Genomic DNA, 54,747 nt, shown 5'->3' with positions numbered 1-54,747 from the left:
CAAACGCCGCTTTGGCGACCTCATCCCCGCCCGCAGCTGGGCCGCTCGCCAGCGCGACGTGCTGCTGCGTGGCATCCTCCACAATTGCGCCCTGCTCATGTCCGCATGAGGGTCGAGACAGAGCCAAGGTTCCTTCCGGGACTGCCGGCCACCGGGTGGGGCGGCCCCGGCACCTCACTCCGTGCGGGCCGCACCCGCGTTCCGAATCAGGCGGCGCCGCCGGCCGCCCGGGGCCACGCGGGGGTGGTGAGGGGCTCGGCGGAAGTCAGCGCCTCCAGCCAGGGGCGCAGCAGCCGGGCGCACTCCTCGGGGTGGGTGAAGTAGGGCACGTGGCCCGCGCCGCGCAGCAGGTGCCGGGGCGTCCCTGAAGGAAGCGACGCGGCCAGCCGCTCCAGCGTGGACGGAGGCACCAGCACGTCGCGGTCCCCCTGGATGCACACGCAGGAGACGGAGAGTCGGCGCAGCTCCGGCGGCGGTGCCTCGTCGCCAATGGCCAGGGCGCGGTGCCACGTCGTGCTGCGCTCTACCTTCGTGGTGGGCACCACCTCGGCGACCCGGTCGAGCGGCACCGGCTTCCACGCGGCCAGCCCCGCCGCGACGATGCCGGGCCGGCCCCACAGGGCGATGGGCCCCATCATCCCGATGACGCGCCCGCGCACGCCCAACTGGGAAGGCCGGGTGAAAGAGCCGAGGAAGGCCACGCCTCGCGCCGCGCCGGCCGCCGCCAGGTGCGCCGCCACCATGCCCCCGAAGGAGCTGGCCACCACCGCGTCGAAGTGCCCCGCGGCCTGCAGTACCTGCCGCGCCAGCGTGCCCGCGCCACAGGCCGCATGCCCGCCCTCCGGGTACTCGACCAGGACCGGACGGGCCGTGGGAGCGAGCTGATGGGCGAGCGCGCGGAAGCCGGAGCCTCGTGCCCCCAGCCCGGGCAGCAGGAGCACCCTCGGCCCCCTGCCCCATCCCAACTCCGTGAGCTGCACCTCTCGACGCATGTCATTCCCTCGCGGACGCGGCCAGGAACACCGCGAGCGCGCCGGTTCTGCCCGGCCCACCCGTCAGCATGCACCGCTGGCGGGCAGGCGCAACCCGTCCGCCGGCCTCAGGACCCGAGGGGTGGGAGGCCGGCCACGCGGTCCAGACCGAGAAAGGCCCGGGTGCGCGCGTGTTGTGGACTGGCAAGCACCCGGGAGGGTGGGCCCTCCTCGATGATGCGCCCGCCATGCAACACCAGCATCCGCGAGGCCAGCTCGCGCGCGAAGCGCATCTCGTGCGTCACCGTCACCAGGGTGAGCCCGTCCCCGCGCAGCCGCGCCAGCAGGTCCACCAGCTCGCCGACGCGCTCCGGGTCCAACGCGCTGGTGGGCTCGTCCAGCAGCAACACCTCCGGCTCCATCGCCAGCGCGCGGGCGATGGCCACCCGCTGCTGCTCACCGCCGGACAGCTCGGAGGGATAGGCGGCTTCACGGTGGGACAGGCCCACCTTCGCCAGCAGCGCCCTCCCCTGCTCGATGGCGTCCTCGCGGCGCAGCCCCTTCACGTGGATGGGCGCCTCCGTCACGTTGCCCAGGGCCGTGCGGTGCGCGAACAGGTGCCACTGCTGGAAGACGAAGCCCACGCGGCGGCGGATGCGCCACAGCCGCTCGCCCTGCGCGCGCGTGTCGCCCGGCTCCAGCACATCGTCGCCCACGCGCACGGTGCCGCCGTCGAAGGGCTCCAGCCCGTTGAGGCACCGAAGCAGCGTGCTCTTGCCGCCGCCCGACGGGCCTACCAGCGCCACCACCTCGCCGGGGCCGAAGGCCGCGCTGATGCCGTCCAGCACGGTGCGGCCCTCGTAGCGCTTGCACAGGTCCTTCACTTCAATCATCCGCGCTCCAGCCTCGCTTCCAGCCGCCGGGCCAGGCGGGACAGGGGGTAGCTCATCGCCAGGTACAGCAGCGCGCACAGCGCTCCGGGCAGCAGCCAGCTGCGCACGTCCACCGCGGTAATCGTCATCCGCTTGGTGAGCTCCACCACGGAGATGACCGACACCAGCGAGCTGTCCTTGAGCAGCGCGATGAAGTCGTTGGTGACGCCCGGCAGCGCCACACGGAACGCCTGCGGCATGATGACCCGCCGCAGCGCCAGCCGCATGGGCATGCCCAACGACAGGGCCGCCTCGAGCTGCCCGCGAGGCACCGCCAGCACGCCCGCGCGGTACACCTCCGCCTCGTAGGCCGCGTAGTTCAACCCCAGCCCGAGCACCGCGGCGGAGAGCGCATCCAGCCTAAGCACCCCCGCGAGCCCGTAGTAGAGGACATAGAGTTGCAACAGCACCGGAGTTCCCCGGAACAGCTCCACGTAGGTGGTGGCCAGCCGGCCGGCCCAGGCGGGCCCGTACAGCCGCACCAACGCCAGCCCCACGCCCAGGGGAATCGCGAGCGCCATGGCCCCCACGGACACCAGCAGCGTGACGAGGGAGGCCTGGAGGAACAGCACGAGCTGCCCCCAGCCCAGGTGCGCGGTGCTCGTGTCCGAGAGCACCTCGCGCGTCTGCGCGTCCGTCCAGTCCACCATGCGCTGCTGCGCGGCGCTGTCGATGCCCCAGCGCCGGAAGATGGCGCGCAGCTCGCCCGAGCGGGCGATGCGCACGAGCGCCTCGTCCAGCGCCGCGCGGAGGTCGTCCTCGCCGGGCCTCACGGCAATGGCGTAGTAGCCCTCGCCGAAGTCGCCCACCACGCGCAGGCCGGGACGCGGCTGGCCGTAGCGCTGGGCGATGAGGTCGTCCATCAGCACGCCCTCCACCCGCCCCTGCTCCAGGTCGATGTAGGGCTCCTCCACGCCCTCGTACGGCACCGCCTGCGCGCCGGTGCGAAGGAGCAGCTCCCACGCCTGGGAGTTGGCGAGCGTGCCCACGCGCCGGCCCTTCAGCGACTCCAGCTGGGTGACGCTCGCGTCGTCCTTGCGCGCCAGCAGCCGCAGGTTGAAGACGAAGTAGGGGCGCGTGAAGAGGACGCGGCCGGCACGGGCGGGGGTGATTTCAATCCCGTTCAGCGCCACGTCGAACGAGCCCCGCTCCAGCGAGGGAATGAGACTGGACCAGTCGTTCTGGACGAACTGCGCGCGCACGCCCAGCTCGCGTGCGAGGGCCTCCGCCAGCTCCACCTCGAAGCCGCGCATGCGGCCCGGCACGTCCGGGTCCTCCATGGCATAGGGCTCTCCGCCCTGCGCGTCCGCGCCCCAGCGCAGCACGCCCTCGCGCCGGACGCGCTCCAGGCCCGGGGCCTCCTTCGCGGCGCAGGACAGCAGGGTGAGCGCCAGCAGCGCCACCCCACAGGTGGGAAGGAAGGCGGGCCTTCGCGCGCGGGACGGGAGTTCTCGCATGGACGTGTCGGGTTCCGACATAGGCGAAGTGGTCTCCGCCTTCCAGTTCCACCCCGCCCGGACATGCTGGGCATGTTCGCCGGGAGAAGGGCTTCGCCGGTGTCAGCCCAGGGAGCTTCGCATGACGACGTGGTGGTTCTACGCGCTGCTGTCCGCCGGCTTCGCGGCCGTGACGGCGATTCTCGCGAAGGTGGGCGTCGAGGGCGTCCCCTCCACGCTGGCGACGGCCATCCGCACCGTGGTGATTCTCGTGTTCGCCTGGAGCATCTCGCTGGCCCGGGGCGAGCACCATGCCCTGCCCTCCTTGAGCCGCAAGACGCTCCTCTTCCTCGTGCTCTCGGGTGTGGCCACCGGCCTGTCGTGGCTGGCCTACTTCCGGGCGCTCCAGCTCGGGCCCGCGTCGCGCGTGGCGCCCATCGACAAGCTCAGCCTGCCGCTGACCGTCCTCTTCGCCTTCCTCCTCTTGAATGAGCAGGTGACGTGGCGTCTGGGCGTCGGCGTGGGGCTCATGGTGGCGGGGGCCCTGCTGACGCTCAAATGAGGGGAGCCTGGAGGTGCTGGAAACGAGGACGTCCAGCCCCGAGGGTCAGATGGGGTTGGGGTCGCCCGTGGTCTCGTGCTTGGGGTCCGAGGCGGACGCACTCACGCTCCGCTCCGAGCAGCGGCGCTCCGAGTCCACGTCCGACAAGGCCTCCGTCTCCACCTGATGCTCGCCACCTGCATGCGCGGCGGCGTTGGAGGAGGAATCGCAGGTGGAGGCCGCCTCGTCAGGGAGACCGTCCCCACACGCCGCGAGCGCGAATACACATCCCAATGACACGAGAGCCGTCTTCATGACGTGAATGACCTTGTCGTAAGGGTGGAGACCTTCGAGCGGTCGCAGCGCGACACACTCATGAATACGGACGTCGAGCGGGAACCTGGCTGACGTTCGTCCACCTCCTCACGGGGCCTCAGCGCGGCGGAGCGGAGGACTGGCGCAGCCATCCGGCGCTGATGCGCAGCGCCCGGCACAGCGTGATGAGCGTGGGGACGGTGGGCAGCAGCTTCCCGCGCTCCATGCGCACGTAGGCCTCCGTCGGGAGGAAGGCTGCCTCCGCCACCTCGGACCAGGTCAGTCCCGCTCGCAGCCGCGCGGTGCGCAACCCGCTCCCAACGTGAATCCCCACTGTCTCATCCATCCGCACCATCCTTTTGACACCATAGGTTCTACTCTAGAGGTTCTCCCTGTGTCAGGCACCCTTCGACGTCCTATCGTAAAGGGACACCTACACCGTGGGCCCGGAACACTCCGCGCCTTCCTGCCTCCTCTCCATCCGGACAGGCGCGGAGCGACGCGAGACGACTCCCACCCTGTCGCAGATGCGAGAGTGACCCGGCGCCACCATCACGGACCCAGGGCAATTCCCGCGAGCCTCCGTTACAGTGCGCGGCAGAGGAGCCGACGCTGTCATGGAAGCATTCAAGCTGCTGGTGGTGGACGACGAGCCGCAGGTGGCACACGCGCTGCGGCGACTGTTCCGGAGAGAGGGCTTCGACGTCCAGGTTGCCTTCAACGGGAACGAGGCCCTGGAGCGGCTCAAGGAGTTCAGTCCGGACATCGTCCTGACGGACTTCCGGATGCCGGGGATGACGGGCAGCGAGCTGCTCCAGCGCGTCAAGCGCAGCCATCCCCTCGCCCTGCGCCTCATCATCTCCGGCTACGCGGACTTCAAGTCGGTGGTGGCGTCGGTGAACGACGGCGAAATCTGCCGCTTCATCAGCAAGCCCTGGGACGACGCGGAGCTGGTGACGTACCTCAAGTCCCTGCTCCGCCAGCGCGAGACGATGGCACAGCTGTATGCGCCCTTCCGCGCGGCCCAGCCGGGCGTGAGCGCGGAGGTGGGCCTGTCCGACGCCGCCATGGTGCTGAAGGTGCAGATGTCGGACCCGGCCTTCCCCGCGGAGCAGGCCCTGTCCATCATCGAGCGCTTCGCCGGCGTGCTGGCTGCGGACAGCCTGAAGATGGTGGGCGGCCTGCTGGAGCGCTACGGCGGACGGCTGTCCTTCGTCGCCGAGGTGGGAGGCCCCCAGCGACTGCGGCTGGAGCTGCCGGTGCGCGCGGAGGAGGCGCAGCCGTCGGAGCGGTCCGGTGTAGGCAACGCATGAGGCAGCGGCAGGCCCTCAGCCCCGTCGACCCCGAGGCCGATGCGAAGTGGGTGAACGCCCGCCTCAAGCACGTCACCCTGGGGGCCTGCATCCTCATCCACGTGCTGCTCGTCCACGCCCTCTGGGGCCAGTGGCGGCGCATCGCGGTGGTGACGGCGGTGTTCGCGCTGGTGACGGGCACCAACATGGTGCTGGCGCGGCGCTTCTTCTCCCAGCACACCCGCACCGCGGAGTCCGTGCGGTTCGTGATGAACATGGGGGCCAACGTCGTCTATGGCCTCGCCAGCGACTGGGCGCTGCCCATGTGGCTGTACCTGCCCCTCAACGCCCTCTGGGTGGACCGCTTCGCGGACCCGGGTGCGCGCCAGCGCCTGGGGTGGATGCTGGCGCTGGTGGCGGGCGTGGCCCTGCTGGATGGGTGCCCGCCGATGGTGCCCGCCTGCTTCGTGCTCGTGTCGCTGCTCGTCTATTTCATCTCCGAGGGCCGCGTCTTCCTCACCCACCAGGCGCTGCGCAGCCTGGCGCAGCAGCATGAGGAACTGGCGCAGGCGCACCTGCAGCTGGACCGGGCCCACCAGCGCTCTCGCGAGCAGGAGCGCCTCTCCAGCCTGGGCATGATGGCGGCCGGCGTGGCTCACGAAATCAACAACCCGATGAGCTACGTGAAGAGCAACGTCAACTCGCTCCTGCTGGACCTGCGCGCGTGCCAGAAGCTGCCGCCGGAGCTGCACGAGTACGTGGATGACGTGCTGCCCGCCACGCTGGACGGCATCCGCCGGGTGACGGCCATCGTCGCGGACCTGCGCCGCTTCGCGCGCGGGGACCCCGAGGCCATGGTGGAGTACGACCTCAACCAGGAGGTGGCCGTCGCCCTGCGCATCGTCCGCGGGCAGCTGGGCCCGCAGTGTGACGTCGCCGTGGAGCTCAAGGACCTCCCGCACCTGTTCGGCCATCCGGGGCAGGTCGCCCAGGTGGTGGTCAACCTCCTGATGAACGCGGCCCAGGCCATGCCGGACGGCGGGCGCATCTTCCTGTCCACGCGGCTGGAGGGCGAGGAGGCGGTGCTGGAGGTGCGCGACAGTGGCGTGGGCATGACGCCCGACGTGCGCGCGAAGCTGTTCGAGCCCTTCTTCACCACCAAGCCCGCGGGCGAGGGCACGGGCATGGGCATGGCCGTGGTGCACGGCATCATCACCTCGCACCACGGGCGCATCCACGTGGACACCGCCCCCGGCAAGGGCACGACGTTCACCGTCCACCTGCCGCGAATGCCCCCGCTGGAGCTGGCGCTCTCCGCCCCCGCCGAGTTCACGAAGTCCCGCCCGGGCACCGCCTGAGGCCGCGCGCGGCTTAAGCTGCGCGCCATGTCGACACCGCCCCCCGCCTTCTCCAGCCGCTTCGAGCCCCGGTACGTGGACGACCCGTATCCGCTCTACACGCGCCTGCGCCAGGAAGCGCCCGTCCAGTTCAGCGAGGAGATGCACCTGTGGGTGGTGTCCCGCTACGAGGACGTGAAGACGGTGCTGCTGAACCCGGGCGACTTCCTGTCCGCCAACGCCTTCCGCAACCCCGTGCCGCCCGCGCCCGAGGTGCTGGCGGCGCTGGCCGAGGGCTACCCGCAGGTGCCGGCGCTCGTGGACGATGACCCGCCCAACCACACGCGCATGCGCGTCATCGTCACCAAGGCCCTGGCGCCCCACCGCGTCTCCGCCATGGAGCCGCGCGTGCGCGCCATCGCCTCGGAGCTGGTGGACGCCTTCGCCCGGGAAGGCCGGGCGGACCTCGTCGAGCGCCTCTCCTTCCCCCTGCCCGCGCGAGTCATCGGCGCCATCATGGGGCTGCCGGACTCGGACCTGGAGCGGCTCAAGTCCTGGACGGCGGACCTGTCCACCCTCTCCGCGGGCAACGCACCCGTGCCCCGGCAGGTGGAGTGCGCCCGGGGACTGGTGGCCATCCAGAAGTACCTCGCGGGCCACATCGCGGAGCGGCGCCGCGCGCCGACGGACGACCTCATCAGCGCGCTCATCGAAGCGCGCCACGACGACACGCCCCCGCTGAGCGACGTGGAGCTCATCAGCCTGCTGTCCATGCTCCACTTCGCCGGGCATGAGACGACGGCCAACCTGCTCGGCAACACGGTGGTGATGCTGCTGAACGCGCCGGAGCGGTTGGAGGCGCTGCGCCAGGACGCGAGCCTCATCCCCGCCGCCATCGAGGAGGCGCTGCGCTTCGACGCACCGGTGCAGGGCATGATGCGCACCACGCGGCGCGCGGTGACGCTGGGCGGCGTGGAGGTGCCCGAGGGCGCGCGGCTGCTCGTCCTCTACGCCTCCGCCAACCGCGACGCCGCCGCCTTCCACGCGCCGGACCGGGCAGAGCCGGGCCGCTCCGACGTGGGCCGGCACCTGGGCTTCGGGCTGGGCATCCACTACTGCATCGGCGCCCCGCTGGCGCGCATGGAGGTGCGCATCGCCCTGGAGCTGCTGCTGGAGCGGCTGCCCGGCCTGCGCCTGGCCCCGGGCAACCCGCTCCTGTACGTGCCCAACTTCCTGCACCGCGGCCCGCGTCGGCTGCTCGTGGAGTGGGACCCGGCCTGAAGTCCGGGCCCCCTGGGGTGCTCCGTGCTCAGCGCTTCAGCTCGGCGTCGATGAGCTGGGTGAAGTCTCCCAGCGGGCGCGCGCCCATCACCGCCTTGCCGTTGATGAAGAAGGTGGGCGTGCCGGCGATGCCGCGCTTCTGCGCCTCGAGCGCGTCCGCGTCGACGTAGTTGGCCAGCGTGGCGCTGTCGAGCGCCTGGCGGAAGCGGCCGAGGTCCAGGCCCAGCCCCTTCGCGTAGCCCTCCAGCGACGCGCGGTCCAACGAGCGCTGGTTGTCGAAGAGCACGTCGTGCATCTCCCAGAACTTGCCCTGCTCATGCGCGGCCATGGAGGCCACGGCGGCGAGCTTCGCGTTGTCGTGCATGGGCAGCGGCTGGTGGCGGAAGACGATGCGCACCTGGTTGCCGTACTTCTCGCGCAGCCCGTCGATGATGGCGGCGCCCTTCGCGCAGTAGGGGCACTGGAAGTCCGACCACACCTCCACCGTCACCCGCGCGTCGCGGGCGCCCACCGACGGGGCATCCGCGCGCGGCGTGGCGGCGATGGGCTTGCTCTCTGCGTGGGCGTGCGCCTTCGGGCACTCCTTGTCACAGTTCTTTTCGCCAGCGAACGCGGGGAGGGAGAGCGCCAGCAGGGCGCCAGCGGCCATGGCGGTGGTGACCACGAGCTTCATGGGAGGACCTCTTTCGGATGGTTGGGAAATGGGCGCCGGGCCTCCCGCTGGGGAGGCCGGCGGCGCGGGGCTTCGTGGCCCGCGCGCTGAAGGAGTGACAGGAGCCCGTCGGGAGTTTCAGCGCGCCCGTGTTATCCCTTCCGGCGTCATGTCCACCACCGAGCGCCTCTACTACGCAGACCCCTTCCTCCACCGCTTCACCGCCCGCGTCGTCGCGCAGGGCACCTGGGGCGGCGCCCCCTCCCTCGTGCTCGAGCGCACCGCTTTCTACCCGGAGGCCGGCGGGCAGATGGGCGACCGGGGCGTGCTCGGCGGCCTGCCCGTGAAGGACGTGCAGGTGGATGACGCCGGCACCGTCCACCACCTGATGGACATCCCGGCGGGCACCGCGCTCCCCGCGCCCGGCACCGAGCTGGCGGGCGAGGTGGACAAGGAGCGCCGCCGCGCGAACATGGCGCTGCACACCGGCCAGCACATGCTGTCTCGCGCGCTGGTGGACGTGGCCGGCGCCGCCACCGTGTCCTCCCGCCTGGGCGAGTCGCTGTGCACCATCGACACGGACCAGGACGTCCTGGACGAGAAACAGGTGGCCGAGGCGGAGGCGCGCGTCAACGCCATCATCGATGACGACCTGCCCATCCGCGCCTTCTTCCCCACGCCGGAGGAGCTGGCCGCGCTGCCGCTGCGCCGGGCCCCCAAGGTGACGGACAACATCCGCGTCATCCAGATTGGCGACTTCGACGTGTCCCCCTGTGGCGGCACGCACTGCACGCGCACCGGGCAGGTGGGCATGGTGCGGGTGCTGGGCGTGGAGCGCTACAAGGGCAAGGGTCGCGTCCTCTTCTCCGCGGGCCCGCGCGCCCGGCGCGAGCTGTGGGACGAGGCCGGCGCCCTGCGCGCCATGGCCCGGGCCTTCACCTGCGGCGTGCCGGAGGTGCCCACCGCGGTGGACAAGCTGCGCCGCGAGCTGACCGAGGCCCGCGAGGCCCTGGGCGCCGCGCGCGCGAAGCTGGCCGAGCACACCGCCGGGGAGCTCGCCGCCGCCCTGGACGCGTCCGCGGACAAGCGCGTGGTGGCGGTGCTCGAAGGCGCCGGGCCCGAGCAACTGCGCGCCGTGGCCGCGCGCCTCACGTCCCGGCCGGAGGCGGTGGTGCTGCTCGCCGGCCGCCTCCCCGAGGGAATGCCCGTCCTCATCACCCGCGGCGCCAGCTCCACCTTCGGGTGCGGCGCCTTCCTCAAGCGCGCCGCCGAGGCCGCCGGAGGCCGGGGCGGTGGACGCCCCGAGCACGCCGAGGGACGCCTCCCGCCCGGCACCGACTGGCCGGCGCTCGTGGCCTCCCTGCTGACCTGAGCCCACCTCCCGCCTTCCCGGTGAGTCAGGACAGCCCCGCCCCCTGCTACGCCGTGCTATACGATTTCACCGAAGGGAATTCCCGGCGCACGTTCTCCCCCGTGCGCAGGGGGCGCTCCACGAGTGGAACGACAGACGACGAGGGGAGGAGGGGGCGGCGCGAGGATGGACGACGTGCAGCACCGCCAGTTCGAAGAGTTCGCGCGCGCGCGGCGTCCGGGCCTGTTGCGGGTCTCCCGGCGTCTCTGTGCGGGGGGAGGCATTGATCCGGAGGACCTCGTGCAGGAAACGCTGGAGCGCGCGTACCGCCACTTCGACAAGCTGGTGGGCGAGAATCCGGGCGCGGTGAGCGTGTGGCTGAGCACCACGCTGAGCAACCGCTTCCTGGACCACTGCCGCCGTCGACGCACCGAAGTCCTGGGCGCGCCGGCCCTGCGAGTGGTGCAGGACGACATGACGGGTGAGCCCGAGCCGGCCGAGCACTGGGAGCGCGTGACGAGCGCCGACTTCCTGCGGGCGATTGAAAGGCTCCGGCCTCCACACCTGCGCGAGGCCTACCGGCTCCATGCCTCGGGCTTGCGCTACCGGGCCATTGCCCAGCAGCTGCGCGCTCCCGAGGGAACGGTGGGCCGGTGGCTCTCCGAGGCCCGGCAGGCGCTGCGGGAGATGCTGACGCCCGGCGATGCGCCGCGTGAGGGCAGGGTCGAGTCATGAGCGAGCTGTGCGAGAGGCTGGAGCACTTCGTCGACGGGGAGCTGCCGCCCGTGGACGCGGAGAACTTCCGCCACCACCTCACCCGCTGCGCCACGTGCGAGTCGCGAATGAAGGAGCTCCTCGCCATGGAGCTGCTCGCCGACGACGCAGTGAACGCCGACGGTGAGGCGCCCGCGACGGGCCCTGTCGTCATCCCTGGACCGCCCGCCTGGCGCCGCAAGACGTGGCTGATGATGGTGCCCCTGGCGCTGGCCGCGGGCCTGGCCACGCTGGTGCTGATGTCGCGCGCGGACTCGCAGCCGGATGCGAATGCGCTGTGGCTCGCCCAGGCTCCGACGCGCTCGATGGAGGCGCGGCTGACGCATCCGGGCGCCGACCGGTACCGTCCCTACGAGGTGATGCGCAGCGAGGGCTCGACGCCGCGGCCGCTTCCGATGCGGGAGATGGCGCAGCTGGAGAAGGCCGGGGACAACCGCGGCGTCGCCATGGCCTTCCTGCTGCGGGGGGACGTGGGGCAGGCCTCCGCGCACCTGGGCACGCTGCCTCCTTCTCCGGACCTCGACTCGGACCAGGCGGTGCTGGCCCTGCAGCGCAAGGACTGGGAAGGGGCGCTGACGCTGCTGGAGCACGCGCTGAAGGCGAAGCCCCAGCACCCGCAGGCGCTCTGGAACCGGGGGCTCGCGCTGCAGGGGCTCGGGCTGTGGTTGAAGGCGGCGGAGTCCTTCGAGCAGGTGGCGGCGCTGAAGGAGCCGGGCTGGAGCCTGGAGGCGGAGCAGCGGGCCCGTCAGCTTCGGGAGCAGGCGGAGCAGGAGCGCAAGGACTGGAAGGGCACGAAGCAGGACTGTGACGGGATGGTGTCCGGGGAGACGCTCCTCACCGAGCAGCAGGTGCAGGCGCGCCCGGGCCTGTCTCGGCTGTGCCTCTATGACGCCATGCGGGCGGCGGCCTCCGCCGAGCGCGTGGAGGCGCTGCGCCCCCTCGCCGTGCAGCTCGACCGGAAGGACGGCGGCACCCACCTGGAGGACGCCGTGCGCAGTGCCGCACAGCGTGACTTTCGGGTGCGGGCGCCCCTGGCGAAAGACTACGTCCGGCTCACGCGGGGGCAGCTGAAGCCCGAGGAGCTGGAGTCCTTCCTCACGCGGCTGCGCGACGCGCGGCAGGAGGACATCCTCCTGGGCGCGCTGCTGTTCGTGAAGGACGCGCGCAAGTACGAAGCGGAGTACCGCGAGCTCGCGCTGGCGACGAGAGACCCGTGGTTCGCACTCCTGGCGGAGGAGCAGCAGGCGCAGGCAGATGTGCTCCGTGGGCAGGCGACGCACGCCAGGGAGCGACTGGGCACCGCGCTGCGGGCCTGCGTTGATGATGGGTCGTTGAACTATCGCTGCCTGGAAGTGCACCGGCAGCTGGCCCGCGTGGAGGTCATCAGTCTCCATCGTCCTGTCGAGGCGCGCATGCAGGCGCTGTCCGCGTTGGAGCGTGCCCGTCGTGGCAACGAGTGGGCCAAGGAGCAACGGCTGGTCCAGGAGCTGGGCCAGATTGCCCGGTACCATGGCAGCCTCCCTCTGGCGCGCGCGTACATGGAGGAGGCCCTGCTCCGCATCCCGGAGCCCTGCGCGGATCGGCAGTTCACAGAGCTGGCCCATACCAACCTCGCGCTGGCGTTCTACCGCGTCCATGACTTCGGCAGCGCCCGCGAGCAGCTTGACCGCGTGGCGCGTTGTGGACAGCCCCCCTCCATGTCGCTGACATTTCTCATCGCCGACCTGGCCCACACGGCCTACCGTCGCAATGGCGACGCGGAATTGCTCGCCCGGGGCCTGGAATCGCTCCGCGCTTCACGCTCACTTCAGTCGGGTGATGGGCCCCTCCTTCGGCACATCGAGGGGCGATTCCTGATTGAACAGGATCGTCGGCGGGGGCAGGACCTGCTGCGTCAGTCCATCACGGAAGCCCTGCCGCTGCTCGCTTCGGACGGGAATGCTCGAAAGGCTCGCGTCTACAGCTACACCTCACTCATCCTGGACGCCGCGAAACACGACGAGTTGGAGCGCGCCTTGGGCCTCTTCTCCGAGGAGCGCGCCCTCCCCACTCCGGAGCGGTGCACGCTGGGCGTCACGGTGGACGACGAGCGCACGGCGGTGGTGGCTCGGGACGCGAGCGGTCGACTCATCGGAGGATACAGCACGGGCCGGCAGGAGCCCCTGACGACAGTGGAAGGATTGGTGCCCTCGGACGTCATCGAGGCGCTGCGAGCCTGTCCGAGCGTGGACGTGCTGGCCCGCCCCCCCGTTCAGGGGCAGGCGGGGCTGCTTCCGCCGGACCTTGCCTGGACCTACCGGGTAGGGGCTCACCTCCCGAGCAACGCTGAGCGGCCGGAGCGACGGCTGGTGGTCGCCGATGTCGTACCGCCCACGGAGCTGCACCTGCCCGCGCTGCGCACGTGGAGCCCACCGGAAGCGGAGAAGGGGGACCAGACCGTCTTGAAGGGCACCCAGGCGACACCCTCGCGCGTTCTGGAGGCACTGCGCGAGGCGACCGAGGTGCAGATACACGCCCACGGCATCATCAACCCGGACGAAGCCGATGGCTCCATGCTGGTGCTCTCACCCGAAGTCGACAACGGACGCTTCGCGCTGACGGCCTCGGACCTCCAGGGAAGGCAACTCCAGGGCCGGCCCGTGGTGCTGCTGGCGGCCTGCCATGCGGCATATAGCAAGGCGTACTTCCACGAGACCTTCGGCCTTCCCGTCTCCTTCATCGAGGCGGGTGCGCGAGCCGTCCTCGCCGCCACGCAGGAGATTCCCGACTCCGAGGTGTCCGCGTTCTTCGAGCCCGTGCTCGCGCGCATCCGACAGGGAGCCCCCGCCGCTCTCGTTCTCCGCGACGCCCGCCAGGAGTGGCTGCGCAATCACGGGGGAGCATGGGTGCGGCAGGTCCTCCTCTTCGAATAGCTGCTTCTCCCAACCCCGAGTCCCTACACCATGAAGAATCGCATTCTACTAGTACTGCCGTTGCTGCTGACGCTCGCGGCATGCCGACACATTCCTGCTCGCGCGCCTACCCAGGAGGAAATCCAGCGGGAAGCTCCCGCCGGGGGGCTCGTCCGGGTCACCTTCCGCGACGCGAAGCAGACCTATCGCTTCACCAGCTATCTGGTGGATGTGAGCCGCAACGAGATTGTCGACAAGGTCGACGGCTCGACGCGCGAAGAGTTGGAGGGACTGGGCTCCGCGTCCATGAAGAGCGCTTCGGCTGGCACGTCGCGCGTGCTGCTGTCGACCGTCGCTGTGAATACCGATTGCAAGGATCCGGATCCCAAAACGGGCTGCACCCCGAATCCGGGCGCGCGGAATGGCGACCCGGGTGACGACTCGGGTCCTGGCCCTGACCCCACGGGCCACGACCCGGATCGGATGGCGCTGCGACTGGCTGCACTGTCCTTCTGGTCCATCCTGCAGGTGGGGATTCCCGTCCCCCAGAAGCAGGTGACCATGCCGACGCCGACCCGCGGCCAGTAGGAAGTCGCTGAGTTCTGGCAGGGCGGTGGACCTCATGTCCCCGCCCTGCTGCTCCGCCTGCGGCTTACAAGCCCGGGCACTGCACCTCACAGGACATCCGTGAAAAGGAACGACCCGATGTTCGTTGCACACGCCTGGAGCGTGACGGCCTGCGCTCGTGTCGGCATGAGAGTTCTATTCAGCGTGGCCGCATCGATTGCAGTCGTTCTGGTGGGCGCGGTGGCCTGCGCGCCGGACGCGGAGTCCGACATCACCGTGAGTGTGTCGGGTGCCAGGGTTCCAGCCGACGGAGCGCGCCCCACGCCAGCCACCGGGCACTTCAGCCTGACAGAAGATGGCGGGACCTCCACGACTGAAGGGGCTGATGGGGGAACCGGAAGCGATCCAGGGGTGGGCAACGGAGACCCGCGTGGAGGCTCTGGCGGAGGCGGCGACCCTACGGGGTAGAACCCAACGCCTCGGGCGGTACGGATGGCGGCGCTGTCCTTCTAGTTCGCGCCCCTACCCCTTCGCGCCCTCACCACCGGGCGCGGAGGGAACGAGCCCAGCGAGCGTCGTCACGTAGTGCGCGGCCACGCGGAGGAAGCGCGCGCCGCGCACGCCCGTGAGGTACTGCCGCTTCATGGCGCGGGTGGAGCCCACGTAGAACATGGCGCGGCGGATGCGCTCGATTTCCCGAGGCGAGCGCTCCTTCGCCCCCGCCATCCAGTTCTCCATCGTGTCCAGCGCGTCCAGCCCCGCGAAGAAGACGATGGGGCACTCGTGCCCCTTGCACGAGAAGACGGTGGTGGCGCGCACGTGGTCCACACCGCTGACGCGGAAGTCCGTCACGTCCCTGCCGCCCTTGCCGCCGTACGCCTCCGCGGGCACCCCCGCGCGCTTGAGCGCCTCCGTGTACTGGGAGGGCATGACGGGCGCCACCACCAGGATGTCTCCCGGGTGCACGCCCTCCTCGCGGATGAGCCGTGCAATCTCCTTCGCCACCTGCCGCGCCTCGCTGGCGCCGGACGCGAAGCCGCGCACCGAGGGCAGCACGCCGCCGCGCTCGGTGGACTGGACGCGGAACAGTCCCTCCAGCGTCTCCTCCGGGAGCCAGAGGAGCCCCTCGCGCGCCAGCTCGCCCACCTTCATGTACTCGCGCATGCCCGGCTCGCCGGCCTGGTGCTGGCGCAGCGGGTCCAGCACCACGTTGAAGGCCACGTCGAGGATGTCGCGCGTGGCGCGGAACGTCTCCTTGAGCACGCGCGTGCGGCCACGGAAGGACAGCCCCTCCGGGAGCTGCTCCTTCAGCGCGTCGATGGGAATCTGCCCGTAGACGTTCTGCGAGTCGTCCATGAACAACTGGAAGCAGCGCACCTGTCGGCCGTCCGGCAGCGGGTACGGGCGCACGAGGCCGTAGAGCGTGGCCAGCGCCTTCGCGTCCATGTCCTGCGCCTCGTCCACGAAGACGGCGTCGAAGCTGCCGGGCTCCGGGCGGCGCAGCGCACCCACGTGCCGCACCGTCACCCGGCTGCGCAGCTCGCGCACCCGTTCCCGGCCCGCGCGCTGCAACAGCGCCTCCATGAGCAGCTTGTCCACCAGCGGCACCAGCGCCCGGTTGTAGAAGGAGACCAGCACCTGCGCCTCGTCGTGCTCCAGCAGGTAGCGCGCCACCCAGTGCGCCAGCACGTACGTCTTGCCGCTGCCCGCCACGCCGCGCACCAGGTGGTGCCCGTCGTCGAAGCGCCGCTCGAAGAGGGACACCTGCTCATGCGAGAAGAGCGGCCGGGCCGGGCGCGCACCCTCGATTTCACCGCCCAGGGTGGCCGGTGGAGCGGGCGCGGGCGGAGGAGGAGGCGGCGGCTTCTGCGGGAGCGGCAACGGCTCCAGGCGCAGGGGCTCGCTGGAGAGGACGCGCAGGCGCGGCAGCAGCGAGAGGAAGCGCTGCGGAATCGTGGCGGCCCGCGCCTCGTCGCGCGAGGCCAGCACCAGCAGGTAGTCCCGCGCGCGGCTGGCGGCCACGTTGAGCATGGGCACCAGCGTGTGCGGAGGAAACGGCCGGCCTCCCGCCACGGTGTCCACCAGCACCACGTCGTACTGGGTGCCCTGCTGACGATGGATGGTGGACGCGCTGAACACGTCCCCGCGCAGGCCGGCGGAGTTCCCCAGCCGGCGCAGCAGCGCAGCCTGGGCGCGGTACGGCGTGACACACAGCACGCTCAGGCCCGAGCGCACCGCCTCGCGCGCGAGGGACACGGCGAGGTTCGCCGACAGCTCACGCTGGTAGCCGGAGCCCGTCTCCCCTCGCCCGTGCGTCAGGCGGCGCGCATCGCGCGTGAGGCTGTCCAGCACCACCCAGCCGGCGCGCATGCTGGCGAAGGCGGCCACCGGAGCGGGCCGCTCCGCGCGGGCCTTGACGATGTCTCCGTCCTCCAGCGCGCCGCCGTAGCAGAAGTGGCTCACCACCCGGGCGATGTCGGGGTGCATGCGGTGCTGGGTGCGCAGCAGCAGCACGTCCGGCCGCGACGCGTCCTTCACCGCGTCCTCCAAATGCGACAGGCCGCTGGCGCGCAGCCACTTCTGCGTGTCCTTCCCGGCGCCCTCCGCCGCGCGGCTCACCGGGCCAATCTGCTTCGGGTCTCCGGCGAGCGTCACCCGCTCCGCCAGCGGCGCCATCAGCGCGGTGGCGGCCCGGGTCACCATGCCGGCCTCGTCCACCACCAGCCGCGAGAAGGTCTGCTTCCCCTCCAGCTCCGACACCAGCCGCAGGGCGCGGTGCACGGTGAGCACCATCAGCGGGCAGTCGCCCTTCTCCGCCTCCTTGAGCGTGGGGTCCTTCACCTTGCCGCGCAGGCCGCGCAGCTCCGCCTGGAGCTTCGCCAACTCATGCGCGGGGCCGCCCCGCACGCGCTGGAGCATCAACTCCCGCTCGCGCTCGTCGATGCTCGCGCGGAGCTTCCCGCCCTTCTGGCTGTCCTCGACGATGACGGTGGGCAGCTTCGCCAGCGCATCACCCGCACCGGTGCCGCCGCGGAAGATGCTGCGCAGGGGGCGCAGCGGAATCGGCTCGCGCTCCAGCAGCGCGCTGACGCGCATCACCAATTCGTCCGCGGCGCGGTTGGTGGGCGCCACCGCGAGGATGCGCTCGTTGGGGAAGGCGCGGAGGCTGCGGGCGATGAGGTCCGCGACAGCCGTCGTCTTGCCCGTGCCCGGCGGACCCCAGATGCAGCCCCAGGGCTGACTCCACAGCCGGTCCACCGGCAGGCGCTCCGCGTCCTTCGGCTGGAGCTGGGGCGGGGCCTCCTCACCGCTGGCGCGGCGCAGGGCCTGGGTGAGCGCGGGCTGCCGCTCCTCGTACGCCGAGGCGGCCTTGCACAGCGCCTCCGCGAAGTCATAGGGCCGGTAGCACCAGCGCTCCGCGGAGAGGGCGCGGCGGTCCACGTCGTCGCCGTGCTCGGGGGCGGCGAAGACGCGGCCCGACTCGAAGTCCAGGTGGACGACGTCGCCGCCGAAGACGCAGTCCTCGCCGTGGAAGCCGAGAACGGAGCCGCCCGACCAGTCCGGGTCCGCCGCCGGCCGGGGGATGAGCGACAGCACGCCGGGCGACTGGAGGCTCACCTCGCGCACGTCCTGCAGCCGCTGCGCGCGGTACTGGCTGCGCTCGGACATCAGCGCCTCGCGCAAATCTTCCGGAAGGTACGTGGGCGGCGTCCACGCCTCGCGGCGCTTCCCCGCCGACACCGCGGCCTGCATGGCCTCGCGCTCGGCCTTCGTCGCCTCCGCGGGCGCGGCGACGTCTACCGAGGGCACGCCATCCGGGTCCACCGTCGCCGGGGCCGCCGCGCCCCTTCGCAGCCGCGCGAGGACGAGCATCGGATTCGGCGAAACGGGTGCCGGAGGAATTTCGGACGGGGGCGACGGCACCTGCGCAGTCGCGCCCGCGAGCCGGTTGCGAGAAGCGCCACGGGAGTGCACGGCCCCGCCGTCCACGGGTGCATCGTCGTACTCGACGTGCAGCTCGCGGCTGGGGTCGCCCGTCGACGGCGCTTCGCGCTCCTCGGCGGCCTCGTGCATCCGGTGCGTCATCGGGAAGGCTTCGGACTCCCTCGGCCCTTCGCCGGGCACAGGGGGCGCGAAGGTAGGGGAGGCATGGATCCACGTCAATGCGTCCGCCCCCGGGCACACTCCGTGCACACGGCGCGTGACTTGACAGCCGAGACGGGCGTCCGCCAGCGTCGTGTGAGAGCCCGGGTGTGCAGCCCGGACCACCAGGCACCCAGGGGGACTCCCATGAAGGAAGCCGAGGACCAGGAGCAGGGACGCAAGCTCCTCACGGCCGTCGAGCGCATTCTCGCGGACACCGACAGCCTCATCGCGCTGTCGAAGCAGCAGCAGGAGAAGGCGCGACTGAAGGGCCTGCCCGACGAGGACGCCACGCGCGACGCCGCGGCGCTCGAGGTGGTTCGGCACTTCTCCAACCGCTCCGCCATCTCCGGCGGACTGGCCGCCCTCCCCGGCATCGTGCCGGGCGCCGGCACGCTGGTGGCCGCGCTGGGCGGGACGCTCGCGGACATGTGCTTCATGCTCAAGTTCGAGGTGGAGATGGCCCTCGTGCTCAGCCACCTCTACGGCTACGACATCACCCACGAGCACGAGCGGCAGCTCGCGTTCCTCCTCGCCTCGGTGAGCACCTACGACGCGAAGCGGGAGCGGGACCGCAGCACGGTGGCCGACCTCGCTGAGACGCAGGGCATCGCCTTCTGGAAGTACGCGCCGCGCGAGGCCTCCAAGATGCTCGTGGGCGTGATGACGAAGATTGCGCTCCTGTCCGTGTCCAAGGGCCTGCTGCGCGCGCTGCCGCTGGTGGGCATCGCCGTGGGCTCGTCCATGAACAAGGTGCTCACCAACCGCGTGGGGGAGCGCTGCATGGGCGAGCTGAAGAAGCGCCGCGAGCTGGCCCCGCCCCGGAGCGCGAAGCCCCCCAAGGCAGCCAAGACCGCCAAGGCCGCGGCGAAGGCCCCCAAGGCCGCCAAGGCCAAGACCCCGGCGAAGCCCCGGGCGCGGAAGTCCGGCGCGGCCTGATCGGCTGCCCTGCGGAGGGGCATGGCGTCCGCTGCCGTGCACACCCACATACACGCCGGGTTTGCTTCCGCGGCCCGGGAGTGTTTAGGGGGGAGCCACTCGCAGCCGATTGACCGCCATGCCCCCTCCGACTCGCTACGCCCACCCCTTCCTGCCCATCACCCGAGCCGACATGCAGGCCCGGGGCTGGGAGCAGTGCGACATCATCATCGTCACGGGTGACGCGTACGTGGACCACCCGGCCTTCGGGCCGGTGCTCATCGCCCGCTTCCTCGAAGGGCGAGGCTTCAAGGTGGGGCTCATCCCCCAGCCGGACTGGCACTCGGCCGAGCCCTTCAAGGCCCTGGGCCCGCCGCGCCTCTTCTTCGGGGTGGCCGCCGGCAACCTGGACTCGATGCTCAACCGGCTGACGGCCCAGAAGAAGAACCGCTCCGAGGACCAGTACAGCCCCGGCGGCCGCACCAACTGCCGGCCGGACCGCGCCACCATCGTCTACGCGCAGCGCTGCCGCGAGGCGTACCCCGAGGTGCCCATCGTCCTGGGCGGCATCGAAGCCAGCCTCCGCCGCATCGCCCACTACGACTACTGGAGCGACAAGGTGCGCCGCTCCATCCTGTTCGACTCCAAGGCGGACCTGCTCGTCTTCGGCATGGGCGAGCGCCCCATCATGGAGGTGGCGGACCGGATGCGCCGCGGCGAGCGCATCCAGGACATCCGCGACGTGCGCGGCACCGCGTACACCATCAGCGACGAGGAGATGCGCGCCCACGAGGCGGACCCGGCGAAGCGCGCCGCGGACCGCAAGACGGTGGTGCTGCCTCCCTACGAGACGGTCATCGCGGACAAGCAGGCCTTCGCGGTGATGAGCCGCGACTTCCAGATGGAGACCAACCCGGGCAACGCGCGCCCGCTCGCGCAGCGCCACGGCAACCGCGCCATCTACATGAACCCGCCCGCGCTCCCGCTGGAGGACGGCGTGGGAGAGGCCGGCGTCGAGGGGCGCTCGGTGGCGATGGACGAGCTGTATGACTTGCCCTTCAACCGCGTCCCGCACCCCCTCTACAAGGACGAGGGCATCCCCGCGTACGAGACGGTGAAGCACTCCATCGTGCTGATGCGCGGGTGCTTCGGAGGCTGCACCTTCTGCTCGATTACGGAGCACGAGGGCCGCGTCATCCAGAGCCGCTCCGCGGAGAGCGTGCTGCGCGAGGTCCGCGCGCTGCGGCGCATGGGCGACTTCCGCGGGACGATTACGGACCTCGGTGGCCCCACGGCCAACATGTACAAGCTCAAGTGCAAGAGCGAGGACATCGAGAAGAAGTGCCGCAAGCTGTCCTGCGTCCACCCGGGCGTCTGCGAAAACCTCCAGACGGACCACGGGCCGCTCATCAGCCTGATGCAGGACGTGCGCAAGGAGGACGGCGTCAAGCACGTCTTCATCGCCAGCGGCGTGCGGTACGACCTGGCGGAGCGCTCGCCGGAGTACGTGAAGGAGCTGGCCGCGCACCACGTGGGCGGGCAGCTGTCAGTCGCACCCGAGCACGTGTCCAAGCGCGTGCTGGAGAAGATGAAGAAGCCGGGCATCGAGAGCTTCGAGCGCTTCCAGAACATGTTCGCCTGCGCGAGCGAGGAGGCCGGCAAGGAGCAGTACGACATCCCCTACTTCATCAGCGGCCACCCGGGCTCCACGCTGGAGGACATGGTGGAGCTGGCGCTGTGGCTGAAGAAGAACGGGAAGCGGCCCCGCCAGGTGCAGGACTTCATCCCCACGCCCATGGCCATGGCCACCGCCATGTACTACTCGGGCATGGACCCGCTGAAGATGGAGCCCGTGTACACGGCCCAGGGCCTGCGCGAGAAGAAGCTGCAGAAGGCGCTGCTGCTCTACTGGAACCCGGAGCAGTGGCCGCTGGCGCGCGAGGCGCTGAAGCAGGCCGGCCGCGACGACCTCATCGGCCGGGGCCCGCAGGCGCTGGTCCCGCCGGAGACGCCCGCCGAGGCCGCCCGCCGCCAGCGCGCCGAGCAACGGGACGACGAGGACGGCCCGCGTGAGCCGAGGGCTCCAGCGCCCCGGCAGCACTCGGGCCCCCGTCCTGGAGGCAGCGGCCCGGGACGCCCCGGTGCGCGCCGACCCGGGGGCCCGGGCCCTGGTACCCGCTGACGCAAGTGGCATGCTCGCCGCCCTCTCTGAGGAGGGCGAATGCGTCACGCGAGCAGGGTGTGGGTCCTGGGTTGTGTGCTGGGGTTGATGAGCGGGTGCGCCGCGCTGTCGAACCTCGCGGCGTCGAAGCAAGCCGAGGCACCGAAGCCCACCTGTCCGGACAGCATTCCCGATGAGCTGAACCTGGAGCTGGGCTTCCGGCCGGAGCTGGCTTCCCGGAGCTGGGTGCCCGCGCTCACCTTCGAACACCTGGGCTTCCATCCAGGTGACGCGGTGAAGCCCGCCTTCCAGCAGGAACTGTCGCTCGCGACGGGGCCGGTGCAGGTCTTCGGGCTGATGGAGCACAGCACCAAGGGCCCGGAGGGAGGCGGCTCGCTGGTGGTGGCGCGCCCACACGCGGGAGGCTTCTGCGTGGTGAACACCTGGTCCACCTGGCAGTCATCGCCGGTGGGCCTGTCGCTCGCCAATACGTGGACGTCCCAGGATGGGAAGCTGGCCATCCTCCTGGTGCGGATGGAGATGACGGCGACGCCCGACGGACCGCAGACGCGGTGGGTGACACTGGGTACCGATGGCAATCGCATGTGGATTGCATTGGGCAGCCCCCCGGAGCACCAGCTCATCGTCCCCTCGGTGACACTCTTCCCGAAGGGGAAGGACCTGTACCTCGACATCCAGCAGCGCCGCGTCACCCGGCTCCCCCTCGGGAAGGACGGGCGCTTCGTCATTCCGCCCAATCAGTGAATAAATTCGCGTCCATTTCGTCGGGGGCTCACCATGCTCTCCCTCCTCGCGATGTTGTGGTTGGCCTCCACACCCGTGGAAACTCCCCAGGCGTCCCCTCCCCGCACGCCACCGCCCGAGTGCGTGTCGTCCCAGGGAAGGACGGTGTGCGGGTACCAGTGCAAGACCAGCACCTCGGGCACGGCCTGTGCCCGGACGGCCTATGGGGTGTGCCAGGTCTTGGCCGGCCGGGTGCACTGCTGGGACCCGCCGCGCGTCGTCATCCACCATCCGCCGGACTCGGGCGCGAAGCCCGAGTGCAAGGAGAGCCGGGGCCAGGTGGCGTGTGGCTACAACTGTCGGCTCTTCCAGGGCGAGGTGGCCTGCAACAGCACGCCCTATGGCGTGTGCGCCACGCACTTCGCGCGGCTCGTCTGCTGGGACCCGCCGGAGAGCGTCATCCACCAGTATGGCGCCGACACCGCCCGGCCCCGCTGCCTCAATGCCTCCGAGACGGTGAGCTGCGGCTATGACTGCAAGGCCACGCGCACGGAGGTGAGGTGCGCCAGCACGCCGGACGGCGTGTGCCGCATCGATGACAACGACGTCTTCACCTGCTTCGACCCAGCGCCGCTGCTGCACTGCGACCACAGCGCGGCGCCGCCCCCGAACTGAACGCCCCGCCGTCGCCGGAGCGGCCGGCCAGGCAGCGCCATGACGGAACAGAAGTCATCGGGGTGTGGCACCATGGCACCGCACCTCCCGCTCCCGTGACGCGCTCTCCGCGCCACGGTGGGCGGCCTTCTGGCCATGACCTCTCGCGAGCATTTCCGGCGGCACCACTCCCAGGCCTGGGCCTGTGTGCTGCTGCTCGCGCTCGGCCTCGCCTGCTCGCGAGGGGCTCCGGCCCCCCTCACCCATGAAGCCTACGTGTGGCAGCGGGACTGGAGCCCGGAGCTGAGCGATGCCCTCACCCGGGTGCCCGCGGAGTTCGGAGCCCTGCGCATCCTCGCACGTGAGCGCTCCGGCCCCAGGCGCACCCCGGTGGACGTGGCGGTGGACGTGGACGCACTGGTCCGCTCCGGACGTGAGGTGGTGGCGGTGCTGCGGGTGGACGGCACGGCGCCGCTCGACGGCATCTCCCTCGAAGAGGTCGCCGCGCACGCCCGCGCCTGGAAGGCCCGGGGCGTCCGCGTCCGTGGCATCGAGGTGGACCACGACTGCGCCACCTCCGCGCTGGCCGGCTACACAGACTGGCTGGAGCGTGAGCGGGCGCTCGTGCCGGACTTGAAGCTCTCCATCACCGCCCTGCCCACCTGGGCCGCGTCGCCGGACGTGGAGCGGCTGGCCTCCATCCCCGACGACGTCGTCCTCCAGGTCCACGCGGTGCGCGCGCCCACGCTCTTCACAACCGAGGAAGCCCTGGGCTTCGTCGAGTCCTGGTCCAAGGCCACGGGCCGCGCCTTCCGCGTCGCCCTGCCCACCTACCGCGTGAGGCTGCGGGACGGGACGCGCCTGTCCGCGGAGCCCCGCGACGTCTCGCGCTTCGTGGCCCTCTTGCGCGAGCGCCCCGTGCGCGGCGTGACGGGCGTCATCTGGTTCCGGCTCGGCCACCGGGGAGACCCGGATGCGTGGAGCCGCTCCACGCTGGAGGCCGTGGTGCGCGGCGAGCCGCTGACTCCAAGCCTCACGCCCCGGCTGGTGGACGCCGGCGGCGGGACGCGGGACATCGTCATCGAGAACACCGGCCGCGTGGACGCGGATGCGCCCATGCGCCTCACCCTTTCTGGAAACCTGGAGGTCCTGGACGGCGTGGGCGGCTACGCCCCGCACGGGACTTCCCTCGTGGCGCGCACGCCTCCCCGCCTGCGCGCCGGAGAGCGCCGTGTCGTCGGCTTCGTGCGGGGAACCGAGGTGTCTCTTGTCGTGCCGTAGCCTCTTCGCGTCCCTCGTCGTCCTGATGCTGCTCGCGCCCCTGCGGGAGGCACGCGCATGCGGCCCCGACTTCCCGCCCGAGCTGCTGAGCGACAGGGCCGGCACCCTCGCGCAGCTGCCGGAAGGCGCCTTCTCGCTCGAAGCCGCGCGGCTGCTGCCGAAGCCCGTGGACACGTTCCAGGTGGTGGAAGTCGTGGAGGACGCCGACGAGCAGGGCGACCCCAAGGGCGCGCGCGAGGGCGGCGGGGCCCGGGAGACGGCGCTGTACGCCGAGGGCGCGAAGGCCTTCCACGCCGGGGACTCCATGGCTGCACGCGCCCGCTTCCTGGATGTGCTCGCACTGCCCGCGGAGGAGCGCCGCCACTTCTCCACCTTCGCCGCGTTCATGCTGGCGCGCACGGCGGGCGCGGGCCTGGAGCACGAGGCGCGGCCCCGCTTCGCGGAGGTGCGCGAGCTGGCCCGCCAGGGCTTCGACGACCCACTGGGGCTGGCGGTGGCGAGCCTGGGTGAAGAGGCGCGCCTGCTGCTCCAGCAGGGAGATGACGCGGGCGCCATCCGGCTCTATGCGGAGCAGGCGGCACACGGCAGCTCCAGCGGAAACACGTCCCTGCTCCTGGTAGCGCGGGCGCTCCGGAGGGACGACGCCCGGTTGCGCGAGGCCCTGAAGGACCCGCTGGCCTGGCGGCTGATGGCGACCTACGTCTGGACGCGCGGGCGGGAGTGGGCGTGGTACGAGGAGGAAGGCCAGGGCCAGATGCGACACGTGCTGGAGTCGCTCGCGGCCGTGCCCGGGCCCGAAGGCGCGGACCGGCTCGCGGCGGCGGCGTGGAGCATGGGCCGCTTCGACCTGGCCGAGCGCTTCGCCGGGCAGGAGGCCACCCCGCTCTCCGCCTGGGTGAAGGCGAAGCTCGCGCTGCGCCGGGGAGACCGGACGGCGGCGGAGCAGTACCTCGCGCAGGCCGTGGAGGGACTCCCTGAAGCAGAGGACTGGGTCGGTGAGTCACAGCTCGGCACCCTGCGTCCCCACATGCGCGCGGAAGGCGAGCGCGCTCTGCTCGCGCTGACGCGCGGCGACTTCTCGCAGTCCGCGGAGCGGTTGGTGGCGAGCTGCTCCTGGCCGGACCTCGCCTACGTGGCCGAGCGCGTGCTCACGGTGGAGGAGCTCCAGCGGTTCGTCGCCTCCTTCCCCGAGGAGCGGTGCGTGCCCGAGCTGGCCCTGGCCTGGGACGACGATGCCAACGAAGGAACGAACACCCTGAAGGGACGCCTGCGGCTGCTGCTCGGCCGGCGGCTCCTGCGCTCCGGCGCGGGCGCGAAGGCGCTGGAGTACTTCCAGGGCACACGGTTCGAGCTGCCCGCGCGGCAGTACGTGGAGGCCCGCGAGCGCGCGGAGTCGACGAGCGACGCGGTGGACCGGGCCCGGGCGCTCTACGACGCCGCGCGGCTCGCGCGCACGGCGGGCATGGAGGTGCTGGGCACCGAGGCCGCGCCGGACTGGGCCCAGGTGGACGGCTTCTATGACCTGGACAGCTTCCTCGGCTCCAACGAGCTGCCACCCGCGAAGGAGGAAGCGCGGAAGAAGATGGCGGAGCTGCCCCTCGTCACGGAGGCCGAGCAGCAGCGGCTGAAGGCCCATGCGCCTCCGCACGCGGTGCGCTTCCACTACCGCTCCACGGCGGCAGACCTCGCCGAGCAGGCCGCGGAGCTGCTGCCCAAGCGCAGCCAGGCCTACGCGGTGCTGCTCTGCCGTGCGGCGCGCTACACCGCGAGCACCGAGCCGGAGCGGGTCCAGCGCCTGTGGCGCACCTATGTGAAGAACGGCGCCAACCTCAAGGACGGGGAATGGATGTCCTTCGGCCAGGAGTGCCCGGAGCCGGACTTCGAGCGGGCGCGAGCGCAGCAGCCGAAGCTGTCCTTCAACTGGAAGGGGCTGCGCCGCCGCACGCTCGCGGCCCTGGGCGGCGGCGTGCTGGTCCCGGTGGCGCTGGGGGCCGCGCTCCTGCGGCGCCGCAAGCGCAAACCGGCCTGAGCCGCGCCCCTCCGGGAGGCGCCGGCAAGCCGTCGGTCGGGGGGCGACACAGCCCCACCTTTCGTCCACATGAACGCTCGGCTAGGGTGCGCCGCCTTTCCGTTTCGCAACACTCTCAGGAGCTTGAAGACGATGCCGAGGACTTCCCAGGAGCAGACCCAGGAGCGCCACGCCTACCTGCTCGAACTCTTCCGCCAGCAGCCGGACATCAGCACCAAGGAGGCGCTGGAGTCCTTCAAGTCGAAGTTCGGTGCGGCCATCAACCTGAAGACCTTCAACCAGCTTCGCGAGCAGGCCGAGGAGGAGGTCGAGTCCGCCGCGCCCGCGCCGGCCGCCGAGGAGCCGGAGAGCGCGCCGGAGGCCGGCGCTGACGAGGACCCCGCGTCCCGGCTCAAGGCCGCCGCCACCCCGGAGGCGCTCAACGGCGCGGCCGGCGCCCCGGCGAAGAAGCCGAAGGCGAAGGGCACCGGCTCGAAGCACATCTTCGTGGACGCGCCCAAGGAGCACCTCACCTTCCTGGAGAGCATCGTGCAGCAGCTCCAGGAGGCCGGTGCCGCCAACGTGCGCATCGACCACTCCACGGACCGCTGGACGGTGCTGGTGGTGGACGCGAAGTAGCCCGCACGCACCGAAGGGCCCGCGCGCGCCGCTGAGAAGGCGGGAGGCGCACGGGCCCTTCAGTGCTTCCGGCCCCACGTCGCGCGGTGGGGCCGGGGTTTCACGCCGTCAGCGCTGGAGCGACCACGAGCGGTTGAGGGATGACCCTCCACCCGCGAGGGGAGCGCTTCCTAACCTGCGGCCGTAGCCCTCACCACCCTTCGGTTCGCAGCGCGGCCCGAGGACACCCGGCTCGGCCCCCAGGCGTCGCGGGGAGACCACTCCTTCTCAAAAGAGTTGGCACGCGGCGGCGACGCTGTGGCGGAGTGGAGGGCGTGATGCGTACGTACCTCGCCGCCTCCGTACTGCTCCTCTTCGCTGGCTGTGCCCACTCCGGGGCCACGCGCCCTGATGATTCAGGGGAGACAGCGTCTGCGTCGGCAGCTCCCGTTCACCAGAAGCACAGGAGCGCCCGGCCTCCAGATGCGCAGTCCGGCGACGCGGCGTTGCCCGGCGGTGGGTCCTCGCCGCTGTACCGCGACCACCCGCTCGCCGGGCGCATCTGGGACGTGAAGGGCAACCGCTTCGTGGACGAGGCGGAATTGCTACGCGCCCTCGGAAGCGCGCGCTTCGTCGTGCTGGGCGAGCGGCATGACCAGCCGGACCACCACCGACTCCAGGCGAAGCTGGTGCGGGCCATGGCGAGCAGCGGACGAAAGCCGGCACTGGCCTTCGAGATGCTGGACGTGGAGCAGCAGCCCGCCGTGGATGCGTCGCTCGCCCGCGCACCGGAGGACGTGGATGCGCTGGCGCTCGCGGTGGACTGGGCCCACAGCGGCTGGCCGGACTGGACGCTCTACCGTCCGGTGTTCGCCGCCGGCTTGGAAACGGGGCTGCCGGTGGTGGCCGCCAACCTCCCACGTACGCAGGTGCGGGACATCGTGAAGCGAGGACCGGAGGCCCTGCCGGCGGCGCTGCGCTCACGGCTGGGACTGGATACGCCGCTGCCCGAGGACGTCGCGAGGAACATGCGCGAGGAACAGGACCAGGCGCACTGCGGACAGCTTCCCGCGGAGATGCTCGGACCCATGGTGCAGGCACAGCGCGCCCGGGACGCGCACCTCGCGGACAGGCTGCTGTCGGCGGACACCGGCGACGGAGGCATCCTCATCACCGGCAACGGGCACGCGCGGACGGACCGGGGCGTGCCCGCGCATCTGGCACGCCGTGCACCCGGGAAGAAGGTCGTGTCCGTGGGGCTGCTGGAGGTCTCTCCCGAGGCTCCCGAGCCGAAGGACTCCGCGGCCTCGTTCTCCGCGAGCGCCCTGCCCTTCGACTACGTGTGGTTCACCCCGGCGACGCCACAGGAAGACCCGTGCGCCGCGCTCATTCATGGGAGTCGCCCGCGCCAGGAAAGCGTCCCCATGCGCGCAGCAAGCGCTCCACGGAGGCCTGCTGGGACCGGTCCACGGAGACCACCAGCGAGCGCCCGTCACGGGTGATGTGGAGCTTGTCCCATTCCCACTTCACATCCCGGGGAGACGCCTCCGTTGCTGGCCAGTGCACCCCGCCCAGGGCATCCACGAGGCGTGCCACGCGGGCGTCGAACTCCGCCTCCGGCAGCGCTCGCAGATGCTCCATCACCTGGCTCAGCGTCACGGGCAGGTCCACGCGCTGCCCCGAGAAGGACTGGAGCGCCGCGGCACCGCTGCTACCAGGGATGAAGGAAATCCCCTCCGGGCGCAGGATGACCTGGCCGCTCTCCCCCGAGCTGCCCGTGCCTTGCAGAGTCCCCTGAAGAATGAGGGGCGGCCCCGGGCTCGCGGCCCGTGTGGCCCCGGGCAGCGGAAGCTGGCGGTGCAGTTCGAGGAGCACCGCCAGCTGGGTCGCATTCCTCAGGTCCTGCATATGGACCCGGACCTCCCCGTCCACGCGGACGCTGTCCGTAGCCAGCTCCAGGTGGACGCCTCCCGGGGGAATGCTGCTCAGGGGCACTGACTCAGCCGCGCCGAGCACGGGCTTCCACACCAGCCGCTCACGCGTCAGCCAGAAGCGTCCGAGCCTCGACAGGGAGCGGAGCACTCCCCAGAGCATCGGGAGGAACACGAAGGCCGCAATCCCCAGCAACGCCCATTCCCCAATCACGCGCCCGAGCGGAAACATCAAAATGAGATACAGGAGGTAGCCTAGGAGGAAGAGGACGAACGGCCACTGCCGCGAGTCCCGGGAGAAGGCCCGCCCGTTCTGCCAGCCCTTGAGGACGACCACCTCACCGGGCGCCAGGGTGCGCGACACCTTCCGCCGCGCCAGGGCGTGCAGGCGCGCGAGGCCGACCTCCAGGGAGGGTGCCTCGGGCACGGGCGCGAGGGCCGTCAGTCGCTGCCGCACCAGGGCTTCGAGCCGGGTCCTGCACGCCTCCAGTTCGCGGAGGGTCCTCCGCACCGGCGTGTCCTCCGGCCAGTCTTCCGCCCGCGCGCGCCGCTTCACGCGCTCCAGCGCCTCGGCCACCACCGGCTCGTGCTTGCGCCACTCGGGCACCAGCTCCGGGCTCGCGCGCAGGCGGCGCATCCACCAGCGGCTGCTCAGTACCGCCTCCAGCGCGGCATGGCGCGCATGGGCGACGTCGAGCACCTCCGCCCCACCCTCCAGGCGGCGGCGGATGTCCTCGGGCGAGTGCTCTTCCCGTGCGTCGATGCGGGTCCGGCTGCGCTCGGTCATTGCGTGAAGAGCACTCTAAGGGTGGCGCGGGCGCGGGAAAATCACCCGCGCAGCACCGTCAGCGCCCGCTCGAAGTCCTCGGGCAGCGGAGCCTCCACGCGCACCATCCGTCCCGAGGCGGGGCTCGGTATCTCCAGACGAAACGCATGCAGCGCCTGCCGGCCCAGGGCCATTGCGGCCGGATGGGTGCGCGCCTCCTCGGTGCCGTAGAGCGAGTCCCCGAGCACGGGGAAGCCTGCCTCCGAGAGCTGCACGCGAATCTGGTGCGTGCGGCCGGTGTCCAGGTCCACCTCCAGCAGCGCGGCGCCGGGGAAACTCTCCCGCACCTCGAACGAGAGCGCGGCACGGCGCGCGGACGGCACGCGGGTGGTGAAGCGGCGCGGGTCCTTCGGGTCCCTCGAGTACGGCCCCTCCAGACGGCCCTGCTCGGGCGGACGTCCCAGGACGAGCGTCCAGTAGCGCTTGTCCACCTGCTTCTCCTGGAACGCTCGCAGCATCGCCGCGGCGGCATCGTCCGTGCGCGCGAAGGCCAGACACCCGCTCGTCTCACGGTCCAACCGGTGCACCACGCCGGGCTGCGCCAGTCCCTCCACGTCGAACGGAGGCCGCTGCGCGGCGAGCAGGCCCACCACCGAGGCCGCGCGCCCCTCCGGCTCCACGACGAGCCCGGGCGGCTTGTTCACGATGACGAGGGCCGCGTCGTCATGGAGCACCGGCAGCAACGGACCCTCGGCGGAGACAGCGGGCGCGGCCCGGGGCTCGGGCCGCTCGATTTCGATTTCCTCTCCGCCCCACAGCTTGCGCGTGGGCTGGCACTTCTTGCCCCGGATGCGCACCGCCCCCGAGTCGATGAGCGCGCGGGCCCGCTCCGGTGTGAAGCCCGGCACGTGCTTCGAGAGGAAGCGGTCGAGCCGCTCACCCGCGGCCTCCCGGGGAACCTGGACCTTCTGCTGCGCCATGCCCCACCCGTCCCCCAACGCGGGCGGCGAGTCAACGTCCACGAGCCGTGAATCTCGTCAGCACCCCGGCGGCGGTCGCAATTCCTTTCAAGGTCCTGCTTGTGTTTGAAGCGCTCGGTGCCGGGCAGCACCGCGGCTCGTCATGGGCAGCGCCACCGCGCCAACACGCCGGCCCTCTTTGGCACGGCCCGAGGCCGCGAGTACCATCCCAGGCGATGACCCGCCCTGCCCTCCCCGCCGTCGCCGCTCCATCCACCTCGCGAGCCACGCTCGCATATGAGCTGGAACACGAGCCCGTCCTCGACGGCGTCCGCGGCATCGCCTGCTTGATGGTGATGGGGGTGCACCTCAGTGCGCTCGGTGCGAAGCAGATGCCCGGTGTACTGCCAAACGGCTTCATCGGCGTGGACGTCTTCTTCGTCCTGAGTGGGTTCCTCATCACCTCGCTGCTGCTCCAGGAGTGGTCGCGCACCGAGACCATCTCCTTCAGGCGGTTCTACCTGCGGCGCGCGCTGCGGCTCCTGCCGGCGCTGTACTTCTTCGTCGCCATCCTCTGCATCCTGGGAGCGGTGCTCGGCTGGAATACGATGTTCGGTCGGAAGCCCTGGCTCGCGATCGGGTCCACGCTGTTCTACTTCTCGAACTGGATTTACGACCTCGGCGGGCTCTCGATTACGTGGTCCCTCAGTGTCGAGGAGCAGTTCTACCTCCTCTGGCCTCCCACCCTCTTCCTGCTGCTGCGACGGGGCGTCCGGCTTCCGGTCATCATCGGGGGCCTCGTGCTGGTCGTCGCGCTCGTCGGCGGTTGGAGGCTCACACTGTGGAGCTCGCAAGTCGCCAGCGACGGTGTGATGGCCGCCTTCATTCGGACCTACCAGCGCACGGACACGCGTCTCGACGCGCCGCTCATCGGCTGCATCGCCGCGCTGTGGGCCGCGTGGCGGGGGCTGCCGAAGCGGTCGGCCGCGTGGCACGGGGTGGCCCTCGCCTCGGTGGTGCTGATTGCCGTGGCCTGCGGCGGGGAGGACATCCGCCTGACCCTCAGGCGCCCGGTGCCGGACCTCCGGCTCGACGTGCTCTTCCGCGGCGGCTTCACGGTGGTGGCCCTCGCCGCGGCGTGCCTGATTCTCTACATGCTGTCGAACGCTCGGGGGCTCGCGAGCCGCATCGTGAGCGTCGCGCCGCTCGCCTGGGTGGGCAGGCGCTCGTACAGCCTCTACCTCTGGCACAGCTTCGCGTTCTACACACCGGCGACGCTCCTCGGGAAGGCCGCGGACACCGCCACGGCGTCCTGGTCCGGATGGCTGCTGCTGAGCGCCGCCAAGCTCTGCCTGGCCGTCGCGTTCTCGTCACTCTCGTACTACGCCGTCGAGCGGCCCTTCCTGCGGATGAAGAGCCGGCTCGGGAAGAACGCGACAGAGGCAGCGAAGCCGCCGGACGCCCTGGCGAAGGCGGCGTGACGGCACGCGGGCGCGCCTTCCGCGGCGCCCGCCCCACGCGGAACCACGCCCCTCCGCGAAGTCCACCGTCTGAAGGCTACTCGCTCTTCAGCGCCACCAGTGGGTCCACCCGCGTGGCCCGTCGCGCGGGCAGCCAGGTGGCCACCAGCGTCACGCCCAGCACCAGCAATGCCAGACTGCCGAAGGTGAGCGGGTCCGTGGTGCTCACCTCATGGAGCATGCTCGCCAGGACACGGGTGGCCGCCCACGCCGCCAGCAACCCCAGTCCCACGCCCAGCACGGCCAGCCGCATGCCTCGGCCCAGCACCAGCCGCAGCACGTCCTCGGGCCGGGCCCCCAGCGCCATGCGGATGCCAATCTCCTGCGTCCGCTGCCGCGCCATGTACGCAATCACCCCGTAGAGCCCCACGCCCGCCAGCAGCAACGCCAGCGCCGCGAAGACGCCCACCAGCGCGGAGAGGAAGCGCTGGCGCGCCGTGGCGGACGCCACCACCGCCTCCAGCGTGCGGACCTGCGACACCGGCAGGTCCGCATCCAGCGCCGCCACCGCCGAGCGCACCGCGGCGGCCAGCGCCAGGGGCTCGCCCTCGGTGCGCGCCACGAACTGCATGGAGGGGAAGGTGCTCTGCATGATGGGCACGTAGAGCTCCGCGCGCGGGTCCGCCGTCGGTCCGCCGTGCCGCACGTCGTCCACCACGCCCACGACGGTGCGCCACCCGTCCTCCGGCGAGCCGATGCGCACGCGCTGGCCCAGCGGATCCGCGCCCGGCCAGAACTTCCGGACCGCCGCCGCATTGACCAGCACCACCGGCCCCGTGTCCGCCGTGTCCGTGGAGGCGAAGTCCCGGCCCTGTCGCAGCGGAATCCCCAGCGTGCGGAAGTAGCCGGGCGTCACCATCTGCAACCCCAGCGTCCGCTGCGGGCCGGGCTCGGCGGGAGGCCGTCCCTCGATGAACAGCGCCAGGGAGATGTCGTTCCCGTCGAACGGGAGCGTCACCACCGCGGCGGCGCTCTTCACCCCGGGCAGCGCCTCCACCCGCGCCACGACGTCCTGGAAGAAGGCCGCCTGCCGCCGCTCGTCGGGGTAGTCCCCGGGCGGCAGCGACAGGCTCCAGGTGAGCGCGTGGTCCGTCTGGAAGCCCGGCTCCACCGCCTGCAGGCGCCACAGGCTGCGCAGCAGCAGCCCCGCGCCGATGAGCAGCACCACCGCCAGCGCCACCTCGCCCACCACCAGCGCCCCGCGCGAGCGTCCTCCGACGGGCGAGGCCTGTCCCCCCGCGCCCTTGAGCGTGGTGTGCAGGTCCGGCGCGGAGGACTGGATTGCCGGCACCAGGCCGAACAGCACGCCCGTGAGCACCGACATGAAGAGCGTGAAGGCGAGCACGCGCCCATCCAGCCCCACCTCGGTGGTGCGCGGCAGCTCCCCGGTGCTCATGCCCAGCAGCACGTCGACGCCCCACACCGCGCCCAGCAGCCCGACGGCCCCGGCCGCGAGCGCCAGCAGCAGGCTCTCCAGCAGCAACTGCCGCACCACCCGTCCGCGGCTCGCCCCCAGCGCCACGCGGACGGCCAGCTCCCGCCGCCGCGCCGTGGCCCGCACGAGGAACAGGTTGGCGACGTTGGCGCACGCAATCGCCAGCACCAGCCCCACCGCGCCCAGCAACACCCAGAGGACGTGCCGCACGTTGCCCACGAGCTGCTCACGCAGCGCCACCACCTGGACGCCCGCCTTCGCATTCGTGTCCGGGAACTCGCGGGCCCGCCGCTCGGCCACGAGGCCCAGCGCGCGAGAGGCCGCCTCCAGCGCCACGCCCTGCTTCAGCCGCCCCACCACGCGCAGGTAGTGGAGGTTGCGCTCCTGGGAGAAGTCCTGCTCCACGTCCGGCCCGAACAGCGGCACGTCGTGCTTCACCGCCGGCACCCACAGCTCCGCCCGGTCCTGGGTGAGCGCCTGCACCGGGGTGATGGACGGCCACGTGAAGCGCGCGGGCATCACCCCGATGACCTGGTAGCCCCTGTCGTTCAGCCGCACCGTCCGGCCGATGACGCCCGCGTCCGCGCCGAAGCGGCGCTGCCACAGCTCATGGCTGAGCACCACCACCTGCCACGGGGACTGGCCCGCCGGGTCCGAGCGGAACGTCGTGCCGAGCGCCGCCTCCACGCCCAGCACGTCGAAGAAGTTGGTGGAGACGCTGGCACCGCGCAGCCGCTCCGGAGTCCCCTCCCCGGCCAGGTTGAAGGGCACCGCGGCCACGGCGGCGAGCGCCTCGAAGGCGTCCCGGCTCCCCTCGCGCCACGCGAGGAAGTCCGGAGCCGACACCGGCTCGCGCGAGTCCGCCTCGCGCTGCACCCACAGGAGGGCGAGCCGCTCCGGCTCGGCGAACGGGAGGGGCGCCAGCAGCACCGCGTTGATGACACTGAAGATGGCGGTGTTGGCGGCGATGCCCAGCGCGAGCGTGAGCACCGCGACCACGGTGAAGCCGGGGTGCTTCCACAACATCCGCAGGGTCTGCCGCAGCTCCTGAACCAGTGCCGTCATCGAATCCCCCCCGGGACTGCGAGAAAGTCTCGTGCCTCACTCACTCCGCATGGCCACCAGCGGGTCCACCCGCGTGGCCCGCCGCGCTGGCAGCCACGTGGCCACCAGCGTCACCGCCATCACCACCAGCGCCAGTCCGCCGAAGGTGAGCGGGTCCGTGGCGCTCACGCCGTAGAGCTGGCTCGCCATGCCCCGCGTGGCCGCCCACGCCCCCACCAGTCCCAGCCCCACGCCCGCCAGCGCCAGCCGCATGCCGCTGCCCACCACCAGCCGCAGCACATCCACGGGCCGCGCGCCCAGCGCCATGCGGATGCCAATCTCGTGCGTCCGCTGCCGGGCCATGTACGCGATGACGCCGGACAGGCCCACGCCCGCCAGCAGCAGCGCCAGCGCGGCGAACAGCGCCACCAGCGTGGAGAGGAAGCGCGGGCGCGCCATCGCCGAGGCAATGACCTCCTCCATCGTCCGCACCTGGGAGATGGCCAGGTTCGAGTCCAGCGCGGACACGGCCTCGCGCACCCCGGCCACCAGCCGCGCCGGGTCTCCCTCCGTGCGGGCGGCGAACTGGATGAAGTGGAACGTGTCCTGGAGCGCCGCGACGTAGACCTCCGGCCGCGGCTCCTTGATGGCGCCGGCCTGCCGCACGTCACCCACCACGCCGACGACGGTGCGCCACGGGGCATCCGAATCGGAGCCCAGGCGGATGCGCTGTCCCAGCGGTTCCTGTCCCGGCCAGTACTGACGCGCGGTGGACTCGTTGACCAGGACCACCTGCTGCGTGTCCGCGCGGTCCGAGGACGCGACGTCGCGCCCGCGCTTCAGCGGAATGCCCAGTGTGCGGAAGTAGCCGGGCGTGACGACCTGGAAGCCCACGGAGCGCTCGTCGCCGGCCGCGGGGCGTGGCTGTCCTTCGATGTCCATGACCCGCCAGATGTTGTCGCCGCCGAAGGGCAGGTCCGACACCGCGCCCACGCTCTTCACGCCGGGCAGCGCTTCCACCCGCTCCTGGAGCCGTTGGAAGAGGGCCGCCTGCCGGGCGTCGTCCGGGTACTCCGCGGCGGGCAGCGACACGCGCCACGTGAGCACTCCATCGGCGCGGAAGCCCAGCTCCACCGCCTGCATGCTCCAGAGGCTGCGCAAGAGCAGCCCGGCGCTGATGAGCAGCACCACCGCCAGCGCCACCTCGCCCACCACCAGCGCGCCGCGCGAGCGCTGGCCCGCGCCGGAGAAGCGTCCCCCTCCGCCCTGCCGGAGCACGCCATTGAGGTCCGGCCTCGAGGCCTGCAGCGCCGGGACGAGCCCGAACAGCACACCCGTGGCCAGCGACGTCAGCAGCGTGAAGGCGAGCACCCGCCCATCCAGCCCCACGGCGCCGAGCCGGGGCAGCTCCGGAGGCACGAGCGCGAGCAGCGCGTCCATTCCCCACAGCGCCAGCAGCAACCCGAGCGCCCCCGCGGCCAGCGCCAGCAGCACGCTCTCCGTGAGGAGCTGCCGCACCAGCTGGCTCCGGCGCGCCCCCAACGCCAGGCGCACCGTCAGCTCCTGCCGCCGCGCGGAGGCCCGCGCGAGGAAGAGGTTGGCGACGTTGGCGCACGCAATCACCAGCACCAGCCCCACCGCCGCCAGCAGCACCCACAACGCCGAGCGCACGTTGCCGACGAGCTGCTCCCGCAGGGACACCAGGCCAATGCCCGACCTCGCGTTCGACTCCGGGTACTCCCGGGCGAGCCGCTCGGCGATGGTGTCCAGCTCCCGCGACGCGCCCTCCAGCGTGACACCGGGCTTCAGCCGCCCCACCACCCGCAGGTAGTTGCCGTCGCGCCATGCGCTCGTGTCCTGCGTGGTGTCCGTCCCCAGCTGGGGGATGTCCCGGTGGACCGCGGGCACGAAAAGCTGCGGAGCGTCGGCGGCGGAGACGTGCGTGGGGACGATGGTCGGCCACTCGAAGTGCTCCGGCATGACGCCCACGACTTCGTAGCTCATGTCGTTGAGGCGCAGCATGCGGCCAAGGACATTCGGGTCTCCGCCGAAGCGGCGCTTCCACAAGCCGTGGCCGAGCACCACCGTATTCGGCGCCCCCGCGCCTTCCGCGGACGCGAGGAAGGTCGTCCCGAGCGCCGCCGGGGTGCCGAGCACCTGGAAGAAGTTGGCGGACACGCTGGCGCCCCGGATGACCTCGGGCGTGCCGTCACCCGCGAGGTTGAAGGGGACGTGGGAGAAGGCGGCCAGCCCGTCGAAGGATTCGGTCTGCGCGCGCCAGTCGAGGAAGTTCGCGGGCGACACCGTCTGCCGGTCCAGGTTCGGGCTCTTCCCCCACACCATCACCAGCCGGTCCGGCGCCGCGTAGGGCAGCGGCGAGAAGAGCACCGCGTCCGCGACGCTGAAGATGGCGGTGTTGGCGGCGATGCCCAGCGCGAGCGTGAACAGCGCCACGGCGGTGAAGCCGGGATGCTTGGCGAGCATCCGCGCCGCGTGACGAAGTTCCTGGATGAAATCCTGCATTCACGCTCCGGGGGGGGTGGGGGCGGCCTCCTGAATAGCAATGACCGAGCCACCGCCGTCCAGTGTGCCAACCCCTCGGGAACAGACGGAAGCGCCCGGGCGCCGTGTTCACCCCTGGGAAGCCGCTTCCCATTCCCGGACACGCAGGGCTCGCGCCTTGCAATCCGGCCGGGGCAGTCCCCTCTCCGACTGGATTCCAATGCCCGCCATGAGCCGTCTCACCGTCCTGCTCGTCTGCCTGTCCCTGCCCGCCCTCGCCGCCCCGTGGGAGACGCTCGCACCCGGGCTGGAGCTGGCGGAATTCGACGCACATCTCAAGTCGTCGGTGGGCGACTCACGCGTCACCGTGGTGCGGGTGGACGTGGCGCGTCGGCCGGTGCGGCTCCTGAGCGCCTCGCTGGAGGGCCACGCGCCGGAGCCGACGGCGGAACAGTGGGCGGCCCTGCACGGCCTCATCGCCGTCACCAACGCGGGCATGTTCCACCCGGGCGGCCGTCCCGTGGGGCAGGCGCGCACGGAGGGACGCGAGCTCAACCCCACCCGCCGCAAGGACTACCGCACCTTCCTGGTGCTGCATCCCCGGGAGAAGGGCCTGCCGCCGGTGCAACTCCTCGACGCGGCCTGTGACGACGTGGAGTCCCTGCTGCCGCGCTACGGCACGGTGCTCCAGTCCCTGCGCATGGTGGACTGCAAGGGGCGCAACACATGGCAGTCCCAGCCGCGCGAGTGGAGCACCGCCGCGCTCGGCATCGACGGGCAGGGACGGCTGCTGATGTTTCACGCGCGCTCGCCCTACCGCACGCATGACTTCATCGAGGTCCTCCGGCGGCTGCCCCTGGGCCTGAAGCGGTTGATGTACCTGGAGGGTGGGCCGGAGGCGTCGCTCCACGTCGCCGCGCCGGCGCGCACCGTGCGCCGGGTGGGCAGCTACGAGACGGGCTTCAACGAGAACGACGACAACACGCGCTACTGGGCACTGCCCAACGTGCTCGGCGTGGAAGCGCCCCGGCCCTGAGGCCCGTGTCACACGGCTTTGCACTTCGTAACGCCGTGTGACGTTCTACCTGGAACCTCTCGGGGGGAAGGGCCCTGGCACGCGGGCTTGCAATGAGACGCCGCATACACAGGAGGCGTCCCACCCATGAAGCTCCGCATGCCCGTCGTCTCGGCCCTCGTGGCCCTGCTCACCGCACCGCTGGCCCTGGCACAGGAGAAGTCCCCGTCCCCGGCCCCGGACCTGGAGCTGGGTGACTACGAGGCCGGCCAGCCCGTGCTCGCCTACAACCTGGCGGTGGTGCCGCTGCACACGCGCAAGGGCCCGCCGTATGACGACTACACGGTGCTGGAGGAAGCCCAGGCCGCGAAGAAGGTCTCCATCCGCGAGCTGGACAGCGACGGCAGCGTTGGGGCGCTGCGGGTGCACAACCGGGACGAGCGGCCGCTGTACCTCGTGGGCGGGGAGCTGCTGCTGGGTGGCAAGCAGGACCGCATGGTGGGCAGTGACGTGGTGCTGGACACGGGCGAGCGCCAGCGCGTGCCGGTGTTCTGCGTGGAGCAGGGACGCTGGGAGGGGCAGAGCCTGGCCTTCCAGCCGGGGCTCGCGGTGGCGCACCCGGACCTGCGGCGCGCGGCCCTGTTCTCCGAGCAGGGCGCCGTCTGGGGCGAGGTGGCGCGCAAGTCCCAGGTGTCGGGTGTCTCCAGCCCGACGGGCACGTACCGGCGCGTGTTCCAGGACGCGGCGCTGCGCCAGCGCATCGGCCGGTACCTGGACGAAATCCAGGCGAAGCTGCCGCGTGACGAGCGGCTGGCGGGGCTGGCGGTGGCCATCAACGGAGACCTGGAGGTGGTGGACGTCTTCGACAGCCCGAAGCTGTACGCGAAGCTGGAGCGCAAGCTGCTGGCGTCCTACGTGCTCGCCGCGCTGGAGAAGCAGCCGGGCCGCGCGGGCGACGAGGAGCAGGGTCGCGTCAAGGCGCGGGAGCTGAAGAAGGAGCACATCGAGCAGTTCGTGGGCGGCACCACCAAGGACGGAGGGGAGAAGAAGATGTTCCGCTCCAAGGGCAAGGCCGTGCACGGCACCTTCTTCGGGAAGAAGAAATAGCAGGCGCCACCGCAAGCGAAGCGGTGCTCCCGGGGATGATAGAACCGCCGCGAATGCAACCCCTCCTCTATGGCGAGCTCGTCCCCTGGTATCACCTGGTCGACCCACCGGCGGACCATGAGGACGAAGCCTCGTGCTTCCAGGAAGCCTTCGAGCGCGCCGTCTCACCGCGGCCGCAAACCCTGCTGGAGCTCGGCGCGGGCGCGGGGAACACGGCGCTGCATCTCAAGCACCGCTTCACCTGCACCCTCACGGACCTCTCCGAGGACATGCTCACGCTGAGCCGCCGGCAGAACCCCGACTGTGAGCACGTGCTCGCGGACATGCGCACGCTGCGGCTCGGCCGGACGTTCGACGCGGTGCTGGTCCACGACGCCATCATGTACATGCTCACCGAGGAAGACCTCCAAGCCGCCGCGCGGACGGCCTTCGTCCACACGCGGCCCGGTGGCGCGACCATCTTCGCGCCGGACTGCTACCGGGAGACCTTCGAGGACAGCACGGACACGCTGACGGCGGACGACGGGAGCCGCTCGCTCCGGGGCCTCATGTGGTCGTGGGACCCGCACCCGGACGACAGCACCTATGTCACCGAGTACGCCTTCCTGCTCCGTGAGGGGGACACCGTCCGGGCCGTGCACGACAGGCACGTCGAAGGGCTCTTCTCCCGGGAGACCTGGCACCGGGTGCTCACCCGGGCGGGCTTCCGCGTCGGGACGCTCCAGCGCCCCGTGGGCGACGGCGCCTTCGACGACATCTTCCTCTGCCAGCGTTGATGACTGGATGAGAGGGCCAGGCCGCCGGCACGCCGACCGGCGCCTTCCGCTACAATGCACACCGTGGCGAGACTCGTGGCGATGTTCGGACCGTGCAGGGGCGTGGCGCGCGAACTCGACGCGCCGCTGGTGGTGGGACGTGCCGCCGAGGGCGGCCTCCAGCTCCTCGACGAGAAGGTCAGCCGGGAGCACTGCGTCTTCTCACCCGACGGCGCCGGGCACACGCTGAAGGACCTGGGCTCGCGCAATGGCACCTGGCTCAACGGGCAGCGCCTCCCCGCACAGCAGGCCACCCCCCTGCGCCCTGGAGATCATGTCTCCGTGGGGGAGAGCGTGCTCGTGTACGAGCCGTCCTTCGACGCCCTGCGCGCCCGCGATGGCGAGTCCACGCTGGTCCTCACCCGCACCCGCGTGGAGCGGACACGAGGCGGCGGCGCCCCCGGCCCCGACGCCCTCGCCCGTGCCGGCGAGCTGGCCCTGCGCGCGGCCACCACGCCGTCACCCGACGCCGCCGTGGGGCTCGTCTTCGAGGCGCTGGAGTCCGCGCTGCAGCCCTCCGCGCTCGTCCTGCTGCGCCTCGGTCCCCAGGGCCCTCGCCCTCGGCACACGCGGCCCCACGGCGCGCACCTCACGGTGAGCCGCGAGCTGGTGGACACCGCGCTCCGGACGGGCCGGGCCCAGGCGATGCCGGAGGCCCAGGCCCGCGCGGAGCACGACGTGCACACCACCCGCGTGCGCCGCGCGGACGCCCACGTCCTCTGTGCCCCGCTCTACGCCGCGGGCCAGCCCGCCGGTGCGCTGTGCATCCTGCGCGAGCAACCCTTCCACGACGAGGAGCTGTCCCTGGCGGGAGCGCTGGCGCTGGCGGTGGGGCCTTCACTCTGTCCACCGGAGCCACGAGTCACCCCGGGCTTCCAGCCTCCCGTCGCGGAGAGCGCCAGCATGCGCGAGGCGATGCGGGTGGCGGACGCCGCGGCCCCCGTGCAGTCCACCGTCCTCATCACCGGCGAGAGCGGCACGGGCAAGGAGGAGGTGGCGCGCGCGCTCCATGCCCTGGGCCCCCGCGCGAGGGGCCCGTTCATCGCGGTGAACTGCGGCGCCATCCCCGCGGAGCTGGCGGAGAGCGAGCTGTTCGGCCACGAGAAGGGCTCCTTCACCGGAGCGCAGTCCGCGCGCGAGGGCGTCTTCGAGCAGGCCGACGGAGGCACCCTCTTCCTGGACGAAGTCGGAGACCTGCCCGCGCCGCTCCAGGTCAAGCTACTGCGCGTCTTGCAGGACCGCATCGTCCAGCGCGTGGGTGGGCGCTCGGGCGTGCCGGTGGACGTGCGCGTCGTCGCGGCCACGCACCGCGACTTGAAGGAAGCAGCGCGCACGGGCGCCTTCCGCGAGGACCTCTACTGGCGCCTCAACGTGGTGCGCATCCACCTGGCCCCGCTGCGCGAGCGTCCCGAAGACGTGCTGCCCCTGGCGGAGCGCTTCCTCGCGAAGCTGGGCACGCAGCTCGGCCGCCGTGCGTCGGGCTTCACCCCCGAGGCCATCGCATCCCTGCGCGCCTGTCCCTGGCCGGGCAACGTGCGGCAGCTCGCCAATGCCGTTGAACGGGCGCTGGTGCTCAAGGGTCCTGGAGACAGGGTGGGGCCTGGTGATTTGCCTCCGGAGGTGGTGTCCCTCGAGCGCCCCGGCGGCCCCGAGCTCCGTCCGGAAATCCGCCCGGGAACCGCGGCCCCTCCCAGCGGTGTCCAAGGCACGCTGGCGGAGGCCCTGCGGGCGGTGGAGCGGGAGCACATCGTCCTCGCGCTCAAGCGGGCGCGGGGGGTGAAGAGCGCGGCGGCGGAGGTGCTCGGCATCTCCCGGCCGACGTTGGACAGGAAGCTGGAAGAGTACGGAATCGACCTCTACGCATGAACTTCCTCTGCCCCGCGTGCCGCACTCCCCTTCCCGGCGCCCGTCCAGCGCTGGTGGTGTCCTGCTCCGCGTGCGGCGTGCAGGTGGACCTGGCCCGCGCGGAGACGGCGCCCGGCACCGCGCGCCTGTCGCCGGAGGTGGACCTCACCGGCGAGTCGCTCGGGGGCTTCCGGCTGCTGAGCCGGCTGGGCGCGGGAGGCATGGGCACGGTGTACGCGGCGGAGGGCTACACGGGGCCCTGCGCGGTGAAGGTGCTGTCGACGCTGGTGGCGGCGGACCCGGCGGTGCGCGCGCGCTTCCGCCGCGAGGCCGAGGCGCTCCGGCAGGTGCAGCACCCGGCGGTGGTGCGCGTCTTCGCGGACGGCGAGGAGCGGGGCTTCTGCTGGTACGCCATGGAGCGCGTGGACGGGCCGGACCTGCGGGCGAAGCTGACGAAGGAAGGCGCCCTGCCCTGGCCGGAGGTGGAGGGGCTGGCGCGGAGGATGCTGGAGGCGCTGGGCGCCGCGCACGAGAAGGGCTTCATCCACCGCGACGTGAAGCCGGGAAACATCCTGCTCGCGGCCGACGGCGCGAAGCTCTGTGACTTCGGCATCGCCCGGCTGGACGGGGCGACGACGCTGACGGAGTCCGCCGCGCTCATCGGCTCGCTGCGCTACATGGCGCCGGAGCAGCAGCGCCTGGGCCGCGCGGTGGCGCAGTCGGACCTCTTCGCGCTGGGGCTCGTGTTGTACGAGTCGCTCGCGGGAGGCTTCCCCGGAGAGAAGCCGCTGCCGGCGGGAGTGCCGGCCCGCCTGCGACGGCTGCTGGCGCGGCTGCTCTCGGAGCGCATCGAGGACCGGCCCGACAGTGCGGAGTCCGCGCGCAGGCTGCTGGAGCGACGCGTGCCGGTGGGCGCGCTCGCCGTGGGCACCTCGGCGGTGATGGCGCTCGCGGCGTTCCTGTTCCTGGGCCCGGCGTCCGCGCGGCAGGAGCCCGTGGCCGCGAAGAAGGACGTCGCCATGACGAAGGACGCCCCCGCCGCCCCGGCGCCGGAAGCACCCCAGGCCACGGCACTCCAGCAGGAGAGCCCGCCCCTGCCCGACAGCGTGCCCCAGGAACAGTCCCCGGACGCACTGGCGCAACCGCAGGCGATTCCGGAGCGCCCGGCGCGGGCCATCGGCACGGGAGCGCCCCAGCCCTCGTCCCCAGCGAAGGCCGGCCTCAAGACGTCTCTTCGCGGGAAGGCAGGCCTCTTCGCCCCGAGCACCTCGACGAAGAAGCCGGACACGGCCTCCCGGGAGCGCACGAGGCTGAAGGAAGCGAAGCAGCAGGTGTCGCCGGTGAAGGAGTAGCCGGGAGCCCGGTGCGCTGCCCGTGCCTCCCCACGGGGCTGCGACTTCTGGACGACCCGAGCGGAGGACGCCGCGCAGCCTCGCTCCGGCTCCGGGCAGGAGGTGCGGGTCCACCACGCTCCTCACGTCGACGGTGGCCACACTCCATCAGGAAGGGGCCGCGAACCCTGCCCTGCCGTCCGTGATTGGAGGTCCTGCATGGCCCGGGCGTTCGACATCACCACGACGTCGCCCACGCTGAAGCTGGGAGGCAATCGGAAGGGCGAGGTGGCATTCACCGTCACCAACTCGCTCGGCCATCCCGTCAGGGGCCGGGCCGTCATCGTCCCCGAGGGAGCGACGCCCCCGGAGTGGCTCTCCCTCGGCGGCGACGCCGAGCGGGACTTCCCCGCCAATGGCACGCACGTCTACCAGGTGCAGGTGGCCGTCCCACCCTCGCAGGCCGCGGGCGAGCATGCCTTCCACCTGCTCGTCGCGGACCAGTCCAACCCCGACGAGTACTTCGCCGAGAGCTCCCCGGTGGCCTTCAAGGTGCCTGCCCCGGTGGTCGCTCCGCGCCGGAAGATTCCCTGGTGGATTCCCGTGGCGGGCGTGGCGGGCCTGCTCCTCATCGTGCTGGTGGGCGTCCTGATAGGCCGGAACAAGAAGGAGGAGGAACCGGGGACGGGCGGCTCCGGCGGCGTGACGCAGGCCGAGCCTCCCCCTCCAGCGCCGGTGCTGACCTTCAACGGCACCACGTCCTACGTGGACCTGGGCGAGCCCCTGTCCCTGGAAATCACCGGCCCCATCACCCTCGAGGCGTGGATCCGCCCGGTGAACTCCAACGGTGTCCAGAACATCGTGGCCCGGGGCTACATCTCCAGCCCCAGCGGCGAGGTCTTCCTGCGCATCGTGTTCGGAACCTACCAGGCCGGCTCATACATGGAGGGAAGGAGCTCCGGCGTCACGTCGGCCTCCATGCCCTTGCAGGATGTGAACAAATGGGTCCACCTGGCCGGCGTCTATGACGGCGAGAAGTGGAAGATCTACCGCAACGGCGAATTGCTCGCCGAAGCCCCCCAGGCCCAGGGCGGCGGCTTCCCCATCGACGCGCGCTGGGCCATTGGCGCCAAGGCCGCCGGCGGAGACCGCACCTTCAACGGCAACATCCGGGACGTGCGCATCTGGAGCGTCGCCCGCACCCAGGAGCAGATTGGCGAGGACATGAAGGAGCCTCCCGACAAGGACGCGGAAGGGCTGGCGGGCTACTGGCCGCTGGACGAGGGACGCGCCAGCCGCATCAAGGACCACAGCGGCAACGAAGCCCACGGCTTCATCCACGGCGCGCAGTGGGCGCCGCCATGACGGGGCGTCAGGCCCGCTGCACCTGGGCCTCGGACATGCGGCGCTTGGGCTTGCGGCGGATGAAGCGGCTCGCGTCGCCGCGCCGGTAGCAGGTGACGAGCCGCTCCTCGTCACTCAGCAGGACAATCCACCCGCGCGCCTGTCTCGCCAGGGCGGACGTCCTCCAGGCGGCGGGCAAGTCCCGCTCCAGCACCGTGACATGCGTCATCCCCGCGGCGCGGGCGCGGTCGCCGAACTCGAGGATGAAGTCGAGGACATCGTCTCGAAGCTGGCGGCGCGCGCGGCGCTCGAGGAAGTGGCGGGTCAGGGAGAATGCACGGGGTTGGACCGGACAGCTCATGGCGGGACCTCCTGGCCGGTCCTGCCTCTACACACGGCGTTCCAACCCGACGCGCTCCGGATTCCGGGGACTTGGGCCGCGCCGTGAGCCCGCCCGCGCGACAATCCGTCAATTCCCGCGCGAGCGCGTGACAGCAAGGCCCGGGTTGACGCTCCCCCGAGCGACGTGAGACAGCCGCCACGGCCCATGCCCTCCCCTTCCGAGCTCATCCACGAGGAGACCCGTCGCTACCTGCGCGGCTATCGCTCGGCGTCCCTGTGCGCGGGCCTCACCTGGCGCGGCGAGCACCATGTGCACGGCCTCCGGGGTCGGGGCACTCCGCCGCCCGCCGACACCCTCTTCGCGCTGGGCGAGCTCACCCAGGTCTTCACGGGCGCGCTCCTCGCGCTGCTGGTGGACCGGGGCGAGCTGCGGCTGGACACGCCGCTCTCGGAGCTCATCCCCCGGCCGCTGCTGCCCGACGCGACGGCGGGCCGCATCACCGTGGAGCAGCTCGCCACGCACACCTCCGGCCTGCCGCACCTGCCGCCCAATCTGGAGACGGAGGCGCAGAAGCCGGAGGACCCCTTCGGCCACTACTCCGCGGGCCTCTTCGGGGACTTCCTCCGGAGCTACCAGCCCGCGCGTCCTCCGCCGCGTCCCTACGCGGAGTCCCTGCTCGGCATGGGAGTGCTCGGCCATGCGCTGTCGCGGCGCGCGGGGCTCAACTACGGGCACGCGCTGAGGGATTTGCTCTTCAAGCCCCTGGGCCTGGCGGACACGACGGCGCGAGTCACGGACGAGCAGCAGCCGCGACTGACGCCCGGCCACACCGCGCGCGGCAAGCCACTGCCCGCGTGGACCTTCCCGGCGCTCCCCGGCGCGGGCGCGCTCCACTCCACCGCGCCGGACCTGCTCCGCTTCCTCGATGCGCACCTCGGGCGCGCCGACGCGGGCCTCGTCCGTGCGCTGCGCCTGTCCCACGCGCCGCGCGTGGATGCCGGCCCCGCGCGGATGGCGCTGGGCTGGACGGTGTCCACCGTGCGCGGGCACGACGTGGTGTGGCGCTCGTCCGTCATGGGCGGCTACACCGGCTTCCTCGGCTTCGCGCCGTCGGCGGACGCGGGCGTCGTGCTGCTGGCGGACCATGGGTGGTCGCTGTTCGCCGCGCTTCGCGGCCGGGTGCCGCTGGAAGCTCCGGGGCTCGCGCTCCTCACCAGGATGAGTCACGCATGAAAATCTGGGTCGATGCCGATGCCTGCCCCGGGCCCGTCCGGGACATCCTGCTGCGCGCGTCACAGCGCCTCAAGGTCCCCACCGTGTTCGTGGCCAACCGCGCCCTGTCCCTGCCGCGCTCGGAGTTGGTCTCCACGGTGCAGGTGGGCGCCGGGCTGGACGTGGCGGACCAGCACATCGCCGCCTCGGCGCAGAAGGGGGACCTGGCCGTCACGCAGGACATTCCCCTGGCCGCGCTGCTGGTGCCCCGGGGCGTGGTGGTGCTGGACCCGCGCGGGGAGCTGTTCACCGAGGAGAACATCTCCGAGCGCCTCTCCGTGCGGAACTTCATGCAGGAACTGCGTGAGAGCGGGGTGCAGACCGGGGGCCCCAGCGGCTTCAACGCACAGGACCGCCAGCAGTTCGCCTCGGCCCTGGACCGGGAGCTGACGCGGCTGCTGCGCAAGCCGCCAGTGTAGGGCGCGAAACGCACGGGGCCCGGAACGGCGCGCCCACCCTGGCCGCCCCGCCCGGCATGCGCTACCTGGGCACCTCATGCCCAACCTTGCTCTCGTCCGACACGGTCAGTCCCTCTGGAACCATGAGAACCGCTTCACCGGCTTCGTGGACGTGCCCCTCACCGAGCAGGGCCGCGACGAGGCCCGGCTCGCGGCCAAGGCGCTCCAGGGACTGAAGTTCGACGTCGCCTACACCTCCGCCCTCACCCGCGCGCAGGAGACGCTCGCCATCATCCTGGAGGCGCTCGGCCAGCGCATCCCCATCATCCGCGACGCCGCCCTCAACGAGCGCCACTACGGCGACTTGCAGGGGCTCAACAAGGCGGACGCGGCGAAGGAGTTCGGCGAGGCGCAGGTGAAGCTGTGGCGCCGCTCCTATGACATCCCCCCGCCCAACGGCGAGTCGCTGGCGATGACGGCGAAGCGCGTGCTGCCCTTCTATGACCGCGCCATCGCCGGGGACCTGCGCCTGGGCAAGCACGTGCTGGTGGTGGCGCACGGCAACTCCAACCGCTCGCTGGTGATGAAGCTGGACGAGCTCACCGGCGAGCAGGTGGTGGGGCTGGAGTTGGCCACCGGCGTCCCCCTCGTCTATGAAATCTCCCCGACGGGCGAGGTGCTGTCCAAGCGCCTGCCCGTGCCCTGAGCCGTCCTCGGGAACGGTGCTCCCCCTCCCGGGAGTCCAAGGAGAAAGGGCAGCCCGGGCGCGGAGGGCGCCCGGACAGGGAGGGCACATGGGACGCGGTCGGCTGTGGACGGGAATCGCAGTCGCGGCGCTGGCGGCAGGGGGACTGGCCCGGGCCTGGATGGGCGGCGCGAGAGAGCCCGTCGCCCCGCCCACGCAGGCCAGCCCCGGGGTGGAGGCGGGGACGCTGAGGGCGCACGTGCGGATGCTCTCGGAGACCTTCCACCCGCGCGACTCACGCCACCCGGAGAACCTGGAGCGCGCCGCGGACTACATCGCGGACCACCTGGCGCGGGCCGGCGGGCAGGTGACGTCCCAGCCCTTCCGCGTGGACGGCCGCGACTACCGCAACATCATCGCCCGCTTCGGGCCGGAAGGCGGCGAGCGGCTCGTCGTCGGCGCGCACTACGACTCCGTCCACGGCACGCCGGGCGCGGACGACAACGCCAGCGGCGTGGCCGCGCTGCTGGAGTTGGCGGTGCTGCTGGGCCAGCAGGCGCCGCCCCTGCGCGTGGACCTGGTGGCCTACACGCTGGAGGAGCCGCCGTACTTCAGCACCGGGCAGATGGGCAGCGCGGTGCACGCGCGCTCGCTGAAGGAGGCCGGCGTGAAGGTGCGCGGCATGCTCGCGCTGGAGATGCTGGGCGTCTACAGCGACGCGCCGGACAGCCAGGACTACCCCCTCCCCGTGCTCCGCCTGCGCTACCCGGACACGGGCCACTTCATCGGCGTGGTGGGCCTGCCCGGTGACGGTGGACTCACCGAGCAGGTCGCGGAGGCGATGCGCGCGGGCAGCCCCCTGCCGGTGGAGAGCCTCAGCGCGCCCGCCGGGCTGCCGGGGGTGGCCCTCTCGGACCACGCCAGCTTCTGGGAGCAGGGCTACCGGGCCGTCATGGTGACGGACACGGCCTTCTTCCGGAACCCGCGCTACCACACCGCGGCCGATACGTGGGACACGCTTGACTACGCGCGTATGGCCCGCGCCGTCCAAGGGGTGTATGCCGCCGTCAGGACGCTGGCCGTAAGCCCGCTCCCCGAGGATTGAATGCAAGGGGGCCGGGCGCGTCGGTAGTGTCGAGCACACGAAAGGACGCTCCCCATGAAGGCCCTCGCCATCGCCGTCGCCATCCTCACCGCTTCGTCCGCGTTCGCCGGAAACGAGCCGCAGTCCACCGAGCTGCGCCACTCCCCTCCTCCGGGCCGCCCCATGCCGCAGCCCCCTCCGCCCGCGCGCAACCTGGCCGTGGTGGACCGCGAGGAGCTGAACGCCCGCATGGCCCGCCTGGAGAAGCTGCTGGAGGACGTGGAGGACCGCATCGACAACCGCGGTGACAACCGCGGCGACAACCGCGGTGACGTGCGCAACAAGCTGCGCCGCGCGCAGGAGACGCTGGACTCGATGCAGCAGTTCGTCGCCGAGGCCCCGCCCGCGGGCGCCATCTACCCCACGCCGTCGCCGGCCCCGCAGCCGCCTCCCCCGCCCCCGCCCGCGCCGGTGGTCCGCCCCATTCCGGACGGCCAGTTCAAGCGCCTGAACGAGGCGGTGGCCAAGGAGAGCTTCGCCGAGGACAAGATGCGCGTGCTCAAGATGGCCGCCGGGGACAACTACTTCCTCATCTCCCACGTGGGGCAGCTCATCAACCACTTCCCCTTCTCGCAGGACAAGCTCACCGTGGTGCGCGAGCTGAAGCCGCGCATCCTCGACCCGGAGAACGGCTACCAGCTCTACAGCGCCTTCTCCTTCTCCAGCGACAAGAAGCGCCTCCAGGAAATCCTCGCGCAGCGTTGACGGGCCGGACGACGCGAGCGTGACTGGAGCACCGCGGGCGCCTCGGGACACTCCCCGAGGCGCCCGTGGTCTTTTCAGCGCCTGCGACAGACGACTCAGCGGTACGTCATCGTCACGCAGTGCAGCGAGCCCTGGCAGGGGATGATGCTGTCGGACTGAATCGGCACCACCTGCACCTTGCCCCGACCGAACTCGCGGTCCAGCTCGCGCTGGTAGGTGGACAGGGCCTCCTGCTGCTGCTGGGCGATGACGGCCTGGTGGGACTCGGGCACCCACTGGAAGACGGGCACGGCCAGCGCGTTGCCCAGGCGGATGGAGTTCATGTACGTGGCCCACACGCGCTCGCTGGTGCCGTCGCACGGCCCGATGAGCGCGGGCTTGCCGGTGCACGTGGCGTTGAGCTGCTTGCAGTACGGCTTGGGCATGGGCACGCGCACCACGCGGTAGCCCAGGCCCGCCAGCCGCTGCGCGTTGCGGTCCAGGATGGCGGCGTTGACGGCGTCATCCGCCACGTCGTACCGGCCCACGAGGATGGTGCGCCGCGACAGCACCGTCATCCACATGTCCACGTGGTCGATGACGCCCCCTTGCAGCGACTCCAGCGCGACGACATTGCAGCCGTGGAAGGCGCCGATGACCTCGTTGAGCTCGTCCTCGGTGTAGCACCAGCGCGAGAAGCAGTTGCGCTCGTTGGCGACGCGCTGCGCACGGAAGCACGTGCCGGCGCCGTCCGTCTGGAGGTTGCCGCCCTCCAGCCGCACCTGCGCGCGGTCCACCGGCATGCCGCCCCAGGCCGCCGCCAGCCGCGTGGGCGACGCGTCGTCGTTGGTGCGCCCCGTCAGGTTGTTGCAGGTGCTGGACAGCTGCGGGTAGTAGCTCATGTCCACCATCCGCCGCGCGCCGTCCGCCCCGGTGACGAACTCCGGGCCGAAGTCGCGAATCCAGATGCTGTCCACGGGGATGTCCACCCACTCCACCTGCGACAGCTGCGCGGCCGTCAGCCCCCGGTGCTCCAGGCACTGCTGAGCACCCTGGTGGTGCTGGCCGTCCGCGAGCACGGTGACGTGCACGCGGCCCACCGCGGTGCGGATGAGCTCGGTGAGCTCCGGCACGCCACAGCCATACGAAGGCCAGCCGATGAGCAGGCCCGTGGTGGAGTCCGCCTCGGTGGCGAAGTCCACCTTCCGCGACGCGGCCGTGAAGCCGTAGAGCGCCGGGCTGCACTCCCACGCATACGCCTGCGAGGCACCCTGCGCGGGGTCCGACTCGGTGCGCGCCTTCTCCTCCTCCGTCAGCCCGCGCGGCATCAGCGGCGGGTCCGAGAGCGCGTCCAGGCGCGATGCGAGCACCGCGTCGGACTCGGGCTCCACGCCGCCGCAGCCCGCGCCGGCCAGGGCGAGGGTGGCGAACATCCACGGCTTCAGCCACTTCATGTGACATCCCCTTTTCAGGCCGGCGCGAGGGCGACGCCAGCCGGTGTCCGCTCACGGCTCGTGCATGTGAGCCGTGGCCCTCCGGGGCGCGCATCGTGGTCGAGCGCTGTCAGGGATGTCGCTTCGCGGTGCGCCATGGAAGACGCGCACTGCACGGGTGCGCGGACACCCGGGGGCTCAGGTCCACTGGATGCGGTAGGTGCAGGCGCCGCCGTCCTCGTGGACGATGTCCACGCGGCTGGCGTTGGCACCCGCCACGCGCAGCGCCTGGAGCATGATGCCGCTGAAGTAGCGGGGCACGCCGCTCGTCTCGTTGATGACCATCTCGTAGGTGTTGGGGCAGTCCTCCACCGGCTTCAGCTTCGTCTCCAGGTAGTTCGTCGCGGAGCGGAAGTTGTGCGTCGTGCGCTCCAGCGTCCGCTTCGGGCCGAGCAGCCGCACCGTGGCCATCACGGCCTTGCCCATCAGCGTCTTCTCGTAGCCCGTCACCAGCGACTCGCCCACCCGCTGCAGGGCCTCGTCATGCGGCACGCCGGGGTGCACCTCCTCCGCGGCGATTCGCACCCAGCGGTGGAACTGCTCCTCGGGGTAGGCGGGCGCGAAGGCCCGGCCCAGGTCCAGCCCAGCGGCCTTCAGCCGCTCCTTCGCCGCGGGGGTCAGCTTGTCCGAAAGGGCCTGGACGAAGAGACCCTCAACGGTGTGTGCGAATACGACCTTCTGCTCTTCTGCCATGGTGAAATCTCGAGGAACGCCGCATCATTGAAGCAGTGTCGCTGCAATATAGCGGTGTGCCCGTACCATTCCACCGAGCCGGGGGGTTCAGCGCCCGGTGAGGGCGTTCCATACGGCCTGTGCTTCCGGCGCGTCGGCGGTGCCGTGGACGGCGGCCACCACACGTCCCTGGGCGTCGAGCGCGAAGGCGTACGGCGTGCGGCTGGAGGCCAGGCCCAGGGCCTTGGCCATGTCGCCGTTCTTGTCCAGCCACGTGTCTCCCCAGAACTGCTGGGGCACCTTCTGCCGGGCCTTGCCCTGCGCGGTGCCAGTGCCCACGAAGAAGGGGAGCTTGAAGGTGAGGATGGACGCGCGGTGGACGGAGTCGGGCACGTGCGTCCCCGCGGTATCGAACCACTGCTGCATCGCATCGCCGCCGTCCTTGTCGGTGATGACGACCAGCAGCGTGGTCCGCCCCTTCAATTCGCTGCTCCGGTGGGGCGCGTTCAGGAGGTCTCTGGTGGTGAAGTCAGGCAGCGTCTGGCCGGGCTCGGGCATGGCCCCCACTGCGGTGGCGGCGAGCAGCGCGCCCGCCAGCACCCAGCGCCTCAGCGTCGTCCCCGTGGTTCCGTTTCGTCGTGCCATGCGCGCCCCCGCTCCAGGTCCACGCGGTTAGAGGTGGCCATCCATCGGGTGTGACTCCAGGGGAGGGGGCCCGGCCAGCGGGCGGTTGCCTGCTCCCTGCCGCGCACCGTGCACGCTCAGAACGAGCGCACGCTGCCCAGCAGCCCCGACCGGGTGGGCCGGGCGGGCGCGAAGGCGCGCTCCAGCGCCTCCACTGCCTCGGACATCGGGCCGTGCGAGGCCTCGATGCGAGCGAAGCGCGTGCGCATGCGCTCCAGCACGGCGGTGGGGAGGAGCCGGCGTGCGAGGGGAAACACCTGCGTCTCCTCGGCGGTGGTGTGGCCTCGCTGCAATTGGAGGTATGTGTCGGCCGCGTCGAGCATCGCCCTCGGGTCCACGCCTTCGCGCAGCGTCACCTCGGCCGCGCGCTGGAGCGTCAGCGCCTGCTCGCTGCCCGCGCCGTGCTCGCCCGTCACCTGCGACAGCAGCCCCGGGGACAGCGGCAGCCGGTGCACCAGCATCGTCTGGAAGAGCACCATCTCCTTCGCGTGATGGCTGCCATCCACGTACGTACGGAAGAAGTTCGCGGCCCGCAGGAAGAGCGACGCGGAGACGAACTCGCCCCTGCGGCCGCGCTCCACCGAGTGGGCGAGCACATCCAGCACGTGCTGTATCTGCCGGTGCTCCTGGTTCAACACATCCAACGCATCCATCGCGGTCCTCATACCGTCCGGGAGAAGCGGGGCTTCGCGGCCCGGGAGAGATAGGCGTCGAACACCATCGCCACGTTGCGCACGAAGAGGCGGCCCAGCGCCGTCAGCTCCAATTGCGTGCCGGAGCGGACCACCAGCCCGTCGTCCTCGAAGGGGCGCAGCCGCTCCAGCTCGGGCGCGAAGTGCCGCGCGCCGTCGTCGCCCAGGTCCGTCCAGAAGTTGCACATGAGCTGGGTGATGACGGCGCGGCGCCGCCGGTCATCTTCGGTGAGGGCGATGCCGCGCTCGGTGGCCAGGCGTCCCGCGGCCACGCGCGCGTAGTAGGCGGGCAGCGGCCGCACATTCTGGGCGTAGGCGCCGCCCACGTCGCTGATGCCGGTGCTGCCCAGCGCCACCACGTCCGACGCGGCCTTCACCGTGTAGCCCTGGAAGTTGCGGCCCAGCCGGCGCTCGGACTGGGCGCGCGCCAGTTCGTCCTCGGGCACCGCGAAGTGGTCCATGCCGATGGGGTGGTAGCCCGCTTTCACGAAGGACTCGTAGGCGGCGCGGAACAGGTCCAGCTTCGTGCGGACATCGGGGAGCGCGTCCGCGGGCATGCGCTTCTGGTGCTTCAATACGTCCGGCATGAAGGCGAAGGAGTAGACGGCCAGCCGGTCCGGGCGCATGGCCAGCACCGTTTCCAGCGTGCGGGCCCAGCGCGCTGCATCCTGGTGCGGCAGGCCGTAGATGAGGTCGAAGTTCACGCCGGTGAAGCCCAGCTCGCGCGCGTGCTCCAGCAGGGCCCGCGTCTGCTCCGGTGTCTGGAGACGGTTCGTCACCTGCTGCACCAACGGGTCGAAGTCCTGCAGGCCCATGGACACGCGGTTGAAGCCCAGCCGCCGCAGGAGCGAGAGCTGTCCCGGTGTTGTCAGCGCGGGGTGGACTTCAATGGCGACTTCCGCGTCGGGCAGCGGCGTGAAGCGGCGGGTGAGCTCCGTCCACAGCCGCTCGAGCTGCGCCTCGGAGAGGAAGGTGGGCGTGCCTCCGCCCCAGTGGATTTGCGACAGGCCGCGCCGGGCGCCGAGCCGCTGGGCCACCAGGTCCATTTCCATCACCAGGTGGTCGATGTAGCGGTCCGCCGCGCTCGCGTCCTTGCTGATGACCACGTTGCAGCCGCAGTACCAGCAGAGGCTGCGACAGAACGGGAGGTGGACGTAGAGCGAGAGCGGCTCCCCGCTGTCCCGGGTGCTGGCGATGGCCAGCCGCTCGGAAAGGGCGTCGGAGTCGAAGTCGCCCCGCCACTCGGGGGCGGTGGGATAGCTGGTGTAGCGGGGACCGGCGACGTTGTACCGGCTCAGCAGTTCCTCGGAAGGCGTGGGGACGTCGAGGCGGGGTTCCATCACGGCCCTGCCCTACTCCAAGCCCCGTGCCAGCCCACCTCAGGGCGCAACAGGCCCGGCGCCGCGCAACTCTTGCGCCCTCCCCGCCCGGGCCCGCAAACCCCGCACGCTGGAGCAGCCTACCTGCACGGTACAGACAACCAGACTGAATAGGCAGACATTGAAGGTCATATCTGCCAGCGATTGACCTGCCGCGACGTGCGTCCAATGCCGCCGCCAGTGCGGACAGGAGGAAGCCAGGAGCGCCCCCGCCTCCGTAGGCAAAGTGGCCAGTCCGCGACAAAGGTGCTCTCCTCCCAGTCAGGTCTTCTCCGATGAGAGCTCACCCAGCCCCGGTCCCCTCAGGCGCGGCCGGACACACCCCGCACCACCAGTGATGAGCCTTCAGTCCTCGAGTGCAAGAGCGCACCGCATGTCCGCGCGGACAGGGACGGCCCGAAGGCCTGGCGCACCTTTCTCCTGATGAACTCACGCCGCTGCGCACGTCCAGGGGCCCCGGCAGACGGGTAGGTCTCCGCCGGCCCTCCGCGTAGCGAGAAGGAACCCCCTCCTTTATGGCCTTGTCCCCTGAGCAGAAGCGCGCGCGGCTCGCCGAGCTGCTGCGTGAGAAGAACCGTCAACCCCAGCGCGCCCCCACGTCCTTCGCCCAGGAGCGGATGTGGCTCCAGGAGCGCCTGGCCACCAGCAGCGCCACCCTCCACGTCCCCGTCGCCGTCCGACTCTCCGGCCAGCTGGATGAGGAGGCCCTGCGCCGCGCACTCCACGAGCTGGTCCTCCGCCACGAGCCCCTGCGCACCACCTTCGTCGAGCAGGACGGCCGCCCCTTCCAGCTCATCGCCCCCGTCCTCGAGCCCTCCCT

46 protein-coding genes are annotated in these 54,747 nt (G+C 71.5%); 29 read left to right on the top strand and 17 right to left on the bottom strand.

Annotated features, from left to right (window positions below; all coding sequences use genetic code 11):
• Positions 1–206: 206 nt before the first annotated feature.
• The 3 genes from G4D86_RS50020 to G4D86_RS50010 all read right to left on the bottom strand — a co-directional run bounded on the left by G4D86_RS50020 (position 207) and on the right by G4D86_RS50010 (position 3,360).
• On the bottom strand, positions 207–992 hold the full coding sequence (locus G4D86_RS50020; RefSeq protein ID WP_164002788.1) for an alpha/beta fold hydrolase: 786 nt from the start codon (positions 990–992) through the stop codon (positions 207–209).
• Between the two features lie 107 nt (positions 993–1,099).
• On the bottom strand, positions 1,100–1,864 hold the full coding sequence (locus G4D86_RS50015) for an amino acid ABC transporter ATP-binding protein (protein WP_164002787.1): 765 nt from the start codon (positions 1,862–1,864) through the stop codon (positions 1,100–1,102).
• Positions 1,861–3,360: an ABC transporter substrate-binding protein/permease gene (locus G4D86_RS50010; protein ID WP_164002786.1), complete on the bottom strand. Its 1,500-nt coding sequence runs from the start codon at positions 3,358–3,360 to the stop codon at positions 1,861–1,863. Before G4D86_RS50010 ends, G4D86_RS50015 begins: the two co-directional genes overlap by 4 nt.
• Before the next feature lie 121 nt (positions 3,361–3,481).
• Here G4D86_RS50010 and G4D86_RS50005 point away from each other — a divergent pair, with 121 nt between their 5' ends.
• Positions 3,482–3,901, top strand: a complete 420-nt coding sequence (locus G4D86_RS50005; protein ID WP_164002785.1) for an EamA family transporter — start codon at positions 3,482–3,484, stop codon at positions 3,899–3,901.
• A 45-nt stretch (positions 3,902–3,946) separates the two neighbouring features.
• On the opposite strand, the gene G4D86_RS50000 is transcribed toward G4D86_RS50005, so the two are convergent.
• Complete coding sequence (locus G4D86_RS50000; RefSeq protein ID WP_164002784.1) at positions 3,947–4,195, bottom strand: hypothetical protein; 249 nt, start codon at positions 4,193–4,195, stop codon at positions 3,947–3,949.
• Between the two features lie 118 nt (positions 4,196–4,313).
• Entirely contained in the window at positions 4,314–4,541 is a 228-nt protein-coding gene (locus G4D86_RS49995; protein WP_240360935.1) for a helix-turn-helix domain-containing protein, read from the bottom strand.
• A gap of 271 nt (positions 4,542–4,812) precedes the next feature.
• Here G4D86_RS49995 and G4D86_RS49990 point away from each other — a divergent pair, with 271 nt between their 5' ends.
• From G4D86_RS49990 to G4D86_RS49980, 3 genes are read left to right on the top strand one after another with little or no spacing between them, the layout of a single operon-like run.
• A complete protein-coding gene (locus G4D86_RS49990; protein ID WP_164002782.1) occupies positions 4,813–5,508 on the top strand; it encodes a response regulator in 696 nt (231 codons plus the stop codon).
• On the top strand, positions 5,505–6,845 hold the full coding sequence (locus tag G4D86_RS49985) for a sensor histidine kinase (RefSeq protein ID WP_164002781.1): 1,341 nt from the start codon (positions 5,505–5,507) through the stop codon (positions 6,843–6,845). Before G4D86_RS49990 ends, G4D86_RS49985 begins: the two co-directional genes overlap by 4 nt.
• A gap of 27 nt (positions 6,846–6,872) precedes the next feature.
• Positions 6,873–8,105, top strand: a complete 1,233-nt coding sequence (locus G4D86_RS49980) for a cytochrome P450 (protein ID WP_164002780.1) — start codon at positions 6,873–6,875, stop codon at positions 8,103–8,105.
• A gap of 28 nt (positions 8,106–8,133) precedes the next feature.
• Here G4D86_RS49980 and G4D86_RS49975 read toward each other — a convergent pair whose 3' ends face one another.
• Positions 8,134–8,778 carry a DsbA family protein gene (locus G4D86_RS49975; protein ID WP_164002779.1) on the bottom strand — a complete coding sequence of 215 codons (645 nt, stop codon included), beginning with the start codon at positions 8,776–8,778 and terminating at the stop codon, positions 8,134–8,136.
• A gap of 148 nt (positions 8,779–8,926) precedes the next feature.
• On the opposite strand from G4D86_RS49975, the gene G4D86_RS49970 reads away from it, so the two are divergent.
• From G4D86_RS49970 to G4D86_RS49955, 4 genes are all read left to right on the top strand, one after another.
• Positions 8,927–10,129: an alanyl-tRNA editing protein gene (locus G4D86_RS49970; RefSeq protein ID WP_164002778.1), complete on the top strand. Its 1,203-nt coding sequence runs from the start codon at positions 8,927–8,929 to the stop codon at positions 10,127–10,129.
• Between the two features lie 165 nt (positions 10,130–10,294).
• The gene (locus G4D86_RS49965; protein ID WP_164002777.1) at positions 10,295–10,843 is read left to right on the top strand and encodes an RNA polymerase sigma factor; all 549 of its coding nucleotides are present in this window, start codon (positions 10,295–10,297) and stop codon (positions 10,841–10,843) included.
• Positions 10,840–13,794, top strand: coding sequence for a CHAT domain-containing protein (locus G4D86_RS49960; RefSeq protein ID WP_164002776.1), 2,955 nt, complete (start codon positions 10,840–10,842; stop codon positions 13,792–13,794). Before G4D86_RS49965 ends, G4D86_RS49960 begins: the two co-directional genes overlap by 4 nt.
• 30 nt (positions 13,795–13,824) lie before the next feature.
• Positions 13,825–14,361 carry a hypothetical protein gene (locus G4D86_RS49955; RefSeq protein WP_164002775.1) on the top strand — a complete coding sequence of 179 codons (537 nt, stop codon included), beginning with the start codon at positions 13,825–13,827 and terminating at the stop codon, positions 14,359–14,361.
• A 501-nt stretch (positions 14,362–14,862) separates the two neighbouring features.
• Here the strand turns inward: G4D86_RS49955 and G4D86_RS49950 are convergent.
• Positions 14,863–18,426 carry an AAA family ATPase gene (locus tag G4D86_RS49950; protein WP_240360934.1) on the bottom strand — a complete coding sequence of 1,188 codons (3,564 nt, stop codon included), beginning with the start codon at positions 18,424–18,426 and terminating at the stop codon, positions 14,863–14,865.
• Between the two features lie 204 nt (positions 18,427–18,630).
• Between G4D86_RS49950 and G4D86_RS49945 the strand changes: the two genes are divergently transcribed.
• From G4D86_RS49945 to G4D86_RS49910, 8 genes are all read left to right on the top strand, one after another.
• On the top strand, positions 18,631–19,422 hold the full coding sequence (locus G4D86_RS49945) for an EcsC family protein (protein WP_164002774.1): 792 nt from the start codon (positions 18,631–18,633) through the stop codon (positions 19,420–19,422).
• 118 nt (positions 19,423–19,540) lie between these two features.
• Positions 19,541–21,583 carry a YgiQ family radical SAM protein gene (locus G4D86_RS49940; RefSeq protein ID WP_164002773.1) on the top strand — a complete coding sequence of 681 codons (2,043 nt, stop codon included), beginning with the start codon at positions 19,541–19,543 and terminating at the stop codon, positions 21,581–21,583.
• Between the two features lie 39 nt (positions 21,584–21,622).
• Positions 21,623–22,327, top strand: coding sequence for a hypothetical protein (locus tag G4D86_RS49935; RefSeq protein ID WP_164002772.1), 705 nt, complete (start codon positions 21,623–21,625; stop codon positions 22,325–22,327).
• 33 nt (positions 22,328–22,360) lie between these two features.
• Positions 22,361–22,981 carry a hypothetical protein gene (locus G4D86_RS49930; protein WP_164002771.1) on the top strand — a complete coding sequence of 207 codons (621 nt, stop codon included), beginning with the start codon at positions 22,361–22,363 and terminating at the stop codon, positions 22,979–22,981.
• A 135-nt stretch (positions 22,982–23,116) separates the two neighbouring features.
• Positions 23,117–24,241, top strand: coding sequence for a DUF3142 domain-containing protein (locus G4D86_RS49925; RefSeq protein WP_164002770.1), 1,125 nt, complete (start codon positions 23,117–23,119; stop codon positions 24,239–24,241).
• On the top strand, positions 24,228–26,270 hold the full coding sequence (locus tag G4D86_RS49920; RefSeq protein ID WP_164002769.1) for a hypothetical protein: 2,043 nt from the start codon (positions 24,228–24,230) through the stop codon (positions 26,268–26,270). The genes G4D86_RS49925 and G4D86_RS49920 overlap by 14 nt, the downstream gene beginning before the upstream one ends.
• Positions 26,271–26,402: 132 nt before the next feature.
• Entirely contained in the window at positions 26,403–26,888 is a 486-nt protein-coding gene (locus G4D86_RS49915; protein ID WP_164002768.1) for a hypothetical protein, read from the top strand.
• A 317-nt stretch (positions 26,889–27,205) separates the two neighbouring features.
• A complete protein-coding gene (locus G4D86_RS49910) occupies positions 27,206–28,369 on the top strand; it encodes a ChaN family lipoprotein (RefSeq protein WP_164002767.1) in 1,164 nt (387 codons plus the stop codon).
• Here G4D86_RS49910 and G4D86_RS49905 read toward each other — a convergent pair.
• On the bottom strand, positions 28,254–29,585 hold the full coding sequence (locus tag G4D86_RS49905) for a hypothetical protein (RefSeq protein WP_164002766.1): 1,332 nt from the start codon (positions 29,583–29,585) through the stop codon (positions 28,254–28,256). The genes G4D86_RS49910 and G4D86_RS49905 overlap by 116 nt on opposite strands.
• A 41-nt stretch (positions 29,586–29,626) precedes the next feature.
• The gene (locus G4D86_RS49900) at positions 29,627–30,544 is read right to left on the bottom strand and encodes an RluA family pseudouridine synthase (protein ID WP_164002789.1); all 918 of its coding nucleotides are present in this window, start codon (positions 30,542–30,544) and stop codon (positions 29,627–29,629) included.
• 215 nt (positions 30,545–30,759) lie between these two features.
• On the opposite strand from G4D86_RS49900, the gene G4D86_RS49895 reads away from it, so the two are divergent.
• Entirely contained in the window at positions 30,760–32,004 is a 1,245-nt protein-coding gene (locus tag G4D86_RS49895; protein WP_164002765.1) for an acyltransferase family protein, read from the top strand.
• Positions 32,005–32,080: 76 nt separating this feature from the next.
• Here the strand turns inward: G4D86_RS49895 and G4D86_RS49890 are convergent, their stop codons facing one another.
• Entirely contained in the window at positions 32,081–34,543 is a 2,463-nt protein-coding gene (locus G4D86_RS49890) for an ABC transporter permease (RefSeq protein ID WP_164002764.1), read from the bottom strand.
• A 36-nt stretch (positions 34,544–34,579) separates the two neighbouring features.
• Positions 34,580–37,045, bottom strand: a complete 2,466-nt coding sequence (locus tag G4D86_RS49885; protein WP_164002763.1) for an ABC transporter permease — start codon at positions 37,043–37,045, stop codon at positions 34,580–34,582.
• A gap of 208 nt (positions 37,046–37,253) precedes the next feature.
• On the opposite strand from G4D86_RS49885, the gene G4D86_RS49880 reads away from it, so the two are divergent.
• From G4D86_RS49880 to G4D86_RS49855, 6 genes are all read left to right on the top strand, one after another.
• Positions 37,254–38,060, top strand: a complete 807-nt coding sequence (locus tag G4D86_RS49880) for a phosphodiester glycosidase family protein (protein ID WP_164002762.1) — start codon at positions 37,254–37,256, stop codon at positions 38,058–38,060.
• Positions 38,061–38,186: 126 nt separating this feature from the next.
• Entirely contained in the window at positions 38,187–39,146 is a 960-nt protein-coding gene (locus G4D86_RS49875; protein ID WP_164002761.1) for an ARPP-1 family domain-containing protein, read from the top strand.
• Between the two features lie 53 nt (positions 39,147–39,199).
• Positions 39,200–39,922: a class I SAM-dependent methyltransferase gene (locus G4D86_RS49870; RefSeq protein WP_164002760.1), complete on the top strand. Its 723-nt coding sequence runs from the start codon at positions 39,200–39,202 to the stop codon at positions 39,920–39,922.
• Positions 39,923–39,976: 54 nt separating this feature from the next.
• Complete coding sequence (locus G4D86_RS54100) at positions 39,977–41,827, top strand: sigma 54-interacting transcriptional regulator (RefSeq protein ID WP_164002759.1); 1,851 nt, start codon at positions 39,977–39,979, stop codon at positions 41,825–41,827.
• Positions 41,824–43,158 (top strand): serine/threonine-protein kinase, encoded by a 1,335-nt coding sequence (locus G4D86_RS49860; protein ID WP_205520409.1) that lies wholly within the window; start codon positions 41,824–41,826, stop codon positions 43,156–43,158. The genes G4D86_RS54100 and G4D86_RS49860 overlap by 4 nt, the downstream gene beginning before the upstream one ends.
• Before the next feature lie 198 nt (positions 43,159–43,356).
• Positions 43,357–44,502 (top strand): LamG domain-containing protein, encoded by a 1,146-nt coding sequence (locus tag G4D86_RS49855; RefSeq protein ID WP_164002758.1) that lies wholly within the window; start codon positions 43,357–43,359, stop codon positions 44,500–44,502.
• A 7-nt stretch (positions 44,503–44,509) separates the two neighbouring features.
• Here the strand turns inward: G4D86_RS49855 and G4D86_RS49850 are convergent, their stop codons facing one another.
• Complete coding sequence (locus tag G4D86_RS49850; protein WP_164002757.1) at positions 44,510–44,842, bottom strand: hypothetical protein; 333 nt, start codon at positions 44,840–44,842, stop codon at positions 44,510–44,512.
• 186 nt (positions 44,843–45,028) lie between these two features.
• On the opposite strand from G4D86_RS49850, the gene G4D86_RS49845 reads away from it, so the two are divergent.
• The 5 genes from G4D86_RS49845 (at position 45,029) to G4D86_RS49825 (ending at position 49,028) form a co-directional block, all read left to right on the top strand.
• Positions 45,029–46,057 carry a serine hydrolase domain-containing protein gene (locus tag G4D86_RS49845; protein ID WP_205520408.1) on the top strand — a complete coding sequence of 343 codons (1,029 nt, stop codon included), beginning with the start codon at positions 45,029–45,031 and terminating at the stop codon, positions 46,055–46,057.
• Positions 46,054–46,515: a YaiI/YqxD family protein gene (locus G4D86_RS49840; protein ID WP_164002756.1), complete on the top strand. Its 462-nt coding sequence runs from the start codon at positions 46,054–46,056 to the stop codon at positions 46,513–46,515. Before G4D86_RS49845 ends, G4D86_RS49840 begins: the two co-directional genes overlap by 4 nt.
• 76 nt (positions 46,516–46,591) lie before the next feature.
• A complete protein-coding gene (locus G4D86_RS49835) occupies positions 46,592–47,200 on the top strand; it encodes a 2,3-bisphosphoglycerate-dependent phosphoglycerate mutase (RefSeq protein ID WP_164002755.1) in 609 nt (202 codons plus the stop codon).
• Between the two features lie 88 nt (positions 47,201–47,288).
• Complete coding sequence (locus G4D86_RS49830) at positions 47,289–48,284, top strand: M28 family peptidase (RefSeq protein WP_164002754.1); 996 nt, start codon at positions 47,289–47,291, stop codon at positions 48,282–48,284.
• Between the two features lie 54 nt (positions 48,285–48,338).
• A complete protein-coding gene (locus G4D86_RS49825) occupies positions 48,339–49,028 on the top strand; it encodes a proline and serine-rich protein 1 family protein (RefSeq protein WP_205520407.1) in 690 nt (229 codons plus the stop codon).
• Between the two features lie 95 nt (positions 49,029–49,123).
• Here G4D86_RS49825 and G4D86_RS49820 read toward each other — a convergent pair whose 3' ends face one another.
• From G4D86_RS49820 to hemN, 5 genes are all read right to left on the bottom strand, one after another.
• The gene (locus G4D86_RS49820; protein ID WP_164002753.1) at positions 49,124–50,461 is read right to left on the bottom strand and encodes an agmatine deiminase family protein; all 1,338 of its coding nucleotides are present in this window, start codon (positions 50,459–50,461) and stop codon (positions 49,124–49,126) included.
• 177 nt (positions 50,462–50,638) lie between these two features.
• Positions 50,639–51,193, bottom strand: a complete 555-nt coding sequence (locus G4D86_RS49815; RefSeq protein ID WP_164002752.1) for a DUF2378 family protein — start codon at positions 51,191–51,193, stop codon at positions 50,639–50,641.
• A gap of 87 nt (positions 51,194–51,280) precedes the next feature.
• Complete coding sequence (locus G4D86_RS49810; RefSeq protein WP_164002751.1) at positions 51,281–51,817, bottom strand: peroxiredoxin family protein; 537 nt, start codon at positions 51,815–51,817, stop codon at positions 51,281–51,283.
• A 116-nt stretch (positions 51,818–51,933) separates the two neighbouring features.
• Positions 51,934–52,509 (bottom strand): hemerythrin domain-containing protein, encoded by a 576-nt coding sequence (locus G4D86_RS49805; RefSeq protein ID WP_240360933.1) that lies wholly within the window; start codon positions 52,507–52,509, stop codon positions 51,934–51,936.
• A gap of 8 nt (positions 52,510–52,517) precedes the next feature.
• Positions 52,518–53,888 (bottom strand): oxygen-independent coproporphyrinogen III oxidase, encoded by a 1,371-nt coding sequence (gene hemN / locus G4D86_RS49800; protein WP_164002749.1) that lies wholly within the window; start codon positions 53,886–53,888, stop codon positions 52,518–52,520.
• Positions 53,889–54,442: 554 nt separating this feature from the next.
• Here hemN and G4D86_RS49795 point away from each other — a divergent pair.
• Positions 54,443–54,747, top strand: a 305-nt coding sequence (locus G4D86_RS49795) for a condensation domain-containing protein (RefSeq protein WP_205520406.1), incomplete at its 3' end; no start/stop codon positions are given.

Origin of the sequence: Pyxidicoccus caerfyrddinensis, from assembly GCF_010894405.1 — a bacterium.
Taxonomy (GTDB): Bacteria; Myxococcota; Myxococcia; order Myxococcales; family Myxococcaceae; genus Myxococcus; species Myxococcus caerfyrddinensis.
This window is presented reverse-complemented; position numbering and strand designations above follow the sequence as displayed.

Bases quoted from the DNA above. Each gene is read 5' to 3' on its own strand.
- G4D86_RS49815 (WP_164002752.1), bottom strand. From the start codon at position 51,193: ATGGCAGAAGAGCAGAAGGTCGTATTCGCACACACCGTTGAGGGTCTC.
- G4D86_RS49930 (WP_164002771.1), top strand. From the start codon at position 22,361: ATGCTCTCCCTCCTCGCGATGTTGTGGTTGGCCTCCACACCCGTGGAA.
- G4D86_RS49855 (WP_164002758.1), top strand. From the start codon at position 43,357: ATGGCCCGGGCGTTCGACATCACCACGACGTCGCCCACGCTGAAGCTG.
- G4D86_RS50005 (WP_164002785.1), top strand. From the start codon at position 3,482: ATGACGACGTGGTGGTTCTACGCGCTGCTGTCCGCCGGCTTCGCGGCC.
- G4D86_RS49910 (WP_164002767.1), top strand. From the start codon at position 27,206: ATGCGTACGTACCTCGCCGCCTCCGTACTGCTCCTCTTCGCTGGCTGT.
- G4D86_RS49970 (WP_164002778.1), top strand. From the start codon at position 8,927: ATGTCCACCACCGAGCGCCTCTACTACGCAGACCCCTTCCTCCACCGC.
- G4D86_RS49850 (WP_164002757.1), bottom strand. From the start codon at position 44,842: ATGAGCTGTCCGGTCCAACCCCGTGCATTCTCCCTGACCCGCCACTTC.
- G4D86_RS49890 (WP_164002764.1), bottom strand. From the start codon at position 34,543: ATGACGGCACTGGTTCAGGAGCTGCGGCAGACCCTGCGGATGTTGTGG.
- G4D86_RS50010 (WP_164002786.1), bottom strand. From the start codon at position 3,360: ATGCGAGAACTCCCGTCCCGCGCGCGAAGGCCCGCCTTCCTTCCCACC.
- G4D86_RS50015 (WP_164002787.1), bottom strand. From the start codon at position 1,864: ATGATTGAAGTGAAGGACCTGTGCAAGCGCTACGAGGGCCGCACCGTG.
- G4D86_RS49945 (WP_164002774.1), top strand. From the start codon at position 18,631: ATGAAGGAAGCCGAGGACCAGGAGCAGGGACGCAAGCTCCTCACGGCC.
- hemN (WP_164002749.1), bottom strand. From the start codon at position 53,888: ATGGAACCCCGCCTCGACGTCCCCACGCCTTCCGAGGAACTGCTGAGC.
- G4D86_RS49975 (WP_164002779.1), bottom strand. From the start codon at position 8,778: ATGAAGCTCGTGGTCACCACCGCCATGGCCGCTGGCGCCCTGCTGGCG.
- G4D86_RS49900 (WP_164002789.1), bottom strand. From the start codon at position 30,544: ATGGCGCAGCAGAAGGTCCAGGTTCCCCGGGAGGCCGCGGGTGAGCGG.
- G4D86_RS49870 (WP_164002760.1), top strand. From the start codon at position 39,200: ATGCAACCCCTCCTCTATGGCGAGCTCGTCCCCTGGTATCACCTGGTC.
- G4D86_RS49840 (WP_164002756.1), top strand. From the start codon at position 46,054: ATGAAAATCTGGGTCGATGCCGATGCCTGCCCCGGGCCCGTCCGGGAC.
- G4D86_RS49960 (WP_164002776.1), top strand. From the start codon at position 10,840: ATGAGCGAGCTGTGCGAGAGGCTGGAGCACTTCGTCGACGGGGAGCTG.
- G4D86_RS49965 (WP_164002777.1), top strand. From the start codon at position 10,295: ATGGACGACGTGCAGCACCGCCAGTTCGAAGAGTTCGCGCGCGCGCGG.
- G4D86_RS49885 (WP_164002763.1), bottom strand. From the start codon at position 37,045: ATGCAGGATTTCATCCAGGAACTTCGTCACGCGGCGCGGATGCTCGCC.
- G4D86_RS49835 (WP_164002755.1), top strand. From the start codon at position 46,592: ATGCCCAACCTTGCTCTCGTCCGACACGGTCAGTCCCTCTGGAACCAT.
- G4D86_RS49805 (WP_240360933.1), bottom strand. From the start codon at position 52,509: ATGGATGCGTTGGATGTGTTGAACCAGGAGCACCGGCAGATACAGCAC.
- G4D86_RS50020 (WP_164002788.1), bottom strand. From the start codon at position 992: ATGCGTCGAGAGGTGCAGCTCACGGAGTTGGGATGGGGCAGGGGGCCG.
- G4D86_RS49955 (WP_164002775.1), top strand. From the start codon at position 13,825: ATGAAGAATCGCATTCTACTAGTACTGCCGTTGCTGCTGACGCTCGCG.
- G4D86_RS49820 (WP_164002753.1), bottom strand. From the start codon at position 50,461: ATGAAGTGGCTGAAGCCGTGGATGTTCGCCACCCTCGCCCTGGCCGGC.
- G4D86_RS49935 (WP_164002772.1), top strand. From the start codon at position 21,623: ATGCGTCACGCGAGCAGGGTGTGGGTCCTGGGTTGTGTGCTGGGGTTG.
- G4D86_RS49905 (WP_164002766.1), bottom strand. From the start codon at position 29,585: ATGACCGAGCGCAGCCGGACCCGCATCGACGCACGGGAAGAGCACTCG.
- G4D86_RS50000 (WP_164002784.1), bottom strand. From the start codon at position 4,195: ATGAAGACGGCTCTCGTGTCATTGGGATGTGTATTCGCGCTCGCGGCG.
- G4D86_RS49915 (WP_164002768.1), top strand. From the start codon at position 26,403: ATGCCGAGGACTTCCCAGGAGCAGACCCAGGAGCGCCACGCCTACCTG.
- G4D86_RS49825 (WP_205520407.1), top strand. From the start codon at position 48,339: ATGAAGGCCCTCGCCATCGCCGTCGCCATCCTCACCGCTTCGTCCGCG.
- G4D86_RS49980 (WP_164002780.1), top strand. From the start codon at position 6,873: ATGTCGACACCGCCCCCCGCCTTCTCCAGCCGCTTCGAGCCCCGGTAC.
- G4D86_RS49860 (WP_205520409.1), top strand. From the start codon at position 41,824: ATGAACTTCCTCTGCCCCGCGTGCCGCACTCCCCTTCCCGGCGCCCGT.
- G4D86_RS49875 (WP_164002761.1), top strand. From the start codon at position 38,187: ATGAAGCTCCGCATGCCCGTCGTCTCGGCCCTCGTGGCCCTGCTCACC.
- G4D86_RS49925 (WP_164002770.1), top strand. From the start codon at position 23,117: ATGACCTCTCGCGAGCATTTCCGGCGGCACCACTCCCAGGCCTGGGCC.
- G4D86_RS49810 (WP_164002751.1), bottom strand. From the start codon at position 51,817: ATGGCACGACGAAACGGAACCACGGGGACGACGCTGAGGCGCTGGGTG.
- G4D86_RS49940 (WP_164002773.1), top strand. From the start codon at position 19,541: ATGCCCCCTCCGACTCGCTACGCCCACCCCTTCCTGCCCATCACCCGA.
- G4D86_RS49845 (WP_205520408.1), top strand. From the start codon at position 45,029: ATGCCCTCCCCTTCCGAGCTCATCCACGAGGAGACCCGTCGCTACCTG.
- G4D86_RS49950 (WP_240360934.1), bottom strand. From the start codon at position 18,426: ATGACGCACCGGATGCACGAGGCCGCCGAGGAGCGCGAAGCGCCGTCG.
- G4D86_RS54100 (WP_164002759.1), top strand. From the start codon at position 39,977: ATGCACACCGTGGCGAGACTCGTGGCGATGTTCGGACCGTGCAGGGGC.
- G4D86_RS49895 (WP_164002765.1), top strand. From the start codon at position 30,760: ATGACCCGCCCTGCCCTCCCCGCCGTCGCCGCTCCATCCACCTCGCGA.
- G4D86_RS49880 (WP_164002762.1), top strand. From the start codon at position 37,254: ATGAGCCGTCTCACCGTCCTGCTCGTCTGCCTGTCCCTGCCCGCCCTC.
- G4D86_RS49985 (WP_164002781.1), top strand. From the start codon at position 5,505: ATGAGGCAGCGGCAGGCCCTCAGCCCCGTCGACCCCGAGGCCGATGCG.
- G4D86_RS49830 (WP_164002754.1), top strand. From the start codon at position 47,289: ATGGGACGCGGTCGGCTGTGGACGGGAATCGCAGTCGCGGCGCTGGCG.
- G4D86_RS49995 (WP_240360935.1), bottom strand. From the start codon at position 4,541: ATGGATGAGACAGTGGGGATTCACGTTGGGAGCGGGTTGCGCACCGCG.
- G4D86_RS49990 (WP_164002782.1), top strand. From the start codon at position 4,813: ATGGAAGCATTCAAGCTGCTGGTGGTGGACGACGAGCCGCAGGTGGCA.